This window comes from Gordonia sp. McavH-238-E, assembly GCF_022348225.1.
Lineage (GTDB): Bacteria > Actinomycetota > Actinomycetes > Mycobacteriales > Mycobacteriaceae > Gordonia > Gordonia terrae.
In genome coordinates this window covers 1-57,671 of record NZ_JAKRFE010000018.1, presented here as the reverse complement: position 1 = coordinate 57,671, position 57,671 = coordinate 1, and the positions used below count along the sequence as shown (strand labels likewise).

General features: G+C 68.8%; 46 protein-coding genes, 1 tRNA gene and 1 rRNA gene (1 of these 48 running past the window's edge). 36 read left to right on the top strand and 12 right to left on the bottom strand.

The genetic code is table 11. The features are described from left to right. A protein-coding gene (locus MHN80_RS22095) for a glycosyltransferase (protein ID WP_239403675.1) crosses the window boundary here: on the top strand, positions 1–662 show its 3' portion. 637 nt of this gene lie to the left of the window's left edge; only the last 662 of its 1,299 coding nucleotides appear in the window; its start codon lies beyond the left edge, outside the window; it ends in the stop codon at positions 660–662. Positions 663–723: 61 nt separating this feature from the next. Here MHN80_RS22095 and MHN80_RS22090 read toward each other — a convergent pair whose 3' ends face one another. The 4 genes from MHN80_RS22090 to MHN80_RS22075 all read right to left on the bottom strand — a co-directional run bounded on the left by MHN80_RS22090 (position 724) and on the right by MHN80_RS22075 (position 10,444). After that, positions 724–4,524 carry a multifunctional oxoglutarate decarboxylase/oxoglutarate dehydrogenase thiamine pyrophosphate-binding subunit/dihydrolipoyllysine-residue succinyltransferase subunit gene (locus tag MHN80_RS22090; protein WP_239403695.1) on the bottom strand — a complete coding sequence of 1,267 codons (3,801 nt, stop codon included), beginning with the start codon at positions 4,522–4,524 and terminating at the stop codon, positions 724–726. A 183-nt stretch (positions 4,525–4,707) separates the two neighbouring features. After that, positions 4,708–8,625, bottom strand: a complete 3,918-nt coding sequence (locus MHN80_RS22085; RefSeq protein ID WP_239403694.1) for an ABC transporter ATP-binding protein — start codon at positions 8,623–8,625, stop codon at positions 4,708–4,710. Further along, positions 8,619–9,377: a hypothetical protein gene (locus MHN80_RS22080; RefSeq protein WP_101819002.1), complete on the bottom strand. Its 759-nt coding sequence runs from the start codon at positions 9,375–9,377 to the stop codon at positions 8,619–8,621. Before MHN80_RS22080 ends, MHN80_RS22085 begins: the two co-directional genes overlap by 7 nt. Continuing rightward, complete coding sequence (locus MHN80_RS22075) at positions 9,374–10,444, bottom strand: glutathione S-transferase family protein (RefSeq protein ID WP_239403674.1); 1,071 nt, start codon at positions 10,442–10,444, stop codon at positions 9,374–9,376. Before MHN80_RS22075 ends, MHN80_RS22080 begins: the two co-directional genes overlap by 4 nt. Positions 10,445–10,578: 134 nt before the next feature. Here MHN80_RS22075 and MHN80_RS22070 point away from each other — a divergent pair, with 134 nt between their 5' ends. From MHN80_RS22070 to MHN80_RS22055, 4 genes are all read left to right on the top strand, one after another. Beyond that, a complete protein-coding gene (locus MHN80_RS22070; RefSeq protein ID WP_004021139.1) occupies positions 10,579–12,105 on the top strand; it encodes an MFS transporter in 1,527 nt (508 codons plus the stop codon). Between the two features lie 79 nt (positions 12,106–12,184). Beyond that, positions 12,185–13,375: an exonuclease SbcCD subunit D gene (locus MHN80_RS22065; protein ID WP_239403673.1), complete on the top strand. Its 1,191-nt coding sequence runs from the start codon at positions 12,185–12,187 to the stop codon at positions 13,373–13,375. Beyond that, positions 13,372–16,356: an AAA family ATPase gene (locus tag MHN80_RS22060; RefSeq protein ID WP_239403672.1), complete on the top strand. Its 2,985-nt coding sequence runs from the start codon at positions 13,372–13,374 to the stop codon at positions 16,354–16,356. The genes MHN80_RS22065 and MHN80_RS22060 overlap by 4 nt, the downstream gene beginning before the upstream one ends. Positions 16,357–16,412: 56 nt before the next feature. After that, positions 16,413–16,488: transfer RNA gene (locus MHN80_RS22055), tRNA-Arg, on the top strand. 121 nt (positions 16,489–16,609) lie between these two features. Here the strand turns inward: MHN80_RS22055 and MHN80_RS22050 are convergent. Beyond that, positions 16,610–16,978 (bottom strand): VOC family protein, encoded by a 369-nt coding sequence (locus tag MHN80_RS22050; RefSeq protein ID WP_239403671.1) that lies wholly within the window; start codon positions 16,976–16,978, stop codon positions 16,610–16,612. Between the two features lie 140 nt (positions 16,979–17,118). Here MHN80_RS22050 and MHN80_RS22045 point away from each other — a divergent pair, with 140 nt between their 5' ends. Continuing rightward, the gene (locus MHN80_RS22045) at positions 17,119–18,009 is read left to right on the top strand and encodes an alpha/beta hydrolase (RefSeq protein WP_239403670.1); all 891 of its coding nucleotides are present in this window, start codon (positions 17,119–17,121) and stop codon (positions 18,007–18,009) included. Between the two features lie 15 nt (positions 18,010–18,024). Here the strand turns inward: MHN80_RS22045 and MHN80_RS22040 are convergent, their stop codons facing one another. From MHN80_RS22040 to MHN80_RS22030, 3 genes are all read right to left on the bottom strand, one after another. After that, complete coding sequence (locus MHN80_RS22040) at positions 18,025–18,453, bottom strand: cyclopropane-fatty-acyl-phospholipid synthase family protein (protein WP_239403669.1); 429 nt, start codon at positions 18,451–18,453, stop codon at positions 18,025–18,027. Positions 18,454–18,534: 81 nt separating this feature from the next. Continuing rightward, the gene (locus tag MHN80_RS22035) at positions 18,535–19,413 is read right to left on the bottom strand and encodes a DUF305 domain-containing protein (protein WP_239403668.1); all 879 of its coding nucleotides are present in this window, start codon (positions 19,411–19,413) and stop codon (positions 18,535–18,537) included. Positions 19,414–19,489: 76 nt separating this feature from the next. Next, positions 19,490–20,314 carry a DUF3105 domain-containing protein gene (locus MHN80_RS22030; protein WP_033205431.1) on the bottom strand — a complete coding sequence of 275 codons (825 nt, stop codon included), beginning with the start codon at positions 20,312–20,314 and terminating at the stop codon, positions 19,490–19,492. Between the two features lie 149 nt (positions 20,315–20,463). Here MHN80_RS22030 and argS point away from each other — a divergent pair, with 149 nt between their 5' ends. The 6 genes from argS (at position 20,464) to rho (ending at position 29,364) form a co-directional block, all read left to right on the top strand. Next, positions 20,464–22,116 carry an arginine--tRNA ligase gene (gene argS / locus MHN80_RS22025; protein ID WP_101818995.1) on the top strand — a complete coding sequence of 551 codons (1,653 nt, stop codon included), beginning with the start codon at positions 20,464–20,466 and terminating at the stop codon, positions 22,114–22,116. Further along, the gene (gene lysA, locus MHN80_RS22020; RefSeq protein WP_239403667.1) at positions 22,113–23,534 is read left to right on the top strand and encodes a diaminopimelate decarboxylase; all 1,422 of its coding nucleotides are present in this window, start codon (positions 22,113–22,115) and stop codon (positions 23,532–23,534) included. Before argS ends, lysA begins: the two co-directional genes overlap by 4 nt. Further along, positions 23,531–24,871 (top strand): homoserine dehydrogenase, encoded by a 1,341-nt coding sequence (locus MHN80_RS22015; RefSeq protein ID WP_239403666.1) that lies wholly within the window; start codon positions 23,531–23,533, stop codon positions 24,869–24,871. The genes lysA and MHN80_RS22015 overlap by 4 nt, the downstream gene beginning before the upstream one ends. Beyond that, positions 24,864–25,949 (top strand): threonine synthase, encoded by a 1,086-nt coding sequence (thrC, locus tag MHN80_RS22010; protein WP_239403665.1) that lies wholly within the window; start codon positions 24,864–24,866, stop codon positions 25,947–25,949. The genes MHN80_RS22015 and thrC overlap by 8 nt, the downstream gene beginning before the upstream one ends. Further along, a complete protein-coding gene (gene thrB / locus MHN80_RS22005) occupies positions 25,930–26,940 on the top strand; it encodes a homoserine kinase (protein WP_239403664.1) in 1,011 nt (336 codons plus the stop codon). Before thrC ends, thrB begins: the two co-directional genes overlap by 20 nt. A gap of 339 nt (positions 26,941–27,279) precedes the next feature. Beyond that, positions 27,280–29,364 carry a transcription termination factor Rho gene (gene rho, locus MHN80_RS22000; RefSeq protein WP_239403663.1) on the top strand — a complete coding sequence of 695 codons (2,085 nt, stop codon included), beginning with the start codon at positions 27,280–27,282 and terminating at the stop codon, positions 29,362–29,364. A 105-nt stretch (positions 29,365–29,469) separates the two neighbouring features. Here the strand turns inward: rho and MHN80_RS21995 are convergent, their stop codons facing one another. Together MHN80_RS21995 and MHN80_RS21990 are read right to left on the bottom strand one after the other, a co-directional pair. Then, on the bottom strand, positions 29,470–30,417 hold the full coding sequence (locus tag MHN80_RS21995; protein ID WP_239403662.1) for a heme transporter: 948 nt from the start codon (positions 30,415–30,417) through the stop codon (positions 29,470–29,472). Between the two features lies 1 nt (position 30,418). Continuing rightward, entirely contained in the window at positions 30,419–31,627 is a 1,209-nt protein-coding gene (locus MHN80_RS21990) for a sulfite reductase subunit alpha (protein ID WP_064571522.1), read from the bottom strand. Positions 31,628–31,939: 312 nt separating this feature from the next. Here MHN80_RS21990 and rpmE point away from each other — a divergent pair, with 312 nt between their 5' ends. The 16 genes from rpmE to MHN80_RS21910 all read left to right on the top strand — a co-directional run bounded on the left by rpmE (position 31,940) and on the right by MHN80_RS21910 (position 46,495). Then, on the top strand, positions 31,940–32,152 hold the full coding sequence (gene rpmE / locus MHN80_RS21985) for a 50S ribosomal protein L31 (RefSeq protein WP_010842972.1): 213 nt from the start codon (positions 31,940–31,942) through the stop codon (positions 32,150–32,152). Between the two features lie 135 nt (positions 32,153–32,287). Continuing rightward, on the top strand, positions 32,288–33,364 hold the full coding sequence (prfA, locus tag MHN80_RS21980) for a peptide chain release factor 1 (protein WP_064571521.1): 1,077 nt from the start codon (positions 32,288–32,290) through the stop codon (positions 33,362–33,364). A gap of 5 nt (positions 33,365–33,369) precedes the next feature. Further along, positions 33,370–34,245 (top strand): peptide chain release factor N(5)-glutamine methyltransferase, encoded by an 876-nt coding sequence (gene prmC / locus MHN80_RS21975; RefSeq protein WP_239403661.1) that lies wholly within the window; start codon positions 33,370–33,372, stop codon positions 34,243–34,245. 37 nt (positions 34,246–34,282) lie between these two features. Then, entirely contained in the window at positions 34,283–34,942 is a 660-nt protein-coding gene (locus MHN80_RS21970) for an L-threonylcarbamoyladenylate synthase (RefSeq protein WP_239403660.1), read from the top strand. Next, positions 34,939–36,198: a serine hydroxymethyltransferase gene (gene glyA / locus MHN80_RS21965; protein ID WP_004021248.1), complete on the top strand. Its 1,260-nt coding sequence runs from the start codon at positions 34,939–34,941 to the stop codon at positions 36,196–36,198. The genes MHN80_RS21970 and glyA overlap by 4 nt, the downstream gene beginning before the upstream one ends. A 51-nt stretch (positions 36,199–36,249) precedes the next feature. Continuing rightward, positions 36,250–37,446, top strand: a complete 1,197-nt coding sequence (locus MHN80_RS21960; protein ID WP_004021249.1) for a glycosyltransferase family 4 protein — start codon at positions 36,250–36,252, stop codon at positions 37,444–37,446. 284 nt (positions 37,447–37,730) lie between these two features. Continuing rightward, on the top strand, positions 37,731–38,144 hold the full coding sequence (locus tag MHN80_RS21955; RefSeq protein WP_004021250.1) for a hypothetical protein: 414 nt from the start codon (positions 37,731–37,733) through the stop codon (positions 38,142–38,144). After that, the gene (gene atpB, locus MHN80_RS21950; protein ID WP_004021251.1) at positions 38,141–38,890 is read left to right on the top strand and encodes a F0F1 ATP synthase subunit A; all 750 of its coding nucleotides are present in this window, start codon (positions 38,141–38,143) and stop codon (positions 38,888–38,890) included. The genes MHN80_RS21955 and atpB overlap by 4 nt, the downstream gene beginning before the upstream one ends. Before the next feature lie 135 nt (positions 38,891–39,025). Next, entirely contained in the window at positions 39,026–39,277 is a 252-nt protein-coding gene (locus MHN80_RS21945) for a F0F1 ATP synthase subunit C (RefSeq protein ID WP_004021252.1), read from the top strand. A gap of 47 nt (positions 39,278–39,324) precedes the next feature. Beyond that, on the top strand, positions 39,325–39,813 hold the full coding sequence (locus tag MHN80_RS21940; RefSeq protein WP_004021253.1) for a F0F1 ATP synthase subunit B: 489 nt from the start codon (positions 39,325–39,327) through the stop codon (positions 39,811–39,813). A 2-nt stretch (positions 39,814–39,815) separates the two neighbouring features. Next, on the top strand, positions 39,816–41,240 hold the full coding sequence (locus MHN80_RS21935; protein WP_064571520.1) for a F0F1 ATP synthase subunit B/delta: 1,425 nt from the start codon (positions 39,816–39,818) through the stop codon (positions 41,238–41,240). Between the two features lie 89 nt (positions 41,241–41,329). Continuing rightward, positions 41,330–42,958 carry a F0F1 ATP synthase subunit alpha gene (gene atpA / locus MHN80_RS21930; protein ID WP_004021255.1) on the top strand — a complete coding sequence of 543 codons (1,629 nt, stop codon included), beginning with the start codon at positions 41,330–41,332 and terminating at the stop codon, positions 42,956–42,958. 45 nt (positions 42,959–43,003) lie between these two features. Beyond that, a complete protein-coding gene (locus MHN80_RS21925; RefSeq protein WP_004021256.1) occupies positions 43,004–43,927 on the top strand; it encodes a F0F1 ATP synthase subunit gamma in 924 nt (307 codons plus the stop codon). 70 nt (positions 43,928–43,997) lie between these two features. Then, a complete protein-coding gene (gene atpD, locus MHN80_RS21920) occupies positions 43,998–45,446 on the top strand; it encodes a F0F1 ATP synthase subunit beta (protein WP_004021257.1) in 1,449 nt (482 codons plus the stop codon). Between the two features lie 9 nt (positions 45,447–45,455). Further along, positions 45,456–45,836, top strand: a complete 381-nt coding sequence (locus MHN80_RS21915) for a F0F1 ATP synthase subunit epsilon (protein ID WP_004021258.1) — start codon at positions 45,456–45,458, stop codon at positions 45,834–45,836. A gap of 218 nt (positions 45,837–46,054) precedes the next feature. Beyond that, a complete protein-coding gene (locus MHN80_RS21910) occupies positions 46,055–46,495 on the top strand; it encodes a DUF2550 domain-containing protein (protein WP_004021259.1) in 441 nt (146 codons plus the stop codon). Here the strand turns inward: MHN80_RS21910 and MHN80_RS21905 are convergent. Continuing rightward, on the bottom strand, positions 46,492–47,136 hold the full coding sequence (locus tag MHN80_RS21905) for a cob(I)yrinic acid a,c-diamide adenosyltransferase (RefSeq protein ID WP_239403659.1): 645 nt from the start codon (positions 47,134–47,136) through the stop codon (positions 46,492–46,494). The genes MHN80_RS21910 and MHN80_RS21905 overlap by 4 nt on opposite strands. A gap of 110 nt (positions 47,137–47,246) precedes the next feature. On the opposite strand from MHN80_RS21905, the gene murA reads away from it, so the two are divergent. The 7 genes from murA to MHN80_RS21870 all read left to right on the top strand — a co-directional run bounded on the left by murA (position 47,247) and on the right by MHN80_RS21870 (position 55,929). Beyond that, complete coding sequence (gene murA, locus MHN80_RS21900; RefSeq protein WP_101818985.1) at positions 47,247–48,503, top strand: UDP-N-acetylglucosamine 1-carboxyvinyltransferase; 1,257 nt, start codon at positions 47,247–47,249, stop codon at positions 48,501–48,503. 139 nt (positions 48,504–48,642) lie between these two features. Continuing rightward, positions 48,643–49,914 carry an NDMA-dependent methanol dehydrogenase gene (mdo, locus tag MHN80_RS21895; protein ID WP_004021262.1) on the top strand — a complete coding sequence of 424 codons (1,272 nt, stop codon included), beginning with the start codon at positions 48,643–48,645 and terminating at the stop codon, positions 49,912–49,914. 74 nt (positions 49,915–49,988) lie between these two features. Then, a complete protein-coding gene (locus tag MHN80_RS21890; protein WP_239403658.1) occupies positions 49,989–51,101 on the top strand; it encodes a MoxR family ATPase in 1,113 nt (370 codons plus the stop codon). Next, the gene (locus tag MHN80_RS21885) at positions 51,098–52,639 is read left to right on the top strand and encodes a VWA domain-containing protein (RefSeq protein WP_004021264.1); all 1,542 of its coding nucleotides are present in this window, start codon (positions 51,098–51,100) and stop codon (positions 52,637–52,639) included. The genes MHN80_RS21890 and MHN80_RS21885 overlap by 4 nt, the downstream gene beginning before the upstream one ends. Before the next feature lie 82 nt (positions 52,640–52,721). Next, positions 52,722–53,897 (top strand): iron-containing alcohol dehydrogenase, encoded by a 1,176-nt coding sequence (locus tag MHN80_RS21880; RefSeq protein WP_004021265.1) that lies wholly within the window; start codon positions 52,722–52,724, stop codon positions 53,895–53,897. Continuing rightward, positions 53,897–55,276 carry a histidine kinase gene (locus MHN80_RS21875; RefSeq protein ID WP_239403657.1) on the top strand — a complete coding sequence of 460 codons (1,380 nt, stop codon included), beginning with the start codon at positions 53,897–53,899 and terminating at the stop codon, positions 55,274–55,276. The genes MHN80_RS21880 and MHN80_RS21875 overlap by 1 nt, the downstream gene beginning before the upstream one ends. Continuing rightward, entirely contained in the window at positions 55,273–55,929 is a 657-nt protein-coding gene (locus tag MHN80_RS21870) for a response regulator transcription factor (protein WP_004021267.1), read from the top strand. Before MHN80_RS21875 ends, MHN80_RS21870 begins: the two co-directional genes overlap by 4 nt. A 19-nt stretch (positions 55,930–55,948) precedes the next feature. Here MHN80_RS21870 and mftM read toward each other — a convergent pair whose 3' ends face one another. Then, positions 55,949–56,812, bottom strand: coding sequence for a mycofactocin oligosaccharide methyltransferase MftM (gene mftM, locus MHN80_RS21865; protein ID WP_239403656.1), 864 nt, complete (start codon positions 56,810–56,812; stop codon positions 55,949–55,951). A 736-nt stretch (positions 56,813–57,548) separates the two neighbouring features. Between mftM and MHN80_RS21860 the strand changes: the two genes are divergently transcribed. Beyond that, positions 57,549–57,671 (top strand): 16S ribosomal RNA (locus MHN80_RS21860); the annotation flags it as partial.

Here is a 57,671-nt window from a genome sequence, read left to right as displayed (position 1 = left end):
CGCAGATCCAGGCCTACGACGCGGAGATGGTGCCGGGTCTCGCCGCCGAGTGGGACGACCGCAAACCTCTTGTCGGTTTCTTCGACCTCCCGGCGTCGAGCCGGCCCGGCATCGCCGAGATCGGCGCGGACACAACCGAACTCGCCGAGTGGCTGGACGCCGGCGAGCCGCCGCTGTTCCTCACCTTCGGCAGCATGCCGATCCTCGACCCGCACACGCTGGTCGCACGCTGGCGTACCGCTGCGCGTGCGCACGGGGTGCGGTGCCTCATCGCCATGGGAGAAGCGACCGGCATCGACCCCGACGACCCCGATGTCTTCCACACCGCCGGCGTCGACCACGCGTCGGTGCTACCGCGGTGTGTCGCCGCGGTCCATCACGGCGGCGCCGGGACCACCGCGGCCGGCCTGCGGGCCGGACTCCCGACCCTCGTCTGCGCAGTCACCGCCGATCAGCCCTTCTGGGGCGAGCGGGTCCGGGCGCTCGGTGTGGGGGCGACCGTCCGGCTGTCGACGTTCACCGACGAGGATGCACACGCGGGCCTGCGAACCGTGCTCGCCGCCGAGACCCGTTCGGCGGCCGCTGCATTCGCGCGAAGGATGACGTCCCCGGACAAGTCCGTCGCCGCCGCGGCGGACATCTGCGAATCCCGGCTGAGATGACGGCATCGACGACCGCGGCCACCAACCCCGAAGGGCTGGTGGCCGCGGTGCGACGGTCGTCCTACTCGCCGAACGCCTCGTCGAGGATCTCCTGCTGCTCGACCGCGTGGACCTTGCTCGATCCCGAAGACGGCGCGGACATCGCACGGCGCGACACCCGGCGCAGTCCGCCGAGCACGTCCGGCAGCACCTCGGGCAACCAGAGGCCGAGGAACGGCCACGGGCCCTGGTTGGCGGGTTCTTCCTGTACCCAACGGAATTCGCTCGCGTTACCGTACTGCTCGAGCGTCTTGCGGAGCCGGCGGTGCGGAACCGGGTAGAGCTGCTCGATGCGCACGACGGCGATGTCCTCGCGCTTCTCCTTGTCGCGGCGGGCGGCCAGCTCGTAGTAGAGCTTGCCGCTCACCAGCAGGACGCGCTTGACCTTGCTGCGGTCGGCGCCGTCCTTTTCGAAGTGCGGGTCGTCGATCACCGAGCGGAACTTGTCGTCGGTGAAGTCCTCGACCGGGCTCACCGCGGCCTTGTTGCGCAGCATCGACTTCGGGGTGAAGACGATCAGCGGGCGGCTGATGCCGTCGAGGACGTGGCGGCGCAACAGGTGGAAGTAGCTCGCCGGCGTCGACGGCAGGGCCACCGTCATCGAACCCTCGGCACACAGCTGCAGGAAGCGCTCGATGCGGCCCGAGGTGTGGTCGGGTCCCTGCCCCTCGTGACCGTGCGGCAGCAGCAGCACGACGTCGGAGAGCTGGCCCCACTTGGCCTCACCCGACGAGATGAACTCGTCGATGATGGACTGCGCGCCGTTGACGAAGTCGCCGAACTGCGCTTCCCAGACCACGAGCGCGTCCGGGTTGCCGACCGAGTAGCCGTATTCGAAGCCGACGACCGCGAACTCCGAGAGCGGGGAGTCGTAGACCATGAACCGGCCGCCGTTGCTCTCCTCGTCGGCGGGCTGCAGATGGTTGAGCGGGGTGTACTCCGAGCCGGAGCTGCGGTCGATGAGCACCGAGTGACGCTGGGTGAAGGTACCGCGACGCGAATCCTGGCCGGACAGACGCACTGTGCGCCCCTCCATGACCAGCGACCCGAACGCCAGCAACTCGGCGAACGCCCAATCGATGTTGCCCTTGCGTGCGGCCTCGGCACGACGCTCCAGGACCGGCTTCACGCGGGGGTGCGGGGTGAAGCCGTCGGGCACGTTGACGAAGGCGTCGCCGATCAGCTCGAGCGTCGTGCTGTCGACCGCGGTCACCAGCTTCGTCGGCAGTGTCTGGTCGGACTCGACGGACGGCGACGGCTCGACGCTGAACTTCTCGAGTTCCTTGACCTCGTTGAAGACGCGCTCGAGCTGACCCTGGTAGTCGCGCAGTGCGTCCTCGGCCTCCTTGGTCGAGATGTCACCGCGGCCGATCAGGGCTTCGGTGTAGCTCTTGCGGACGCCGCGCTTGGTGTCGATCACCTCGTACATCGCCGGCTGCGTCATCGACGGGTCGTCGCCCTCGTTGTGTCCGCGGCGGCGGAAGCACACGAGGTCGATGACGACGTCCTTGTTGTAGGCCTGGCGGTAGTCCACGGCGAGCTTGGCGGCCCAGACACAGGCCTCGGGATCGTCGCTGTTGACGTGGAAGATGGGCGCACCGATCATCTTCGCCACATCGGTGCAGTATTCGGTCGACCGCGAGTGCTCGGGTGCGGTGGTGAAGCCGACCTGGTTGTTCACCACGATGTGCACGGTGCCGCCGGTGCGGTAGCCGGGCAGCATGGCCATGTTGAGCGTCTCGGCGACCACGCCCTGACCGGCGAACGCGGCGTCGCCGTGCAGCATGAGCGGCAGGATCGGGAACCGATCGTCGTCGTCCATGAGGTCCTGCTTGGCGCGCACCAGACCCTCGAGAACCGGGTCGACGGCCTCGAGGTGGCTCGGGTTGGCCGTGAGCGACACGTTGATCTCGTTGTCGCCGAACATCTGGTAGTACTTGCCCTCGGCGCCGAGGTGGTACTTCACGTCGCCCGACCCGTGCGCCTGCGACGGGTTCAGGTTGCCCTCGAACTCCGTGAAGATCTTCGAGTACGGCTTGCCGACGATGTTGGCGAGCACGTTCAGTCGGCCACGGTGCGGCATGCCGATGACGACCTCGGAGAGGTTGTGCTCGGCGCTCTGGTCGATCACCGCGTCCATCATCGGGATGACCGACTCGGCGCCCTCGAGCGAGAAGCGCTTCTGCCCGACGTACTTGGTCTGCAGGAACGTCTCGAACGCCTCGGCGGCGTTGAGCTTGCTCAGGATGTACTTCTGCTCACCGACCGGCGGCTTGACGTGCTTGATCTCGACCCGCTCCTGCAGCCACTTCTGCTGCTCGGGTTCGAGGATGTGGGTGTACTCGACACCGACGTGCCGGCAGTACGCGTCGCGCAGGATCGACAGCACGTCCCGGAGCTTCATCTTCTCCTGGCCGTGGAACCCGCCGACCTTGAAGCTGCGGTCGAGGTCCCAGAGGGTCAGGCCGTAGTTCTGGATGTCGAGGTCCGGATGGCTGCTGCGCGCGTCGCTGTCCATCATGAGCGGATCGATGTCGGCCATCAGGTGGCCGCGGCTGCGGTAGGCCGCGATCAGCTCCAGGACCCGGGTGCTCTTGTCGACGAGGCCCGCGGGCAGGTCGCGACGCCAGCGGATCGGCTCGTACGGCACGTGGAACGCGGTGAAGATCTCGTCGTAGAACGCGTCGTCGATCAGGAGTTCGTGGATCGTGCGCAGGAAGTCGCCCGACTCCGCGCCCTGGATGATCCGGTGATCGTAGGTCGACGTGAGGGTCATGAGCTTGCCGACGCCGAGCTCGGCGATCTGCTCCTCGCTCGCGCCCTGGAACTCGGCCGGGTACTCCATCGCGCCGGCACCGATGATGGCGCCCTGGCCCTTCATCAGGCGGGGGACCGAGTGCACGGTGCCGATGGTGCCCGGGTTGGTCAGCGAGATGGTGACCCCGGAGAAGTCGTCGGCGCCGAGCTTGCCGTCGCGGGCCCGGCGGACGATGTCCTGGTAGGCGGTGTAGAACTCGGCGAAACCCATCGTCTCGCACTGCTTGATCGCGGCGACGACCAGCGTGCGGTTGCCGTCCTTGCCGACCAGGTCGATGGCCAGACCCAGGTTGGTGTGTGCCGGCGTGACGACGTTGGGCTTCCCGTCGATCTCGGCGAAGTGCCGGTTCATGTTCGGGAACGCCTTGATGGCCTGAACGATCGCGTAACCCAGGATGTGGGTGAAGCTGATCTTGCCGCCGCGGGTACGCGCGAGGTGGTTGTTGACGACGATCCGGTTGTCGATCATCGCCTTGGCGGGCACGGCCCGGACGCTGGTGGCCGTCGGGATCTCCAACGACAGCGCCATGTTCTTCGCGATGGCCGCGGCGGGACCGCGCAGCACCTTGTTGCCATCGGCGTTCTCGGACTTCTGGCCTTCGGACGCGCTCGCCTTGCCTGCTTCCGGCTTGGTGGGCTTGGGCTGCGATCGCGCCGAACCGTCGCGACTGGCGACGCTGTGGCCCGATGCGGCCTTCGTCGCGGTGGACTCCTTGGCGGGGGCGGGCTTGCGCGGCGCGGTGCGGGCGGGCGTCTGATCCAGGGTGACCTGCTTGCGCGGTGCGGCCTCCGCGGCCGGTGCGGACGCGCTGCGCGCGGACCCGTTGGTCGACGAACTCGAGGACGAGGAGGTGGTGGAAGTCGTTGTGGCGGAGCGCTTTGCGGAATTCGAGGGCGGGGAGGCGGCCGCGGCGGAGCCGCCGTTGTCGCCGGGCTCGTAGTTCTTCAGTAGTTCGTGCCAACTCGGGTCGACCGAGTTCGGGTCTTCTTTGTACTGCTGGTACATTTCCTCGACCAGCCACGTGTTCTGTCCGAAGTCTGAAATCGAACTGCTGCTCACAGCGGTATCTCGCCTCAATTCCCTGAAGGTGCCGGGTTCTCTGCCACGCGTCGTCTCTTGTGGAGACTATCGGTGAACCACCTGACGATGCTACGCGTCGTCGACTCGCTCGCGCTGACCGACCTGTTACTACGGAGTCAGATCCGAGGTGGCCCGCGTGACCGTCGTGGCGGCGGTCCGTGCGCTGGTCGGAGCGGGTGGATCGTTGTCGGGCACCGCCGGCTCGTCGGGATCGACACCGGCATCCCAGAAGCCGCGGTACCTCTCTCCCAACGCGAGCAACTCGTCGTGTGTTCCGAGCTCGACGATCCGCCCGCCGTCGACCACGGCGATGGCATCGGCGCGGGCGGCGGTCGCCAGCCGATGCGCGACGATCACCGAGGTGCGGTGCCGGGTCACCGCGCGGCCGGCGGCGAGCACCTGGGCCTCGGTCGCCTGGTCGAGGGTCGCGGTCGCCTCGTCGAGCAGGAGCAGATCGGGTTCGACGAGCTCGGCCCGCGCCAGCGCGATGAGCTGGCGCTGCCCCGAACTCAGTCCCTGTCCGCGCTCGCCGATCGGATGATTCATCCGGCCGGGGAGGGCGGCGATCATGCGCAGCGCGCCGACCGCGGCCGCGGCGTCGACGATCGCGGTCCGATCGGCACCGGGCCGGCCGTAGGCGATGTTCTCGGCGACCGTGCCGGTGAACAGGTGCGGCTCCTGCGGGACCAGACCGAGTCGCCTGCGGTATCCGGCGAGGTCGTAGTCGCCGATGTCGGTGCCGTCGACGACGACGCGGCCGGTGGTCGGGTCGTAGAAGCGGGCCAGGAGCTTGACGATCGTGGACTTCCCGGCGCCGGTCCGGCCGACGAGTGCCAGCGACGACCCGGCCGGGATGTGCAGGTCGACGCCGGCCAGCGCGTCCGTCGAGGAGCCCTGATAGCGGAAGCCCACCCGCTCGAAGTCGACGACGCCGTCGAATCCGGTGTCCGGCGGGGACTCGGCCCGCGCCGAGGTACGCAACGAACTCGGCGTGCGCAGCAGGTCGCCGATGCGCCGGAGACCCACCGCCGCCTGCTGGTAGCCGTCGAACACCTGCGACAGCTGCTGGACCGGACCGAAGAGCATCGTCAGGTAGAGCACGAAGGCGACCAGGGTGCCCGCCGAGAGCGACCCCGAGGCCACCTGACCGGCGCCGACCCCGAGCGCGATCGCGGTGGCGATGTCCGACATGAGCTGGATGAGCGGGAAGTAGGCGGCGATCGCGCGCTGCGACACCATCCGCGCCTCGACCCATTCCGCCGACCGCTGCGCGAACCGCGTCTGGGCGCTGTCGGTGCGCAGGTAGGTCTGGGTGGTCTTGATGCCGGCGATGTTCTCCTGGAAGTCGGCGTTGACGACGCTGATCAGTTCGCGCGAGCGGGTGTATGCGCGACTCGACACACGCCGGAAGACGATCGTCGCGCCGATCAGCAGCGGGAAGACGGGCATCACCAGCAGCCCGAGGACAGGACCGGTGACCAACAGTGCGACCCCGACGCCGACGAGGGTCAGGACAGCCACGATCGCCGAGGTGAGCCCCGTCTGCAGGAACGTCGACAACGCGTCGATGTCGGTCGTCATGCGCGTCATGATCCGCCCCGACAGCTCGCGCTCGTAGTAGTCGAGTCCGAGTCGCTGGATGTGGGCGTAGCTGCGGATGCGCAGGCCGAACAGCACGCGTTCGCCGGCCCGGGTCGAGGTGATCGTCATCGACTTCGCGGCGACCCAGCCGACCGCGACCAGCGCGCCGCCGCCGAGCGCGGCCCACAGCAGGGTCGACCGCTCGGTGTGTCCCGTCGCGTCGATGACCGCCCGCGCGATGCTCGGGAAGGCCAGACCGACGAGGGTGTCGACCGCGATGGCGAGCAGTGCGGCGGCGAGCAGCCACCGAACCGGCGCGAGGAGGCCGCGCAGGGTGAAGACCGGGTTCTCGCGCCGAGCGGCGTCGACGTCGACCTCGGGACGCTCCACCGCAGGCGGGAGGGCGTCCACGGACGCCTGGAGTTCGGGGGTGGCCGGCATGGAACCCAGTGCGCTGGCGACGCCACCCCCGCGACCGGTCCGGGAGCCCGCCCCGGCCGCGGGCGAGGTCCGGGCTGCGACGCCGCCGGACTCGGATTCGACTGTCGGCCAGAGGTTCTCGATGTCGGTCGCGGTCGGGCCGCGCAGCGGCGGCGCGGTGTCGACCACCGCGGCCTCACCGGGTGTGCCGTCGGGGGGCGCCGTGCTCGACATCAGCTCGCGGAACCGCGGTGACGTGGCCTCGAGCTCGGCGAGGGTGCCCAGCGCCGTGATCCGGCCGTCGTCGAGCACGGCGACGCGGTCGGCGAGGACGAGCGTCGACCGGCGGTGGGCGAGCACCAGCATCGTGGCGCGCCGGGTGCGCAACCCGCCCAGGATGCGGGACTCGGTGGTCGCGTCGACCGCGGATGTCGCGTCGTCGAGGACGAGGATGCGGGGATCGGCGAAGAGCGCCCGTGCCAGCGCGATGCGCTGGCGCTGACCGCCCGACAGGGTGAGCCCGCGCTCGCCGATGACGGTGTCGTAACCGTCGGGCAGTGCGTCGATGAACTCGGCGGCGTCGGCGGCGGCGGCCGCCACCCGGACCCGGTCGGCGACATCGGGTGCGGTCGCGGCCGGGCCCATCGCGATGTTGGCGGTGATGGTGTCCGAGAACAGGAACGGCTCGTCGAAGACCACGGCCAGGGCGCGGTGCAGGGCCTCGGGCGCCAGGTCGTCGATCCGGTACCGGGGGCGGTCCGCGTCGGCTCCGGTGCCCTCGCCGAGCAGGGAGATGGTCCCGGTGTCGGGTCGTTCGAACCGGCTGACCAGGTCGGCGACGGTCGACTTCCCGGAGCCGGGGGGACCCACGATCGCCACGCATTCGCCCGGTTCGATCCGGAGGTCGATCCCGGACAGCACCGCGGGCGGGTCGTCGGCGTCGTGCGTGTGATGGGCGAATCCCACCCCGGCCAGTTCGACGCCCAGGGGGCCGTCGGGAAGTGAGCCGGTCGCGGCGTCGCCCGGGTCGTGGGGATGGTCGATGACGTCGTAGACGCGTTCGACCGCCGCGCGCGCGAGTTGCGCGTTGACGATGAGGTTCGTCAGCAACCGGGCGATACCCGTCATCGTGGCGACATAGGTGCTGAACGCGAGGAAGGTGCCGGCGGTGATCGCGCCGGTCATCGTGAGATAACCACCCACCACGATCACCCCGACCATGCCCAGCTGCGGGATCGCGGCGAGCGTCGGGGCGAACCGCGAGTTGATCCGCGCGGCGCGCAGCCGTCGCGCGAACACCGTCCGGCAGCGGGTGATGAGGTCGTCGACGGCACGGTCTTCCTGCCCGAAGCCCTTCACGACCCGTACGCCGGTGACGGTCTCCTCGACGTGCTGGGCGACGTCGGCGGCCGACTGCTGGGCCGACCACGTCGCGGCGAACAGGCGGCGTCGCGTCCGCCACACCTCGACGGCGATCAACGGGACGATCAGCAGCGCCACGCCGGTCAGGAGCGGCGACAGGTAGGCCATGATCGCCAGGGCCACGACCATCTGCACCGCGGCGCCCAGGGACAACGGCGCCATGGCGAGCAGGCTCTGCACCACCTGGATGTCGGTGATGGACCGGGACACGATCTGACCGGTGCGGATCTGGTGCTGGCTGCGACCGTCGAGGTGCAGCAGCGTGTCGAGCAGTCGGAGTCGGAGCGAGTTCTGCACGCTCACGGCCAGTCGCCCGGCGAACACCCGCCGGCCCATGTGGCACGCGTACCGCACGACGGCGAAGACGACCAGGGCGACGATGGCGGTGCGCAGGGACAGACCGTCGTCGACGACGCCGGTCGCATGGTCGACCGCCGCCTTGGTCAGCAACGGCATGAGCACGTCTACCCCGACCGCGATCAGCGTGACGGTCATCGTGATGACCACGACGCGCCGGTATCGCCACGATTCGCCGACGAGCCGGCGAATCCACCCGGGCGCGGGCGCGGACGGAGTGGGTAGTGGGGGTGCCGCGATCACCAGGAACCGGGCGGGAGCGGATCCGGGGTGGGTGTCTCGGTGAAGTCGACGTCGATGACCCACGCCCGGGGAGCCGGTCCGAAGGCATCCCGGGCGTTGTGTACCACCTTGCGGCCCAGGGCGCGGCTGCCCGCGCCGCCGATGACCGCGCCGATCCCCGCGGGCATCAGCTTGCCGAAGATCAGTGGCGCCCGGCGGATCGCGTACTTGCGGACGAGTTTGTTCACCAGGGTCTTGTTCAGCTTGGTGATCGCCCCGGACGGCAGAGCCGCGCCGCCGAGCCTGCGCAGGGCGCCGCCGCCGGTGCCGACCACCCGACCGAGCGCCAGCACGCCCTCTTCGCCCAGTGCGACGGTCATGACGAGTGCCTTGCGGCGTTCGGATTCGTGCACCGGGATGCCGTGCACCTCGGCGATCGACAGCGCGAGCAGCGCCGAGGCCTCGAGGAAGAACGCCGTGTCCCCGGTCATCGCGCCGAAGGCGGTCATCGTGCCGACTCCGGGCACCGCGGCGGCCGCGCCGACCGCTCCGCCGGAACCGGTGACCGCGTTCAGATAGCGCTTCTCGAGCCGCTCGATGATCTGCGCGGGGGAGTCGTCGGGGTACTTCCGCCGCAGCGAGTCCACGTACTTCTTCACCGCGGGCGCCTGCAGCCGCTGCGCCCGGTCCAGGAGACCGCCGGTCACCTCGACGGCCTTGCCCGGCGGCGTGCGACCCTTGTCCGTCGACAGTCCCTGTGTCGTCTTGTCTTTCATGTCCGGTCTCTCTCGCTCTGGGGTACCCAATCCTGTGCGGGCACGACCTCGGTGGGTCGTGGGGGGCCGGGTGGCGTGCCGTCGCCGAACGGCCGACCGCCGAGGTCGGCACGATGGTGTTCGGTGAGCCAGCCACGCAGATCCGGCCCCTTGGGCACGATCTGGGTGGGATTCACATCGGTGTGCACGATGTAGTAGTGCTGCTTGATCTGCGTGAAGTCGGTCGTGTCGCCGAAGCCGGGCGTCTGGAACAGGTCGCGGGCATAGGCCCACAGGACCGGCATCTCGCTCAACTTGCTGCGATTGCACTTGAAGTGACCGTGGTAGACCGCGTCGAACCGCGCCAGGGTGGTGAACAGGCGCACGTCGGCCTCGGTGATCGTGTCGCCGACCAGGTAGCGCTGCGTCGACAGTCGGTCCGACAGCTCGTCGAGCTTGGTGAACAAGCGATCGTAGGCCGCGTCGTAGGCCTCCTGGCTGCCGGCGAAACCGCAGCGGTACACACCGTTGTTGACCTCGGTGTAGACGCCGTGGCTGACCTCGTCGATCTCGTCGCGCAGACGTTCCGGGTAGAGCTCCGGTGCGCCGTCCCGGTGGAAGGCGGTCCATTCCAGGGAGAAGTCGATGGTGATCTGCGGGAAGTCGTTGGTGACGACCTCGCCGGTCGGCACGTCGACGATCGCGGGCACGGTGATCCCCTTGGGATAGCCGGGGATCCGCTTCTCGTAGGCGTCCTTGAGCCGCGGGATCTGCAGGACCGGGTCGACTCCGCCGGGGTCGAGATCGAAGGTCCACGAGTTCTTGTCGTGCGTGGGGCCGCACAGTCCGAGGGAGATGGCGTCCTCGAGCCCGAGGAGCCGCCGGACGATCAGCGTCCGGTTGGCCCACGGGCACGCGCGGGCGGCGACGAGCCGATAGCGGCCCGCCTCGACCGGGTAGCCGTCCCGGCCGTCGGCGGTGATGCGGGTCTCGATGTACTTCGTGTCCCGGACGAATTCCTCGCCGGTCATCACGTACGAACCCTGTTCGTCCTCGGATGCGGTGCTCTGGTCGGACTCGGTGGTCATGGGTTCCACAGTAATGATGTCCGGCGACAATGACGTCCGACGACGATGATGTCCGGCGACAGACGACCCGGTCGCGGTCGAACCCCGCGATCGTGCGGGTCGTCGGCGAATCGGACAGGTCTAGCATCGGGAAAATGCGATCGAGCGACGCCACCCGCGGCGAGAACGCGGGTACCGACGAGATGGTCACCACCCGGCCGTGGGCCGCGATGCTGGCGCTCTGTGTGGGCTTCTTCATGATCCTCGTCGACATGACGATCGTGGCCGTGGCCCAGCCGCGAATCCAGGCCGATCTCGACACGAACGTCAACGGCGTCGTCTGGGTCACCAGTGCGTACCTGCTCACCTACGCGGTGCCGCTGCTGATCACCGGCAGGCTGGGTGACAAGTTCGGTCCCAAGACGATGTACCAGATCGGTCTCGCGGTCTTCACCGTGGCGAGTCTCTGGTGCGGGTTGTCGTCGTCGATCGGGGAGCTGATCGGCGCGCGCGCACTCCAGGGTGTCGGCGCGGCGCTCATCACCCCGCAGACGATGGCACTGATCACGCGTATCTTCCCGGCCGAGAAGCGCGGCGCCGCAATGGGTGTGTGGGGCACCGTCGCCGGCGTCGCGACCCTCGTCGGACCGCTGCTCGGCGGTGTCCTGACCGACGCATTCGGCTGGGAGTGGATCTTCTTCATCAACCTGCCGGTCGGCGTCGTCGGTCTCGTCCTCGCCGCGATCCTCGTCCCACGGGTCGGGACCAACGACCACCAGTTCGACTGGATCGGCGTCGCGCTGTCCGCCGTCGGTCTGTCCGCGCTGGTCTTCGGCATCCAGGAGGGGGAGACCTTCGCCTGGGATGCCTGGATCTGGCTGCTCATCGTCGGTGGTCTGGTGGTCCTCGGGGTCTTCGTCTACTGGCAGTCCCGGATCCGCACGGAGCCGCTGGTCCCGCTGTCGCTGTTCCGCGACCGCAACTTCTCGCTGTCGACCATCGGCATCGCCTCGATGGGTTTCGCGGTGTCCGCGATGATGATCCCGCTGACCTTCTTCCTCCAGCTCGTCGGCGGGATGTCGCCGACCGAGTCGGCGGTGGTCTTGGTGCCGATGGCCGTGCTGACCGGTGTCCTGGCCCCGTTCGTCGGCCGGATGGTCGACCGCGTGCACCCGCGCACGATCGTGTCCTCGGCATTGCTGCTGAACGCGATCGCGATCGCGTGGCTGGGCTTCGTGGCGCGTCCGGAGACCCCGGTCTGGCTGATCGTCGTCCCGCTGTGCCTCATGGGTGTGGCCTCGGCCGGAATCTGGGCGCCGCTGGCGGCGACGGCCACCCGCAACCTGCCGTGGCATCAGGCCGGTGCCGGTGCGGGCGTGTACAACACACTGCGGGTCATCGGCTCGGTGCTGGGTTCGGCGATGATCGGCGCGCTCCTGCAGACCCGGCTCGCGGCCGAGCTGCCCGGGGTCGACGCCGAGAACGCGCAGGACGGCGCGGCGGGCCAGCTGCCGGAGTTCCTCCGCGAGGGTTTCGCCGCCGCGATGGGACAGTCGCTGTACCTACCCGCGGCCGCGCTGCTGATCGGCGTCGTCGCGACGTTCTTCTTCGTGCGCCCCGCGCACCAGACCGTTCCACCCCAGGTCGTCGACCCACACGCGGTGGCCACCGACGCCCGATAGCCGACCGCCGTCCCGGGGTCCGGGCGCCGGCGAGCGCGCGTCCCACGATCTGTCGGGACCCGACCGTAAGGTTGCGCCCATGCGGATCGTGCACACCTCCGACTGGCACCTGGGCCGGACGTTCCACGGGGTCGAGCTCCTCGCCGACCAGCGCCGCGCGCTGACCCACCTGGCCGAGCTCGTCGCGGCGGAGTCGGCCGACGCCGTCATCGTCGCCGGGGACGTCTACGACCGGTCGGTCCCGTCCGCGGACGCGGTGCGGGTGTACGACGAGGGCCTGGCCGAGATCGCCGCTGCGGGAGCGCAGATCGTCGTCACCTCGGGCAATCACGATTCACCCACCCGGCTCGGCGCCGGATCGGGGTTCGCGGCGGCAGGCGGCCTGCACCTGCGGACCTCGATCGCCGACATCGACCGGCCGGTCCTGCTCGCCGACGCCCACGGCGACGTCGCGATCTACGGCATCCCGTATCTCGAACCCGACACCGCGCGCCGCCACCTCGGGGTCGAGTCGGCCGGCGGCCACACCGCGGTGCTCGACGCCGCCATGACGCGGGTCCGCACCGACCTCGCCGCGCGCCGCGCCCGGTCCGTGGTGGTGGCGCATGCCTTCGTCAGCGGGGCCGCCGCCTCCGGGTCGGAGCGCTCGATCAGCGTCGGCGGTGTCGAAACCGTTCCCGCCGAGACGTTCTCCGGGGCAGACTACGTGGCACTCGGTCATCTGCACTCGCCGCAGCGCGTCACCGACACCGTCCGGTACAGCGGGTCGTTGCTGCCGTACTCCTTCGGCGAGCGAACCCATCGCAAGGCCGCCCTGGTGATCGACCTCGACGCCGATGGTGTCGCGGAGGTCCGTCCGCACGAGCTGCCCGTCGTTCGCGAATTGAGCTCCCTCACCGGCGTTCTCGGCGATCTGCTGACTGATCAGCAGTACGACGCGGCGCAGGACCACTACGTCGAGGTGACGCTGACCGACCCGGTCCGCCCCACCGATGCGATGCGACGCCTGCGTGAGCGTTTCCCGTTCGCCGTCCACGTGCAGTGGGAGCGTCCGCATTCCGGCTCCGGGGTCGACTACCGGTCCCGTGTGCGTGGGCGGAGCGACGCCGAGATCGTCGCCTCGTTCATCTCCGACGTGCGCGATGAGCCGACGAAGGGGGAGCGGGTGCTCCTCGAGCGGGCACTGCGCGCCGTGGTCGGCGAGCCCGAATCCGACGCCGCCGAACTGACTCTGTTCGACATCGAGGCGATCGTCGCGGAATCCGCATGAGGTTGCATCGCTTGCGCATCCGCGCGTTCGGCCCCTTTGCCGACGAGATCACCGTCGACTTCGACGACCTCGGCGGCGACGGACTGTTCCTGTTGCACGGCCAGACCGGTGCGGGTAAGACGACGGTGCTCGACGCCGTGGCCTTTGCGTTGTTCGGGCGGGTCCCTGGCGTGCGTGACGTCAATCGGCGACTGCATTCGGATCACGCGGCGGCCGACGAGATCCCGGAGGTCGAACTGGAGGCGACCATCGCGTCCCGTCGTCTGCGGATCACGCGGTCGCCCGAGCACGAGCGACCCAAGAAGCGCGGGGACGGCACCCGTAAGGTGAACGCCCGGGCGACGCTGATGTGGGTGGACGGGTCAGGTCCCGACCTGACCCGTATTCCCGAGATCGGTGACGCGGTGGTCCGGCTGCTCGGGATGAGTGCCGACCAGTTCTTCCAGGTGGTGCTGCTGCCCCAGGGCGACTTCGCACGGTTCCTGCGCGCGCACTCCGATGAGCGGGAAGCGTTGCTGGAGAGGCTGTTCGACACCGAACGTTTCGGTGATCTCGAGGAGTGGCTGCGCGAGCGGGCCCGCGAGAGCGCGGCCAGGCTGACCGAGCAGACCGCGGTGCTCGACCGGATCGCCGGCCAGATCGTGGCGGTCGGTGGTGCCGACCCGGCCGCCGAGCCCGACTTCGACTGGGCGCAGGAGTGTCTCGAGCGTGCCCGGGCGGTCGCGGAGCGCACGCTCGCGGAATCGGCTGCGGCACAGGCTGCGGCGGACCAGGCGCAGGCCGCCCACGAGAGCGGGAGCCGGCTCGTGGAGCTCCGACGCCGGGGGCGTGCGGCCACCGAGCGTCTGGCCCGGCTCGCCGACGGGGAGCAGTCGCTGGCGGCCGCCGCGCACGCTCGCCGGCTCGCGCTGCGGGCGGCGCCGATCGTGCCGCTCGCCGACGACTCCGACCGGGTGGCGCGCGAACTCTCGGCCGCCGAACAGTCCGTGGTCGCTGCGCGTGCCGAACTGTGCCGGATGCCCGAGGGCGAGATCCTGTGTGCCGTCGAGCCGGACGCGGACGTCGACGAGCGCCTGGACGCCGCGATCGACCGCTGGACCGAGGAATCGGGTCGATGGGAACCCCTCGCCCAGCGGGTTGCGCAGCGGCCGGCACTGGTCGCCGAGATAGATGCACTCGACACGGCCCTCGCCGACGCCGAGCGCCGGGTCGCCCAGACGCGGGAGTCACTCGAGGCCGTACCGGGTCGGCGTGCCGAGGCCGCCGACGCGCTCCAGGCAGCCGGAGACCTGCGCATGCAGGCCCCGAAGCTGCGGGCCGAGCGTGACGCACTGCGACGGGTCCGCGACGCCCTGACCGACCGGGACGAGGTCCTCGCGCGGCTCGCCGCTGCCGACAAGGAGCTGCTCGACGCACGCGACGCGCATACCGACGCCCGGGAGCGGGTGCTCGACGCCCGGGAACGCCGCCTCGCCGGGATGGCCGTGGAACTGGCAGGCGAGCTCGTCGACGGAGAGCCGTGCGTCGTCTGCGGTTCGGTTGCGCACCCGCAGCCGGCGACGGACGTCGCCGCCTCGCTCGAGACGGCCACCGACGAGGAGGAGGCGACCGCAGCCGAGGAGCGGGCGAGTGCGACCAAGGCCATCGCGCAATCCGCGGTCGCCGCGCTCGGCGAACGCCGCGCCCATCTCGACGCCGTCATCGGCGGTGCCGACGCCGCGACCGTCGATGCCGACCTCACCCGTGTGAGTGCCGAACTCGCGGCGGCGGAGCGTGCCGCGTCTCGACTTCCCGCACTGCAGAAGGCCGTCGACCGGATCGACGCCGAGATCGATGCGTGGCGCACCGTCGTCGCCGACACTGAGACGGGGCAGTCGGCGCGTCGCGAGCGCGTGAACTCGTTGCGCGAGAACCTCATCGAGCTCGATGCGGCAGTCCGCGAAGCGACCGGTGGGCGCGGCGGGGTCGCCGAGCGGCGTCGTGAACTCGCCGACCTGGTCCGCCGCGCACGCCGGTTGCGCGACGCCCGCCAGGAGGCCGCGCGAACACGGGATCGGGTGGCCGAGGCGACCGATCGGTTGTCCGCTGCCTGCGCCGACGCGGGATTCGACGACGTCACGGCGGTTCGGGCGGCGTTCGCCCCGGATGCCCGCATCGCCGCGTGGGACGCGATGCTGCAGGAGGCGGCGAGTCTGCGCGCCGCCGCGGAGGAGACCCTCGCCGACGACGATGTGCGGGCTGCGATGACGGCTCCCGAGCCGGACCTCGAACGCCTCGCCGCCGATCGCGATGCCGCACGCCGCCGCCTCGACACCGCGTCGAAGGAACACGCCGTGGCCGGTCGGCAGGCGGCGGGGCTCGAGGAGTACGTCACCCAGTTCTGGGCGGCCCTCGACGCGCTGGCGCCGATGCGGGACCGTCACACCGAACTCCAGGGACTGGCCGAACTGGTCAGTGGGCGAGGCCAGAATGCGCGCCGGATGTCCCTACGGTCGTACGTGCTGGCCGCGCGCCTCGATGAAGTGCTCGTCGCCGCGTCCGGACGGTTGCGTGAGATGTCCTCGGGCCGTTACGAGTTCGTCCACACCGACGCTGCGGGTGTCCGGGGCCGGCGCGGCGGCCTGGGCATCGAGGTGCGCGACGAGTACACCGGTGCACTCCGGGCGACGACGACCCTGTCCGGCGGGGAGACGTTCTTCGCATCGCTCGCTCTCGCACTCGGCCTCGCCGACGTCGTCTCCGCGGAGTCGGGCGGACGCGTGCTCGACACCATCTTCATCGACGAGGGATTCGGCACCCTCGACCCCGAGGCGCTCGACCTCGTGATGGGTGTTCTCGACGACCTCCGGACCGGTGGGCGTGTCGTCGGCGTGGTGAGTCATGTCGACGAACTCCGGGCACGAATCCCGGCCCAACTGCATGTCCTGCGCGGTGAGCACGGGTCGTCGGTGCGGGTGCAGAGCCCCCTCGGCGTGTCGTGAGCTGCCCGATTGGGACGCCGGTGGAACAGTGCGCTACGCTGAGTCCCGCCCGATGAGCCCCCGTAGCTCAGGGGATAGAGCGTCTGCCTCCGGAGCAGAAGGCCGCAGGTTCGAATCCTGCCGGGGGCACCATTGCCGCAGAAGCGCCGCTTGAGATCAGGAGCGCCGGGGACAACCGGTGCACTTGGCCTCAAGTGGCGCTTTTGCTTTCGTCAAACTCTCCGGCATTGTCGAGCCGACCCGGACGACCACCTCACAGATACGGCTCGGTGAGCATCTCCAGCAACTGCCCGGACGGGTCCTTGAAATACACCCGGCGGCCCTCCTCGGTCGAGATCTCGCCGGGTCGTCGCATCTGCGGATCGGCCCAGTGTTCGATGCCTTGACGACACAAAGCGTCGTACCCGCGATCGAAGTCGGCGTCGTCCATGAGAAAGGCCATGTGTATGGGCTCCGCGACCGGTGCCGGTGCGAACTGCAACAGCGTGTCGTCGTCGAGAAGGATGTTCACGAACGGACCCCAGCTGGGGGCCGGCCGCGCGCCGAGTACGTCGAGGTAGAAGTCGGCGGATCCCTGCGGATCGTGCGCGCCGATGATGATGTGGTTGAAACTGACTGACATGACGAAACTTTCGTCCCGGCGCCTCCATGCCTGACGCGGTCCGCCACCGGCACGCGACGCTGGACAGAGCATGACACAGTATCCCGGCGAATCGCCACGAACTCCGCGCACAGGTCACTGTGGGCGAATAGTCTCCGTCTGTGCTGACTCGCTGGAGAATTCGCAATGACTTCGCTCCCGACCTCCGCCGGGTCGCCCTGATCGCGCCCGCACAGCTCGTGTCACGACGCACGCTCCCTGTCGTCCGTCGGCTGTACCGGGTCCGCAACGGACGGGCGCGCGTCACCACCGCGACGACGCCGAGCGGGGTCGCGGTGCGCGTGTTCCGTCCGGCACACTCTTCGGGACGGCTACCCGCACTCCTGTGGATTCACGGCGGCGGTTACGTCACCGGCAGTGCCGCGCAGGACGACCGCTGGGCGCGGGCGATGGCCGAACGTGCCGGCATCGAGGTGGTCACGGTGGATTACCGTCTGGCTCCGGAATATCCGTACCCCGCGGCGATCGAGGACTGTCTCGACGCACTGCGGTGGATGACGGACCAGCCGGACACCGACACCACCCGGATCGCGATCGGCGGCAACAGTGCCGGCGGGGGACTGGCGGCGGCACTGGCCTTCCGGGCGCGCGATGACGGGGTGGCGGTGCGGTTGCAGCTGTTGACCTACCCGATGCTCGACGACCGCACACGCGAACCCGATCCGCACCATCGCCTCTGGAACGCCTCGGCCAACGCCTTCGGATGGTCCAGCTATCTGGGCGACGCCGACACCCGCGAGGCGGTCCCGGCGCGGCGTACGGACCTCGCGGGGTTGCCGCCCGCGTGGATCGGTGTCGGCACCCTCGACCTGTTCGCCACCGAGGACCGCGACTATGCCGAGCGGCTTCGCGCGGCAGGGGTCGAGTGCCAGGTCGACGTGATACCCGGCGCATTTCACGGATTCGACATCGTCGCGCCCCGGACGGCGACCGCGCAGGACTTCTTCGCCCGTCAGTGCGAGGCCGTCAGACGCGCTCTCGCGCACGACTGACCGGACCGGGCCGCCTCAGCCCGTCGGCAAGTCGATGCGCCGCAATGGGTCTCCCTCGTCGACGAACAGCATTCCGCCCGGACGCAGGGCCCGGGCCACGGCCCGCACGGCCGCGTCGTAGAGACCGGGGTGTCGCCCGTCGAGAGCGCCGACCCGCAGCGCGAACGCCAGGTCGAACGGGATGCGATCGCCGAGGACGAAGTCCTCGACCGCGCTGCACTCGACGTCGAACCGGTCGGGAGCGAGCCCATCGGCGATCGCCGACCGACGAGCGGCGCTCACGGCCCGCGTCGACCGGTCGACACCCAGCACGAAACCGGACGGACCGACACGCCGCGCCACCTCGCGTGCGGCCGCCCCGGGCCCACAACCGATCTCGAGCACGCGCAGACCGGGCGTCAGCGGCAACGCGTCGACGGCGTCGGCGAGGCGTGGGGAGAGCATGGTCCCCAGTATCGTTCGTCGGGCGCGCGGACGGCCCGACCGAAGTTGCTCAGTGCACGGCGCGGACGGGTAGGTCGCCGCTCAGTTCATCGGAAGCGGTTGCGCGCCACGCAGTGCCAGCATCTGGGTGATGATGGCGATCTCCTTGTCCTGGGTTCGCTTCATGCTCGACGCCAGGTCACGGACATAGGCCTGATCGACGTTGGCCGGGTCGGCGGCGTACTCCATCATGTGCAGGCCGCCCTCGTGATGGCGCAGCATCAGCTGCAGGAACCTGATGTCGACCTCGGGACCCCGCATCGCACGGAACTGTTCCATCTCCGTCGACGTCGCCATGCCCGGCATCGCGGGCTGTTCTGCTGCGTCGGAGTCCGCGCCACCTGCTGCGGGCGCCCCGGACGCCGGCATCGACATGTCGTCATGGTCCATGCTGTCGTGGTCGCCGTCCCCGTGGTCCATGCCGCCGTGATCATGACCGCCCTCGGTGTGATCCGCGGGATCGGAATGGTCGTGTCCGGAGTCCGAGTCCCCGTGGCCCATCCACGCCATGGTCGCGCCGGGATTGGTGACGGGCTGCCCCCAGCGCGACAGCCATGACTGCATCTGGCCGATCTCGTTGCTCTGGGCGGTGAGGATGTCGAACGCCATGCTCCGCACCTCGGGGTCGGTGCCGTGCTCGAGTTCGATCGCCGCGAGTTCCACACCCTGCTCGTGATGGCGGGTCATGTCCTGGGCGAAACCGACGGCGGCCGAATTCGCCGCGGGCGAGTCCTCACCGGTGGAGTCGTCGGCGAGGCTGGCCTGGATGAGAAGGCCGAGACCGACGCCGAAGAGCAGGAGGGCGGCCCCACCCAGAGCGAGCAGGATTCGTGGGCGCGACGATGTCTCCGCGGTGTGCTCGGGAGCCTCGGGTGTCGTTGTCTCGTCCGGGGCGTGCGGACGATCGCTGCTGTCGGTCATCGTTGGGTCCTCGTCGTCTCGTCGGGTCGTCGGGCCCCGGGGAGGTGCCTGGACTGCCGTTCGGGTGTGACCCGCGTCAGCCCGCGGGCATCGGGTTGGCGCTGCCGCCGTTCATCGGAACCGCGTCGGGGCCGGGCTCACCCTGGTCTGCCGGCGGGGGATTCGACGGGTCGAAGCCGGGAATGGCCGTACAGGTCGCCTGGGTCTCCGGATACGCGGCGGTCTGCGGATTCTCCGGGTAGACGCCGGGCATCATGTTGCGACGCAGCGCGGTGATGAACTGGTTCACGCGGGGGTCGCGGGCGGAGTCCAGCTTGAGCTGGTGCCCCCAGCTCTGCAGCGAGAGCGGCTTGTCGAGCCCGGGATAGGGCGACAGGAACAGGTACTGCTCGCCGCGGACGAGTTGCTTGAGGTAGTCGAGGTCTTCCGGCGAGATGGTGTCCGGGTTGTAGGTGACCCACACCGCGCCGTGCTCGAGAGCGTGGACGGCATTCTCCGAACGCAGCGGGTTCGGGTACACGACGCCGGTGCAGGTCGCCCAGATCTCGTCGTGGGGACCACCGAACGGCGGCGACTGGTCGTAGGCGACGCGCTGCGTGGCGGTGACGTGGCGGGCGGCCTCGTAGTACCGCTTCGTCACACCCGGGATGGCGGCCGCCGGGTCAGGGTTCTGCGGTGTGGGCACGAACTCGGACACCGATTCGACGGCGACGTCGTCCTTCTGCTCGGCGCGCTGCTCGTTGAATTTGGGGACGAGATAGATCGCCAGACCCGCGATGAGGCCGATGACCACCACGACGGCGCCGATCAGCATCCAGTCGACCTGCCGTCCCGTCGCCGAGGGAACGGATCCTGCTCGTTTGCGGGACTTGGGGACGTTCGCCCCGGGTTTGCGCGCCATTGACTTCTTTCCTCATCCGACTGCGGGTGCCGGCGGGCGGGCGGAAGGCCCGGCGCGCGCTCGGCGCCCACGAGTGTACTGGTGGGCCCGGTGGGTCGAGCGGGGTGCGATTGTCGGTGATCAGGCGATGGCCAATAGGATGATGTCCTGTGACTCCCGCCGACCTGGCCGCGCTGCTGCGCGCCGTGACCCTGACCGTGGTCCGCGACCGCGGACTGGACGAGAACCTGGTGCCCGACTCCATCGTCGTCGAGCGCCCCCGTCACGCTGACCACGGCGATTACTCCACCAATGTCGCCCTGCAGATGGGCAAGAGACTGGGCGTGAACCCGCGGGAACTCGCGGGTTGGCTGGCGGAGGCCTTCGCCGCCGCGGAGGGCATCGCGAAGACCGACGTCGCGGGTCCGGGATTCGTCAACGTCTGGCTCGGCGCCGCCGCGCAGAACACCGTCGTCGCCGCCGTGCTCGCGCGGGGAGCGGACTACGGGCGCGGGAACGAACTCGCCGGGTCGGTCATCAACCTCGAATTCGTCTCGGCGAACCCGACCGGCCCCATCCATCTCGGCGGTACGCGCTGGGCGGCCGTCGGCGACGCGCTCGGACGCGTCCTGGCCGCCCGCGGTGGAGCGGTCACGCGCGAGTACTACTTCAACGATCACGGCGCCCAGATCGACCGGTTCGCCCGGTCGCTGGAGGCCGCGGCACTGGGCGACCCGACCCCGGAGGACGGCTACGCGGGCGATTACATCGCCGACATCGCCGCGCAGGTCGTCCAGGCGGTCCCCGACGTGCTGTCGCAGCCCGAGGCCGACCGTCTGGAGACGTTCCGCTCGGTCGGCGTGGACCTGATGTTCGCCCACATCAAGCAGAGCCTGCACGACTTCGGTACCGACTTCGACGTCTTCACCCACGAGGACAAGATGTTCGCCACCGGTCTGGTCGACGAGTGCATCGGCGAGCTGAAGGCCAACGGCAACCTCTACGAGAAGGATGGCGCGTGGTGGCTGCGGTCCACCGAGTTCGGTGACGACAAGGACCGCGTCGTCCTCAAGAGCGACGGCAACGCGGCCTACATCGCCGGCGACATCGCCTACTACCGGGACAAGCGCAACCGCGGATTCAACCTGTGCATCTACATGCTCGGGGCCGACCACCACGGCTACATCAGCCGGCTCAAGGCGGCCGCCGCGGCGCTGGGAGACGACCCGGCCACCGTCGAGGTGCTGATCGGTCAGATGGTCAATCTCGTCCGCGAGGGCAAGCCGGTGCGCATGAGCAAGCGTGCGGGCACCGTCATCACCCTCGACGATCTCGTCGATGCGGTGGGGGTCGACGGTGCGCGCTATTCCCTCATCCGCTCGTCCGTCGACGTCAACATCGACATCGACCTCGACCTGCTGACCAAGCAGTCCAACGACAACCCGGTGTACTACGTGCAGTACGCCCACGCGCGGATGTCGGCGCTGGCCCGCAACGCTGCCGACCTGGGCGTCGTGTCGTCGCTGGAACATCTGGACCTTCTCGACGATCCCGCCGAGGGCGAACTGATCCGGACCATCGGCGATTTCGACGATGTCGTCGCGACGGCGGCCACCCTGCGCGAGCCACACCGGGTGTGTCGCTACCTCGAGGTACTCGCCGGCACCTATCACCGCTTCTACGCGAAGTGCCGCGTCCTGCCGCAGGGTGACGAGAAGCCGGCCGACATCCACCGCGCCCGACTCGCCCTGTGCGAGGCCACCCGTCAGGTCCTGGCCAACGGCCTCGGCCTGGTCGGCGTCACCGCACCGGAGCAGATGTGAACGCGCACCCCGCCGGCCCCCGGCACGCCGAACTGCTGGGCGCACCGCATCTCGCCGAGCGCCCGAACGACCCGGCCGTGCTGGCGGAGATCCCCGCGCAGGTGTGGCCGCGCAACGCATCCCGCGACGACTCGGGCGAACTGCGGCTCGCCGGCGTGCCGGTGAGTGAGCTCGCCGAGGAGTTCGGCACCCCCGCGTTCTTCGTCGACGAGGCCGACTTCCGGTCGCGGTGCCGGGACATGATGGCCGCGTTCGGTCCGTACGGACGAGTGCATTATGCGTCGAAGGCGTTCCTGTGCACCGAGATCGCACGGTGGGTCGACGACGAGGGGCTGTCCCTCGACGTCTGCAGCGGCGGCGAGCTCGCGATCGCGCTGCGCGCCGGATTCCCGCCGGAGCGGATTGCGCTGCACGGCAACAACAAGAGCGTCGAAGAGTTGCGCGCGGCGGTCGACGCCGGCATCGGGCACGTCGTCCTCGACTCGATGATCGAGATCGAGCGACTCGACGCGGTCGCCCGCGAGCGCGGTGTCGTCGCCGACGTGCTGGTGCGCGTGACCGTCGGTGTCGAGGCGCACACCCACGAGTTCATCTCCACCGCACACGAAGACCAGAAGTTCGGCTTCTCCCTCGCCGGTGGGGTGGCGATGGCGGCCATCCGACGCGTGTTCGCCACCGACAACCTGAGGCTCGTCGGCCTGCACAGCCACATCGGCTCGCAGATCTTCGACATGGACGGCTTCGAACTGGCCGCCCACCGTGTGCTCGGACTGCTCCGCGACGTCGTGGGCGAGTTCGGAGTCGAGAAGACCTCCCAGATGTCGATCGTCGACCTCGGTGGGGGACTGGGCATCTCGTACCTCCCCGAGGAGCGCCCGCTGCCGGTCCAGCAGGTGGCGGAGACACTGGCCGCGATCGTCGAACGGGAATCGGCGGCCGTCGGCCTGCCGATGCCGATCATCGCGGTCGAACCCGGCCGCGCGATCGCGGGTCCGGGTACGGTCACCCTGTATCGCGTCGGCACCGTCAAGGACGTGGAACTCGGCGGTGGGGCCGTCCGACGCTACGTCTCGGTCGACGGCGGTATGAGCGACAACATCCGCACCGTCCTCTACGACGCCGAATACGACGTCCGGCTCGTGTCCCGGGTGTCGCAGGCGCGCGCCGTGGTCTGCCGCGTCGTCGGAAAGCACTGCGAGAGCGGCGACATCGTGATCAAGGACTGCTGGCTGCCCGAGGATCTCGGACCCGGTGACCTGATCGCGGTGGCGGCCACCGGCGCGTACTGCTACTCGATGTCGAGTCGCTACAACATGACCATGAGACCGCCCGTGGTGGCGGTGGCCGACGGGAACGCCCGGCTGCTGCTGCGCCGGGAGACCATCGACGACTTCCTCAGCCTGGAGGTGGGCCTGTGACCGGATCAATGGAGAACACCAGCGGCGCAACCGAGGTCGACCCGCGCACCATCGGTGTCGCGGTGCTCGGCATGGGCAACGTCGGCGCCGAGGTGGTGCGCATCATCACCGACAACGCCGACGATCTGCGTGCGCGCGTCGGGGCACCGGTGGAGATCCGTGGTGTCGCGGTGCGCGATCTGGGACGTCCGCGCAAGATCGCGCAGGACCTGTTGACCGACGATCCGGCATCCCTCGTCGCCCGCGACGACGTCGACATCGTCGTCGAGCTGATGGGTGGCATCGACCCGGCGCGTGGCCTGATCCGGTCCGCGCTCGAGAGCGGCAAGTCCGTGGTCACCGCCAACAAGGCGCTGCTCGCCGAGTACACCGGCGAACTCGCGACCGCCGCGGCCGATGCCAAGGTGGACCTCTACTTCGAGGCCGCCGTCGCCGGTGCCATCCCGGTGATCCGGCCGCTGATGCAGTCGCTGGCCGGCGACACCGTCGAGCGGGTCAACGGAATCGTCAACGGCACCACCAACTTCATCCTGTCGGCGATGGACGAGACCGGCGCCGACTACGCCGACACCCTCGCCGAGGCCGGTCGACTCGGGTACGCCGAAGCCGACCCCACGGCCGATGTCGAGGGTTACGACGCCGCGGCCAAGGCGGCCATCCTCGCCTCGATCGCCTTCCACACCCGGGTGACGGCGGCCGACGTCCACCGCGAGGGCATCTCGTCGGTCACCGCCGCCGACCTGGTCGCGGCCAAGAAGTTCGACTGTACGATCAAGCTGCTCTCGATCTGTGAGCGGGTCCGCGATGCCGGTGGCGCGCAGCGGATCTCGGCGCGCGTGTATCCCGCGCTGATCCCGCTGACCCATCCGCTTGCAACGGTGAACGGCGCGTTCAACGCCGTCGTCGTGGAGGCCGAGAACGCCGGCCGGCTGATGTTCTACGGCCAGGGTGCCGGTGGGTCGCCGACGGCGTCGGCCGTTCTCGGCGACATGGTCATGGCCGCCCGCAACCGCGTCCACGGTGGCCGGGGACCGCTCGAGTCGACCTACGCCTCGCTGCCCGTCGCCCCGATCGACGACGTCTTCACCCGCTACTACATCTCGATGCGGGTGGCGGACCGACCGGGTGTGCTCGCCCAGGTCGCCGGTGAATTCACGAAGCGGTCGGTGAGCATCGCCGCGGTGCGTCAGGAGGGTGCGGGTGACGATGCCCGGCTGATCGTGGTGACCCACCGTGCGCCCGACCGTGCGCAATCGGATTGTGTTGCGGCGCTTGAAGACATGGACGCCGTCATCAAGGTGTCGAGTGTGTTGCGATTGGAAGGTACCGATGACTGAAGCGACTTCTACGCCCGTGCACCGCGCGTGGCCGGGCCTGATCGAGGCATACCGGTCGCGGCTGCCCGTCGGTGACGACTGGAAGGTCGTCACGCTGCTCGAGGGCGGCACCCCGCTGATCAGCGCACCCCACCTGTCGTCGCTGACCGGGTGTGAGGTGTACCTGAAGGTCGAGGGCCTCAACCCGACCGGCTCGTTCAAGGATCGCGGCATGACGATGGCCGTCAGCAACGCGGTCAACAACGGCAAGACCGCCGTCCTGTGCGCCTCGACGGGCAACACCTCGGCGTCGGCCGCCGCGTACGCCACCCGGGCCGGCATCACCTGCGCGGTGCTGATCCCGCAGGGCAAGATCGCGATGGGCAAGCTGGCGCAGGCGGTCATGCACGGCGCCAAGATCATCCAGGTCGAGGGCAACTTCGACGACTGTCTCGAGCTCGCCCGCAAGGCGACGGCGGAGTTCACCGAGATCGAGCTCGTGAACTCGGTGAACCCCGCGCGGATCGAGGGTCAGAAGACCGCTGCGTTCGAGATCGTCGATGTTCTTGGACGTGCTCCCGACGTCCACGCGCTGCCGGTCGGGAACGCGGGCAACATCACCGCGTACTGGAAGGGCTACACCGAGTATCACGCCGACGGTGTCTCGTCGTCGGTGCCGCGCATGCTCGGCGTGCAGGCGGCGGGCGCCGCGCCGCTGGTGAACGGTGCGCCGGTGAAGGAGCCGGAGACCATCGCCACCGCCATCCGCATCGGGTCGCCGGCGAGCTGGAACCAGGCCGTCGCGGCGAAGGAGGAGTCGAACGGCCAGTTCCGGGCGGCGACCGACGAGAAGCTGCTCGAGGCCTACCGTCTCGTCGCAGGCAAGGAGGGCGTCTTCGTCGAGCCGGCCTCGGCGGCGAGCGTCGCGGGTCTGCTCGCGGCCAGTGCCGACGGCTGGATCGAGCCCGGATCGACCGTGGTGTGCACGGTGACCGGCAACGGGTTGAAGGATCCCGACACCGCGCTGGCGGGCATCCCGGCGGTCGAGGCCATTCCGGTGGACCCGGTGGCGGTCGCGAATGCTCTCGGTGTCGGCTGACGGGGCCGGGCGTCCGGTTGTCGGATCGGACGCCGACGGTGACGTGACCGGTGCGGGGCCGACCGTGCGCTCTGTGCCGGTGGGGCTGTCGACGCGGGTTCGGGTGCCGGCGTCGAGTGCCAACCTCGGTCCCGGATTCGACTGTCTCGGAATGGCTCTGGGGATCTACGACGAGGTGATCGTCGAGACCGTCCCGGCGGGGGTGACCCTCGAGGTCGAGGGTGAGGGTGCCGGGGACGTGCCGCGCGACGACTCGCATCTCGTCGTCCGCGCCCTGCGCCGTGGTCTGGCACACGCCGGTCTCCGGGCGCCCGGCCTGACGCTGCGCTGCGTCAACCGGATTCCGCACTCGCGAGGTCTCGGGTCGTCCGCGGCCGCGGCGGTGTCGGGGCTGGCCGCTGCGTCCGGCCTGATCTCGGCCGCCGGCCTCGGACCCGGTCTGTCGCACGACGAACTCGTGCAGCTGTCCAGCGAATTCGAGGGACACCCCGACAATGCCGCCGCGAGCGTGCTCGGCTCGGCCGTCGTCACGTGGACCGAATCGGCCGACGGGGTCGCGTCGTACCACGCGCACCGGCTCACGGTGCATCCCGACATCTGCGCGACGGTCTTCATCCCCGACACCGAGTCGTCGACCTCCTTCACCCGTGGGCTGTTGCCGGATGCGGTTCCGCGCGCCGATGCCGTGTTCAACCTGAGCCGCTCGGCCCTCGCCGTGGTCGCGCTGACGGCCGACCCGCGCAATCTCATGGCCGCGTCGCAGGATCGACTGCATCAGCCCTACCGCGCCTCGGCGATGGCGCCGACGAGTGACCTCGTGACCGCGCTGCGGGCGAGGGGGCACGCCGCGACGGTGTCCGGGGCCGGACCGACCGTCCTCGTACTCGGAACGTCGCCGGTGCCGGCGGACATCCGTCAGCTCGCTCAGGGCCTCGGATTCGACGCCCGGTCGGTGGCAGTCGCCGGCGGAGTCGAGATCTCCGTCGGCTGACGCCTTCTCCACCGGTGGATCCCCGCCGGCCGTCGCGCGCTCGTTTGGCGCTTCCGGCGTGTTGCCCCTATCATGCGAACGGGGTTACCATATTCTGGTCTAGCCGCGCAGGCTTGTCCTGCCGCTTCTCATCCTTCACCGATCGGAGATGGCCGGCTGTGTATCCGGGCCGGGGTCATGGATCTCTGTCGACGGTGCCGAAGCGCAGGTGTTTCCGAGCACGCTCGCAGCGGACCGCACATTCTCACCGTCCACCGCGGACGGACTCCCTAGCGCACCGAAGCAGGGAAACGTAGACCTCACGCAGTTCTCGTCTGTGGGAGGAACGAAAGGACTTCCGTGACCGATACGGACCTGATCACCGCACCTGCCGAGCAGGAATCCGCGGGTTCGGCCGGCCCCGACTCGGGACGACCGGCCACCAAGACACGTGCACGTACCGGCCTGTCCGGCATGGTGCTGAGCGAACTCCGGACGGTCGCCGGTGAACTCGGCATCAAGGGCACTTCCGGGATGCGCAAGGGCGACCTGATCGCGGCCATCAAGGAGCGCCAGGCGGGCGGCGACGCCCCCGCCGCGAAGAGCGCCCCGGCCCGGTCGAAGGCCGGCGCGTCGAAGCCGGCCGCCGCGGCCGAGGAGCAACTGACCATCGGCGAGTCCCCGGCGTCGTCCGGTGGGGACACGACCGAGAAGACCGACGCCCCCCGGGGCGGCACGCGCGCCGCACGCGGCGCCGGCCGCAAGGCCGCCGGTGCCGACGCACCGGCAGAGGCGCCTGCGGCCGACAGCGCGAAAACCGACGGCCCCCGGAACGGCGCCGCCGCGACCGACTCGGCCAAGGCCGACGAGTCTCAGGCCGCAGAAGCCCGCACGGGCGACAACGCCGCCGATACCGACTCGTCGGAAACCGGCGGAGATCGTAGCCGACGCCGCGGGCGGGACGGGTCGACCGACGCCGCGGGCGATGCCGACGGCGGTGAGCAGCGTAATCGCCGCAACCGCAACCAGAATCGCGACAACCAGAATCGCGACAACCAGAACCGTGATGGCGGCCAGAACCGCGACAACCAGAACCGCGATGGCGGCCAGAACCGCGACAAGCAGAACCGCGACGGCGGTCAGGGTCAGAACCGTGACGGCGGCCAGAATCGTGACGGTGGCCAGGATCGTGATGACGACGGCGAGGGCGGCGGTCGCCGGCGCGGCCGGCGGTTCCGCGAGCGTCGCCGTGGGCAGAACCGCGACACCCCGAACGAGCCGCAGGTCTCCGACGATGACGTGTTGCAGCCCGTCGCCGGCATCCTCGACGTTCTCGACAACTATGCCTTCGTGCGCACCTCGGGCTATCTCGCCGGACCGAACGACGTCTACGTCTCGATGAACCTGGTTCGCAAGAACGGGCTCCGACGCGGCGACGCGATCACCGGTGCGGTGAAGGTGCCACGGGAGGGCGATCAGCAGAACCAGCGGCAGAAATTCAACCCGCTGGTGCGCCTGGACACCATCAACGGCGGCGACGTCGAGACGGCGAAGCGCCGTCCCGAGTTCAACAAGCTCACGCCCCTGTACCCGAATCAGCGCCTGCGGCTGGAGACCACCCCCGAACGGCTCGACACCCGCGTGATCGACCTCATCATGCCGATCGGCAAGGGGCAGCGCGCCCTGATCGTGTCGCCGCCCAAGGCCGGCAAGACCACGATCCTGCAGGACATCGCCAACGCCATCGCGACCAACAACCCCGAATGCCACCTCATGGTCGTCCTCGTCGACGAGCGTCCCGAGGAGGTCACCGACATGCAGCGTTCGGTGCGGGGCGAGGTCATCGCGTCGACCTTCGACCGGCCGCCGTCAGACCACACCTCGGTGTCCGAGCTGGCGATCGAGCGCGCGAAGCGACTCGTCGAGAGCGGGAAAGACGTTGTGGTGCTGCTGGACTCGATCACCCGTCTGGGTCGTGCGTACAACAACGCGTCGCCCGCGTCGGGTCGCATCCTCTCCGGCGGTGTCGATTCGACCGCGCTCTACCCGCCGAAGCGGTTCCTCGGCGCGGCGCGCAACATCGAGAACGGTGGATCGCTGACGATCATCGCGTCGGCGCTCGTCGAGACCGGCTCCACCGGCGACACGGTGATCTTCGAGGAGTTCAAGGGCACCGGCAACGCCGAGCTCAAGCTCGACCGCAAGATCTCCGAGCGTCGGGTGTTCCCGGCGGTAGACGTGAACCTGTCGAGCACCCGTAAGGACGAGCTGCTGCTGTCGCCGGAGGAGTTCTCCATCGTGCACAAGCTGCGTCGCGTGCTCTCGGGTCTCGATTCGCAGCAGGCCATCGATCTGTTGATCAGCCAGCTCAAGAAGACCAAGACGAACATCGAGTTCCTGATGACGGTGCAGAAGACCGCACCTGGCGGGAACAACGACGACTGAGTTCGTCCGCACCCCACGCCCCCTGAGGTTGCGCGAAGCGAACGCTTCGCCCGCACCTCAGGGAGCGTGGGGTGGCTTCGTCGGATGGGGCGGAGACAGCGTCGCTCAGCCGGCGAGATCGGTGGTCAGGTGCTCCCACGCCTGCGCGACCGCCGGAGCCTGCGCCCCCGTCTGGGTGACGACCAGCGCACACTCGCCCCGGCGGTTGTAGATCTCCAGTGATCCGGTGCGACCCCACACTCCGTGGGGCCACGTGACCCAGCACTCGCCCACCAGGTCGAAATTGACCATGACGCGGGTGGAGCCCGCGGCCAGCACCATCTGCCCGCGATGCTCACGGGCGCCGTCGAGGCGATCCTGGCGCATCTGCATGCATCCCGGGGCCGCCGTCGCGAACGTCACGGTCAACCCCAGCCGGGCCGCGTGTTCGAGTGCCGCGATCACCGCGCGGGTCTCGAGGCGGACGGTGCGCCGGCAGTCGAGGTGGGGCAGGCTCGCCAGGCGTGCACCGCCGCCGTCGGTGAGTATCGCGTCCAGCTGGGCCACCTGGTCGTCACGGCGCGATGCAGTCGTGCTCACCCGTTGCGGCCCAGCGGAATTCTGGGCAGACGAATCCGACCCCGACCCGTCGAGGCCCGCGCCGCCGCCGTCGAGAGCCAGGGCCTCGAACGCCAGCCGGTCGGAGTTCTCGGTCAGATAGGTGGCGTGCGCGGTGTTGCCGCGATGGTCGAACAACCGCAGGGTCGGTGGAACATGGGCCGCCGGGTCGCTGAGCAAGGTCGACGACAGGCGAGAGGGGTTGAGCCGCAGAGCTATCCGATGGGAGTCGGCCCGGATCGGGCCGCCGACCGATACCGGGTCGTCGTGGACCCCGACCGCGTTCATGATCACCGGACCGGCGACCGTGACGCCGACGACCTGGGCCAGTCCCGGTAGCCGGGCCGCGACCGCCGGGACGTCGTGGTTCACCGAGGAGTCTCCGAATCCGGCTGTCCGCAGCAAGATCTCGAGATCGCTGCGGGCGGGCGGATCGTCCCCGGCGGAATCGGCCATGTCAGTAGACGTCGCGCAGGTAGCGATTCTCCGAGCGAAGGCCGTCGACGTAGCCGGCGGCCTGGTCGGCGTCGAGACCGCCGTGTTCGGCGACGATCTCGTGCAGCGCCGCGTCGACGTCATCGGCCATCGTCGCGGCGTCGCCGCAGACGTACAGGTGCGCGCCGGCCTCCAGCCAGGCGAACAGCTCTGCGCCGTGCTCGCGCATCCGGTCCTGGACGTACACCTTGTGTTCCTGATCGCGAGAGAACGCGAGATCGAGCCGATCCAACACACCACCGGCGACGAGCCGGTCGAGTTCCTCGGCATAGAGGTGGTCGTGCGCACGATGCTGATCACCGAAGAACAGCCAGTTGCTCCCGGTGGCGCCGGTCGCCGCCCGCTCGTGCAGGAAGGCCCGGAACGGCGCGATTCCCGTGCCCGGACCGATCATGACCGCCGCCACGTCGTCGGCGGGCAGACGGAATTTCTTGTTGGGGGAGACGAAGACGGGGACGGTGTCACCGGGGGCGCACCGGTCGGCGAGGTGTGTCGAGCAGACACCTCCGCGATCCCGGTCGGCGACGGTGTAGCGCACGGTGGCCATCGTGATGTGCACCGTGTCGCCGTGGACCCGGGGGCTCGACGAGATCGAGTACTCCCGATGGGCGAGCGGACTCAGCTCCTCGAGCAGTTCCTCGGGGGTCGGGGCGAAGGTCGGGTCGAGATCCAGGAGATCGAGGACGTCGAGGCCGTGCAGCCATGCGTCGAGCGCCTGCGGGTCGCCGGCATCGAGCAATCGCGACAACTCGGGGTGCCCGGTGCGATCGGCAACCGCTCGGACCAGGTACTTCGACGGTGCGGAGATCTCGTACCTGCTGGTCAGCGCCTCGCGCAGGGTGTAGGTGGCCTTGCGGTCGGCGATGATCTCGTCGCCGGCCGCGCCGAGTCGGTTGAGGAGGAGGTCGACGAGTTCCGGATCGTTGGCGGGCGCGATGCCGATTCCGTCGCCGGGCTCGTAGCTGATGCCGCTGTCACCGAGGTCGAGTTCGAGATGCCGGACCTCCTTGGCCGAGCCGGGGCCGGAGAGCAGCTCATTGGTCACGACGGTCGCCGGGTACGGATTGCGCCGGTTCCACGGCGAGCGGACTGCCTTGCCGGTGCGGCGCGCGGGGGATGCCGGTGCGGTGTCGACTGCGAGGCTGCTGCCGGTGGAGGCGGCGTCGTACATCGATGATCCTTCGGAGACGGTGTGCGGGTGCGTGCGCCGCGGGACAAACCGGCGGGCGACGCCACGGTACTACACTTAGGCAACCCTTACGAGGATCGCGATGTGTATCACGTGTACAGGATGCCGCTCGGTGCGGCGGACAGTGCCGGGAATGGATTCGACGGGCCCGCAGTTGAGGCATCTGCGACCGCGGTGATCGGGATTTTTCCCGGTGATGCCCTCCGTGGCATACTGGTCGGTCGAGTCCGGTTCCGGTTCACACCGTCGACAAGCGACGGTGACCCGGCGACCACAGAAAGGGACGTACCAGACATGAAGCAGGGAATTCACCCCGAGTACGCGACGACCACCGTCGTCTGCGGCTGCGGCAACACCTTCGAGACCCGCAGCACCGCTGCCAACGGTCGGATCAACGTCGAGGTGTGCTCGCAGTGCCACCCGTTCTACACGGGCAAGCAGAAGATCCTCGACACCGGCGGCCGCGTTGCCCGGTTCGAGAAGCGCTACGGCAAGCGCGCCAAGTAGACCACGCTGCGACGCCCGCCCGACGATTGTCGGGACGGGCGTCGCTGTGTTTCCGGTCCGTGTTCTTCCCGGTGCCGTTCTCTCCGGCGCCACTGCCCGCCGGTGTGCCGCCGGACGACAAGTGAGGTCGCCTTCATGAGTACGCAGAGTCCCTCGGCCATCGACGACATCCTCGCCGAGCACTCGGGCCTCGAACGTCAGCTGGCCGACCCCGCCCTGCACGACGACCCGGCCGCGGCCCGCAGGGTGGGCAAGCGATTCGCCGAGCTCGCGCCGGTCATGGCGACCTACACCAGGCTGCAGACGGCGCGCGACGATCTCGAGGCCGCCCGGGAACTGGCCGCGGACGACGCATCGTTCGCCGCCGAGATCCCCGCGCTCGAGGAGGCGGTCGACGAGCTCGACGCCACCCTGACCGACCTGCTGGCCCCGCGCGATCCCCACGACGCCGACGACGTGGTCCTGGAGATCAAATCCGGTGCCGGCGGCGAGGAGTCGGCGCTGTTCGCCTCGGACCTGGCCCGCATGTACCTCAAATACTGTGAGCGGCACGGCTGGAAGGCGCAGGTGCTCGGAGTCACCGAGTCCGATCTGGGCGGGTACAAGGAGGCCACGTTCTCCATCAAGTCGAAAGAGGCCGTCCGCGACGGGGTGTGGTCGCGTCTGAAGTTCGAGGGCGGCGTGCACCGCGTGCAGCGTGTGCCGGTCACCGAGTCGCAGGGACGCATCCACACGTCGGCGGCCGGGGTGTTGATCTACCCCGAGCCCGAAGAGGTCGCCGAGGTGACCATCGACGAGTCCGAACTCCGCATCGACGTCTATCGCTCGTCCGGCAAGGGCGGGCAGGGTGTGAACACCACCGACTCGGCGGTCCGGATCACCCACCTGCCCACCGGGATCGTCGTCACCTGCCAGAACGAACGCTCCCAGTTGCAGAACAAGGCCCGGGCGATGCAGGTCCTCGCCGCCCGGCTCCAGTCCGCGGCCGAGGAGGAGGCCGAGGCCGCCGCCGCGCAGGGGCGTGCCGCGCAGATCCGCACCGTCGACCGGTCCGAGCGGATCCGTACCTACAACTTCCCCGAGAACCGCATCACCGACCACCGCATCGGATACAAGGCCAACAACCTCGACGCGGTGCTCGCCGGCGACATGGACAACCTCCTCGACGCCCTCGTCGCCGCGGACCGGCAGGCCCGCATGGAAGCGGAATAGACCCCGTGACCGGAACGCCGACCCCGGTGTCGGACGAACTGCGCGCGGGGACCGCCTGTCTCGCCGCGGCCGGGATCGACTCCGCACGCCATGACGCCGACTGGCTGATGGCGCACGTGCTCGGGGTCGATGCGGGCCGCCTTGTCCTGATGGACGCGATCGACGATGCGCAGGCCCGCGCCTTCCGGTCCGCCGTCGAGCGGCGTGCCCGACGGATCCCGTTGCAGCACATCGTCGGGACCGCCGCGTTCGGCCCGGTGGAGCTCGCCGTCGGGCCGGGTGTGTTCATCCCCCGACCGGAGACCGAGTATCTCCTCGAATGGGCAGTCGACCGGCTCCGCGAGCGGCCCGGGTCGGCACTCGCAGCCGACTTCTGCAGCGGCAGTGGCGCATTGGCGATCGGTGTCGCGGCGATGAGTCCCGGGATCCGGGTGGTCGCGGTCGAGGCCGACGAGGACGCCCTGGTGTGGTTGCGCCGCAACGTCACCGACGCGGCGACGGTGGTCGGATCGCGGGTCGAGGTGGTCGCCGCGGACGTCACCGATCCCGAGCAGATCGCCGATTCCGTCCCGATGGGCAGTGTGTCGGTCCTCGTCACCAACCCGCCCTACGTCCCGCTGGATGCGGCGGTCGGACCCGAGGTCGCGCACGATCCGGCCCGCGCGGTCTTCGGCGGGGCCGACGGGATGTCGGTGATCGAGCCGATGGTGCCGGTCATCGCCCGCACACTGGCGCCCGGTGGCGTCGTCGGGATCGAACACGACGACACGACCGCGGATGCGGTGGTGGCGTGCCTGCACGCGCACGGCGACTTCGAGGACGTGACCCGGCACGCGGATCTGACGGGTCGGCCGCGGTTCGTGACGGCGCGCCGACGGTAGGCCGGGGGCACCGGGCACGGCATGGCAGGATGATCGCGTGAGCACTGTTTTCGACTGCAACGATCCACAGAACCGCTCGTCGGGGATTCGGGCGGCGGTCGGGGCGGCGAAGGCCGGACGGCTGATCGTGATGCCCACCGACACGCTCTACGGAGTCGGTTGCGACGCCTTCAATTCCGACGCCGTCGGCGCCCTCCTGGCTGCCAAGCACCGTGGACGCGACATGCCGGTCCCGGTACTGGTGGGTTCCTGGCATTCGATCGACGGACTGGTCCTGTCGGTCCCGCAGCCCGCGCGTGATCTGATCGAGGCGTTCTGGCCCGGCGGTCTGAGTCTGGTTGTCCGGCAGGCGCCCTCGCTGGCGTGGGACCTCGGGGACACCGACGGGACCGTCATGCTGCGGATGCCCCTGCACCCGGTCGCGATCGACGTGCTGCGCGAGGTGGGCCCGATGGCGGTCTCGAGCGCCAACGTCTCGGGACGCCCGCCGGCGACGACCGCCGACGAAGCGCGCGAACAACTCGGCGACGAGGTCTCGGTCTATCTCGACGGTGGCCCGGCGCCGGCCGCGCAGGCGTCGACGATCGTCGATGTCTCCGGGCCGAGTCCGCGCATCCTGCGTGAGGGCGCCGTCTCGACCGACGCGGTCGCCGACGTACTCGACACCGACCCGGCCTCGCTGCTCGCGGAGCCATGAGTCCGGACGCGCCGGAGTTCGGACCACACGGCTTCGAGGCGGGCGACGCCCCGACCGGTGACGCCGCGGTCGATGCCCTGCTGGGCCGCGAGGTGGATCGTCGCCGCGACACGCTCCAGCTGCTCGCCGGCGAGACCGAGCCGACGCCGGGGGTGCGAGCCGCGATGGCGTCGGTCTTCGACGCGAAGTATGCGGAGGGTTACCCCGGGACGCGGTACCACGGCGGATGCGACGTGGTCGACGAACTCGAAGAGCTCGCGATCACCCGCGCCCGGGCGCTGTTCGACGCCGAGTACGTCAACGTCCAGCCACTGTCGGGGAGCGCGGCCAATCTCGCCGTGTACGCCGGCTTCGCCCAGCCCGGGGATCCGGTGCTCGCGCTGCGCCTCGAACACGGCGGCCACCAGACACATGGTTCGCGGGCGAACTTCTCCGGCCGATGGTTCTCGCCGCTGCACTACGAGGTGCGCCCGGACGACGAACTCGTCGACTACGACCAGGTCCGTGATCTCGCCCTGGTGCACCGGCCCCGGATCCTGGTCGCCGGGGCGGCGTCGTATTCGCGCACGTTCGATTTCGCGGCACTGCGCGAGATCGCCGATGAGGCCGAGTGCATCCTGTGGGTCGACGCCGCGCACCTCGCCGGGCACATCGCCGCCGGCCTGCTCCCGTCACCGGTGCCGTACGCCGACATCGTCACCCTGTCGACCAACAAGGTGATCCGGGGCCCACGCGGCGGTGTCGTCCTCGCCCGTGCCGAGCACGGCGAGGCGCTGCGCAAGGCGGTCTTCCCGTTCGTGCAGGGCGGCCCGGCGATGCACACCGTGGCCGCGAAAGCGGTGGCCTGCGCGGAGTCGGGGACCGACGAGTTCGCCGGGTACGCGCGCCGCACCGTGGACAACGCCCGGGGTCTCGCCGGCCAGCTCGCGGCCCGGGGCGCCCGGGTGGTGTCCGGGGGGACCGACATCCACCTCGCCGTCATCGACGTGAGCGGCTTCGGTATCTCCGGGATGGAGGCGCAGTACCGGCTCGGCGCGGCCGGCATCGTCGTCGACAAGGCCGTCCTGCCGTTCGAGACCCGACCCGTCTCCGAGGGTTCGGCGATCCGGATCGGTACGCCGGTCGTCACCGAGCGGGGCATGACCCCCGCCATGCATCCGCCGATCGCCGACGCGATGGTCGCCGCGATGACGACGGACGATCGTGAGACGCACCGGCGGATCCGTCGCGAGATCGCCGAACTGGCCTACGGGTAGCGTGGTCGCAATGTTCGAGACCCTGCCCCGCCGGACGCCGGTGGTGACGCGATGACCGGTGCCGCACCGGTGTTGCTCGCCGCCTCGGACGGGGGAGGGACGGGCGTGCCTCTGCGCGAGCTCCTGCTCGTGGGTCTGACCGCCGCGGCGATGACGTATCTGCTGACCTCCGCGGTCCGCGTCTTCGCCATCCGCGCCGGTGCGGTCGCCGTACCGCGAGTCCGCGACGTGCACGTGATCCCGACGCCCCGCCTCGGTGGGCTCGGGATGTTCGGGGGAGTGGTCGCGGGTATCGCCCTGGCCGCCAACCTCCCGGCGCTCAACCGCGGGTTCGCCTACACCACCGACATGACGGCGGTGATCGCCGCCGGCACGGTCATCGTCCTCGTCGGCGTCGTCGACGACCGCTGGGGGCTGGACGCGCTGACGAAGTTCGTCGGACAGCTGACCGCGGCGGGAGTGCTGGTGCTGCTCGGCATCAGCTGGCTGCAGCTCTACATCCCGTTCGCCGACATCGGCACGCTCGTGCTCGACCCGCTGCAGGCCGGTCTGCTGACTGTCGCGATCACGGTCGCGACGATCAACGCGATCAACTTCGTCGACGGGCTCGACGGTCTCGCCGCCGGACTGGGCCTCATCGCGGCGGCCGCGATCTGCATGTTCTCCCTGGGTCTGTTGCGCGACCAGGGGGGCGATGTCAGCTACTACCCGCCGGCCCTCATCTCGATGGCGCTGGCCGGTGCGTGCCTCGGCTTCTTGCCGCACAACTTCTCTCCCGCAAGGATTTTCATGGGCGACTCGGGTGCGATGCTGATCGGGCTGCTGCTCGCCGCGGCATCCACGAGCGCGTCCGGCCGCATCGCCGTCAATGCCTACGGCCCGGCGGACATCTTCACCCTGTTGTCCCCGCTGATCCTCGTCGCCGCCGTCGTCTTCATCCCGATGCTCGACATGTTGTTGGCGGTGATCCGGCGGACCCGGGCCGGGGTGGGCTTCTACACCCCGGACAAGATGCACCTGCACCACCGGCTGCTCGAGCTCGGGCACTCGCAGCGTCGCGTCGCGCTGATCATCTACCTGTGGGTGGGGGTCCTGGCGTTCTCGGCGGCGGCGAGCACGCTGTTCCCGCTCTCGGTCGTCGCCCCGGCCTTCGGAGCGGGACTCGTGGTCGCCATGCTGGTCACGATGGCGCCGCGGCTGCACCGGCGCTTCGCCGAACTCCGTACGGCCACCAAGGCCTATCGCTGAGCAGGTGAGCGGGACCTGGCGTTTGCCGAGAATGCTTCCGCTGGGCCTAAGGTAAGGAAACCGTAAATACTGGTGTACTATCGCCCGTAGTAGTCAGTGGGAGCCAGATCCGGACACAAAGCCCCGGTTCCGTCTCTTGCCACGTATACCCCCCGGTGAGACGCCAGGAATGGTGTTGGTAGGGTCACACCAAACGCGAGCTGACGCCCAGCGGCCATGTGTTGCTGCACGCACGCGGGTGCCCCGTGCCATCGGTATGGAGTAGGAGAGCTGAGGAGAGGGACATGACCGCATCTGCCCCTGATTCGGCCCCCGTCTATCCGCAGGCGCCGACCGGACTCCGCCGTCCCGCGCTCATCGCGGGCGGGTTCATCGTGGTCGTCGCCGCCGTCTCGCTCGCCGTCGGGCATCCGCTCTTCGCGGTCTTCTTCCTGCTCGGTGTCGCCGGCATCTTCGTCAACGCGATCCTCGTCCGACGCGCAGTCGACGTCGTGGTCGCCGACGAGAACCCTCGTAAGACCGCACTTGCTCTCAACTCCGCCATGCGACTCGGTGCCATCACGGCGCTCGCGCTGCTGGCGGCTTTTCTGGTCCAACCCGACGGGTTGGGCGCGATGTTCGGACTCGCCATCGGCCAAGTGGTCTTGGTGCTGAACACGGTCATTCCGGTGATGAAAGGACTTCGTAGCCAACCATGACGACCGCCTTCAACCTTGCCGCAGAGGATGGCGAACCGGCCATCCAGGTGGGTCATTACACCAAGTTCGAACTGTTCGGACTGACCTTCAACCTGGAGACCATCATCGCGACGGCGCTGGCCGCGGCGATCCTGCTCGCGCTGGCCTTCTACCTGAAGTCGAAGGTCACCTCGACCGGTGTGCCGTCGGGTGTGCAGCTGTTCTGGGAGGCCATCACCATCCAGATGCGTGGTCAGGTCGAGAGTGCCATCGGCATGAAGATCGCCCCGTACGTCCTCCCGCTCGCGGTCTCGCTCTTCACCTTCATCCTGATCTCCAACTGGCTGTCGATCCTGCCGGTGCAGGTCGGTCACCACGAGATCCTCAAGCCGCCCGCCGCGGACGTGAACTTCGCCTATGCCCTCGCGATCTTCGTCTTCGTCTGGTACCAGATCGCCGGCTTCCGGGCACGCGGCCTGCTGGGTCACCCCAAGCGAATCATCAAGGGCCACGTCGCATTCCTCGCGCCGATCAACGTGATCGAGGAATTCACCAAGCCGATCTCGCTGTCGCTGCGACTCTTCGGCAACGTCTTCGCCGGCAGCATGATGGTCGCCCTGATCGCCCTGTTCCCGCCGTACATCATGTGGGCGCCCAACGCGATCTGGAAGTCCTTCGAACTCTTCGTCGGTCTGATCCAGGCGTTCATCTTCGCGCTGCTGACGATCCTCTACTTCTCGCAGTCGATGGAGACCGAGGATCACTGACCGCCCGGACCGGGCACCCGCGCGGGGCAACTCACGACCGCGCCCACAACCGAACATGACGACCTGCTCCGGCACCTGTCGGCGCAACCAGAGACCTGACACACCAGATGTCAGCAACGAAAGGGAAATATCACAATGGATCCAATGATTGGCCTCGGCGCACTCATCGGTGGCGGCCTGATCATGGCCGGTGGCGCCGTCGGTGCCGGTATCGGTAACGGTCTGGCCGGTAGCCAGCTGATCGCCGGTATCGCCCGTCAGCCCGAGGCACAGGGTCGCCTGTTCACCCCGTTCTTCATCACCGTCGGTCTGGTCGAGGCGGCCTACTTCATCAACCTGGCCTTCATGGCGCTCTTCGTGTTCGCCACCCCGATCAGCGCCGGCTGATCGTCGCTCTCCCTTTTGTCGCCGAGTAGAAACGACACCTCACCACAATGACGCTTGCTGCAGAGAACTTCCTGCTCCCGAATGGAACGTTCTTCGTTGTCCTGCTCATCTTCGTGATTTTGCTGCTGGTCATCCGCAAGTTCGTGGTTCCGCCGATCCAGCAGGTCCTCGAGGAGCGGGACGCGATGATCCACCGCACCGTGGAGGACAACCGGACCGCCGCCGCCGAATTCGAGGATGCGGACGTGCAGTTCCGTTCGCTCCTCAAAGAGGCGCGCGGTGAGGCCACCGCCAAGCGCGACGATGCTCGCGCCCAGGGTCGTGAACAGCTGAACGAGATGAAGCATGCAGCGACCGCCGAGGCCGACGCCGCCCTGCAGTCGACCAGCTCCGAGCTGGCGGCGCAGGGTGAGCAGGCCGCCTCGACGGCTGCAGCTGATGTGGACGCACTTGCCAAGACACTTGCGGCGCGTGTGCTCGGTGTCGACTCGGCAACTCTTTCCGATACCCGATCGACGAGCGGAGCGGTGAACTGATCATGGCTGCCAACACTGAGACCGAGTCCGACCAGGGCCCCATCGGCACCTGGCTCCACGACATCGGTGCTGCGTTCGACCCCGCGATCTTCATCGCTCAGCTCTTCGGCTTCGCGGTCATCATCTTCCTGCTGTGGAAGTACGTCCGCCCGCCGGTGCAGAAGATGATGCGGGATCGACAGGAGACCGTCCGTCAGCAGCTCGCCGAGAGTGCGGCTGCCGCCAAGCGCGTCGACGACGGCAAGCAGGCACGTGAGAAGGCCGTCGCCGAGGCCAAGGCCGAGGCCGAGCAGATGCAGAAGGACGCCGCGGCCGATGCCGAGGCGATCACCTCCGACATCCGCGCCCAGGCTGATCACGAGGTCAAGCGCATCTCCGAGCACGGCCGCAACCAGGTCGCCCTGGTGCGTGCCAACCTGGTCCGTCAGTTGCGGACCGACCTCGGACTCACCGCCGTCGACAAGGCCGGCGAACTGGTGCGCAACCACCTGGCCGACGACTCGGCCCAGGCGGCCAGCGTCGACCGGGTGATCGACGAACTCGAGGAGATGTCGGCGGGTTCGTCGAACGCGGTCGCCTCGAGCGCCTCGCTCGTCGGTCTACACGCCATGCGTGCGGCCAGCCGTGATGCCGCACTGGCCGTCTCCGAGCAATTCGATTCGGCGGCACTCGATCTCGACGGGTCGGCGCTCGCCGCCGCGTCGGGTGACCTCACCGCGGCGATCAACTTCCTCGGCGAGAACCCGGTGCTGCGCAAGCGTCTGGTCGAGGACGACGAGAACCCCGAGGGCAAGAAGGCCCTGGTGCACCGCCTGTTCGACGGCAAGGTCGCCCCGGTGGTCGTCGAGGTGCTCGCGACCGCCTCGAGTCAGCGGTGGTCGTCGTCGAGCGACTTCGTCGTCGGTCTGCGCCGCCAGAACTCCCTGATCGTGCTCACCGCCGCCGAACGCGACGGGGTCATCGAGCAGGTCGAGGACGAGCTCTTCCGTGTGAGCCGAGTCCTCGAGGCCAACCCGCAGCTCTCCTCGCTGCTGTCGGACCACGGCAAGGACGCCGACAAACGCGTCGACCTGCTCCAGAAGCTGGTCGGCGACAAGGTCGGCACCCACACCTGGACGTTGCTGTCCTCGACCGTGCGCCTGCTGCACGGCCAGGCCGCGGACGTCGCGGTCGATCAGCTCGCCGAGCTGGCCGCCGCCCGTCGTGGCGAGTCGGTCGCCCACGTGGTGTCCGCCTCACCGCTGTCGGACGCCCAGATCGATCGCCTGTCGAGCGTGCTCGGCGGAATCTACGGTCGGACCATCTCGGTGCAGACCGAGATCGCGCCGGAGCTGCTCGGCGGTCTCCGGATCAGCGTCGGCGACGAGGTCATCGACGCCGATGTCGCGACGCGACTGGCCAAGGCCGCGGAAACACTGCCGCGCTGACGAGCTCCTCACCCGACCACCCGAACCCACGAAGCCCCAGAGCTCAGACCTTTGAGTCTCAGAGCCACATCAAGGAAAGACGAGAACCCATGGCGGAGTTGACGATCTCACCAGACGAGATCAAGGGAGCGATCGAGCAGTACGTCTCGTCGTTCGAAGCCGAAGCGTCGCGCGACGAGGTCGGCATCATCACCGATACCTCGGACGGCATCGCTCACGTCAGCGGCCTTCCGAGCGCAATGGCCAATGAGCTCCTCGAGTTCCCGGGCGGCGTCCTCGGCGTCGCACTGAACCTCGACGAGGACGAGATCGGCGCCGTCATCCTGGGTGACTACGAGTCCCTGGAAGAAGGCCAGCAGGTCAGCCGTACCGGCGACGTGCTCTCCGTCCCCGTCGGCGACGCGTTCCTCGGACGCGTGGTCAACCCGCTGGGCGCCCCGATCGACGGTCAGGGCGACATCGAGGCCGACGAGCAGCGCGTCCTCGAGCTGCAGGCCGCGTCGGTGCTCGAGCGCCAGCCGGTCGAGGAGTCCCTCGCCACCGGTATCAAGGCCATCGACGCCATGACCGCCATCGGCCGCGGACAGCGTCAGCTCGTCATCGGCGACCGCAAGACCGGCAAGACCGCGGTCTGCATCGACGCGATCCTCAACCAGAAGGCCAACTGGGAGACCGGCGACCCCTCCAAGCAGGTCCGCTGCATCTACGTCGCCATCGGTCAGAAGGGTTCGACCATCGCGGGCGTCAAGTCGGCGCTCGAAGAGGCCGGCGCGATGGAGTACACCACCATCGTCGCGGCTCCCGCGTCCGACTCGGCCGGCTTCAAGTGGCTCGCCCCGTACACCGGCTCGGCCATCGGCCAGCACTGGATGTACCAGGGCAAGCACGTCCTCATCGTGTTCGACGACCTGACCAAGCAGGCCGAGGCCTACCGCGCGATCTCGCTGCTGCTGCGTCGTCCGCCGGGCCGCGAGGCATACCCCGGTGACGTCTTCTACTTGCACTCCCGTCTGCTGGAGCGTTGCGCGAAGCTGTCCGACGAACTCGGTGGCGGTTCGATGACCGGCCTGCCGATCATCGAGACCAAGGCCAACGACGTCTCGGCCTTCATCCCGACCAACGTCATCTCGATCACCGACGGACAGGTGTTCCTGGAGTCGGACCTCTTCAACAAGGGCGTCCGTCCCGCCATCAACGTCGGCACCTCGGTGTCGCGCGTCGGTGGTGCCGCACAGACCAAGGGCCTCAAGAAGGTCTCGGGTTCGCTGCGTCTGGAGCTGGCCCAGTTCCGCGAGCTGGAGGCCTTCTCGGCCTTCGCCTCCGACCTCGACGACGCGTCGAAGGCGCAGCTCGAGCGCGGTGCCCGGTGGGTCGAGATGCTCAAGCAGGACCAGTACAGCCCCTTCTCGGTCGAGGACCAGATCGTCTCGATCTACCTCTGCGGTGAGGGCCACTACGACTCGGTCCCGGTCGACGACGTGCGCAACTTCGAGACCCAGCTGCTGAGCCACCTGCACCACAACGCGACCGGTGTCTACGACTCGATCGCCGGCGGCAAGGTGCTCACCGACGACCAGGCCGAGGCCCTGATCGCCGAGACCAACAAGTTCAAGAACGGCTACCTCACCCACGACGGCCGTCGTGTCGTCAACGAGGCCGAGGCCGAGGCGATGGATGCCGACAACGTCGAGAACGAAGAGATCAAGATCCGCAAGTGATCTCACTCGTCAACGGACATCGCGAAAAGGAAGGGGTGAGGGCTCATGGCCAGCATTCGTGAGCTGCGCTCACGCATCCGGTCGGTCCAGTCGACCAAGAAGATCACCAAGGCTCAGGAGCTGATCGCGACCTCGCGTATCACCAAGGCCCAGGGACGGGTGGCCGCGGCCAAGCCGTACTCGCAGGAGATGACCGCCGTGCTCTCGGAGCTGGCGAGCAACTCGGGATCGCTGGACAACCCGCTGCTCAACGAGCGGGAGAACCCGAAGCGCGCCGCGATCCTGGTCGTGACCAGTGACCGCGGAATGTGTGGCGGTTACAACGCCAACGTGCTCAAGGCGACCCGCGAGCTCATCGCACTCCTGCGCGACGAGGGCAAAGAGGCGGTCCTGTTCGTGATGGGCCGCAAGGGTGTCGGGTTCTTCAGCTTCCGTGGTCTGGAGATCTCGGACTCGTGGACGGGCTTCTCGGAGTCCCCGCAGTACTCCGATGCCGCGACCGCGACCAGCTTCCTGGTGGATCTCTTCCAGGCCGGTTCGGGCACCGAGGTCGATCGTCCGGAAGGTGACGGCAAGCTCGAGGGCGTCGACGAGCTCCATCTGGTCTACACCCGCTTCCAGTCGATGCTGGCGCAGGTGCCCGAGGTCCGGCGGGTCGCCCCGCTGGTCGTCTCCGAAGACGATGACTCGTCCGACGACACGCCGTCGCGCAACTACACCTTCGAGCCCGGGGCCGAGACACTGCTCGACGCGCTGCTGCCGAAGTACGTGGCGACGCGGGTCTACGCGGCACTGCTGGATTCGTCGGCTTCGGAATCGGCCGCGCGCCGTACCGCGATGAAGGCCGCGACCGACAACGCCGAGGAACTGTCCAAGTCGTTGTCGCGCGAGGCCAACCAGCTCCGCCAGGCCCAGATCACCCAGGAAATCAGCGAGATCGTCGGCGGCTCGAGCGCACTGGCGAACTAGCCGTCTGCGCCAGACGAGCCCGGATCGACGAGAACCCATACTTCGATAAAGAGGAAGTGACCCAAGCACCATGACCGCAGCAGTAGAAACCCCCTCCGCGAAGTCGGCGGGTTCCGCCGACGGGCGGGTCGTCCGCATCATCGGCCCCGTGGTCGACGTCGAGTTCCCGCGGGGCTCGATTCCTGAACTGTTCAACGCCCTCCACGCCGAGGTCGCCCTCTCCTCGGTCGCCAAGACGCTGACCCTCGAGGTCGCCCAGCATCTCGGTGACAACCTGGTGCGCACCATCTCGATGCAGCCGACCGACGGCCTGGTCCGCGGCGCGGCTGTGTCCGACACCGGCAAGTCGATCGTCGTGCCGGTCGGTGACGTCGTCAAGGGTCACGTCTTCAACGCCCTCGGTGACTGCCTCGACAGCCCGGGCCTCGGCCGCGACGGCGAGCAGTGGAGCATCCACCGCAAGCCGCCGGCCTTCGACGAGCTCGAGGGCAAGACCGAGATCCTCGAGACCGGCATCAAGGTCATCGACCTGCTGACCCCGTACGTCAAGGGCGGCAAGATCGGTCTGTTCGGTGGTGCGGGCGTCGGCAAGACCGTCCTCATCCAGGAGATGATCACGCGTATCGCGCGTGAGTTCTCCGGCACCTCGGTGTTCGCCGGCGTTGGCGAGCGCACCCGTGAGGGCACCGACCTCCACCTCGAGATGGAGGAGATGGGCGTTCTCCAGGACACCGCCTTGGTGTTCGGCCAGATGGACGAGCCGCCGGGTACGCGTATGCGCGTGGCTCTCTCGGCGCTGACCATGGCGGAGTACTTCCGCGATGTGAAGCACCAGGACGTGCTGCTCTTCATCGACAACATCTTCCGCTTCACGCAGGCCGGCTCGGAGGTCTCGACCCTCCTCGGTCGTATGCCGTCCGCGGTCGGTTACCAGCCGACCCTGGCCGACGAGATGGGTGAGCTCCAGGAGCGCATCACCTCGACGAAGGGTCGCTCGATCACCTCGCTGCAGGCGATCTACGTCCCCGCCGACGACTACACCGACCCGGCGCCGGCCACCACGTTCGCTCACCTCGATGCGACCACCGAGCTCTCGCGTCCGATCTCGCAGCTGGGTATCTACCCCGCCGTGGACCCGCTGACCTCGACCTCGCGCATCCTCGAGGCGTCGATCGTGGGCGACGAGCACTTCCGCGTCGCCAACGAGGTCAAGCGCATCCTGCAGAAGTACAAGGAGCTGCAGGACATCATCGCCATCCTCGGTATGGACGAGCTCTCCGAAGAGGACAAGGTCACGGTGCAGCGCGCGCGCCGTATCCAGAAGTTCCTCGGCCAGAACTTCCTCGTCGCCGAGAAGTTCACCGGCCAGAAGGGCTCGGTCGTCCCGCTCGCCGACACCATCGAGGCCTTCGACCGTGTCGCCAAGGGCGAGTTCGACCACCTGCCCGAGCAGGCGTTCAACAGCTGCGGTGGACTCGACGACGTGGAGGCCGCCGCCGCCAAGATCAGCGGAAAGTAGCGATTCGCCATGGCTGAGAAGTCCTTCCACGTGGAGGTTGTCTCCGCGGATCAGAGCCTGTACTCGGGAGAGGCCACGTTCGTGATCGCGCAGACCACCGTCGGTGAGCTGGGTGTCCTGGCCAACCACGAGCCGCTCCTGGGCCAGCTGGTCCCGGGTGGCTTCGTGGTCATCGTCGAGGAGAACGGCAACCGTCGTGCGGCTGCGGTCGAGGGCGGGTTCCTCTCCGTCACCGGCGAGGCCGTGACGGTGCTGGCGGAGTCTGCCGACTGGGCTGACGACGTCGACGTCAACGCGGAGAAGACCGCGCTCGACGAGGCGGAGCCGGATTCGCCGGAGTACCACCGTGCTCACGCGCGTCTGACTGCGGCACAACACCTTTCACGCTAGAACGGCCCGCGCGAGCGGTCTGGGTTCAACAAGCGGCCTCGGCCGGCCATCGGGAGAGATCCGATGGCCGGCCGAGGCCGTTTGGCGTGTCATGTGCGGGTTCTGGCATGCTTGTCATCACAGCCCCCTGTCCCGCGTGTGCGCAGCCCGAGCCGTCTTGAGCCCTACCGGGTTCGACGCTTTCGCCCGCACGCGGTGACTGCACGAAGGAGTAGGTGATGTCGCTGGCGGTCGTGTTGCTCAGTGTGCTGCTGGCGGTGGCGGTCCTGTTGTGCGCCTTCTTGACGATTCGTCTCGCCCAGCTCCGGCGTGCCGGCACGCCGGTCCTGCTGCGCACCGTGCCCGCCGCGGTCGACGAGGGATGGCGGCACGGCACCGTGCACTACAGCGATCACTCGCTCCGGTACTACCGCCTCACGTCCCTGAAACCGGGACCGAACGTGACGTTCGCCCGACAGGGCATGGAGATCTCCGGTCGTCGAGCGCCGGAGGGGACCGAGACCGAGATCCTCGACGGGATGCTCATCCTGCAGGTGCAGTCGGCCGGCCAGGCCGACGACGATTACGAACTGGCGATGGGCCCGGGTGCGGTGACCGCGTTCCAGTCCTGGCTGGAATCCCGGCAGTCCGCGCGATCGCAGCGGCGCAAGAGCGCCTAGGACTCGCTCTTCGAGGCCGGCCGCTGTCGGCTACCGCCCGGAACCCACTTGACGTCACCGGGTGAGTCCGCGCCTTGCTGGTCGCCTCCCGCGGTGGGGCGAGTGCGGTTCGCGACCCGCGACAGGATGAACAGCAGGTCGGACAACCGGTTGAGGTACTTGGCCGGCAAGACGCTCGTGTCGTCCGGATGAGCCGACACCGCAGCCCACGCCGACCGTTCCGCTCGCCTGGTCACCGTTCGTGCCTGGTGCAACAGGGCGGCAAGGGGTGTGCCGCCCGGCAGGATGAAGGAGTCCAGCGCGGGCAGCTCGGCGCCGAAGGCGTCGCACCACCGCTCGAGTGCGTCGATGTAGTCCTGCGCGATGCGCAACGGCGGGTACTGGGGATAGTCGACGACGGGTGTCGACAGGTCGGCTCCGGCGTCGAAGAGATCGTTCTGGACGGTAGTGAGGACCGCTCGGATGTCGTCGGGTACCTCGCCGCCGAGTGCCAGGGCGAGACCGATGGTGGCATTCGCCTCGTCGCAGTCGGCGTAGGCGACCACGCGCGGATCGGTCTTGGGAACCCGGGAGAAGTCGCTCAGTCCGGTGGAGCCGTCGTCACCGGTCCGGGTGTAGATCCTCGTCAGGTGTACCGCCATGCGTCGAATGTACTGCGCGATGGCCGGGTGGCCCGACGCGCGGTCTCGGACGTGCGGGGTCGGACCCACTGGGCCGGGGGCCGCGAACCCGGGCGGTTAAGGTGGCAGGCGTGAGCGATCGGTTTCTGGTGTCCGGGGGAGCGCGTCTGTCCGGCGAGGTGGCAGTGGGTGGCGCGAAGAACAGCGTCCTGAAACTCATGGCCGCGGCCCTCCTCGCCGAGGGGACGACCGTGCTGACCAATGCACCCGAGATCGCCGACGTCCCGCTGATGGCCGACGTGCTCCGCGGTCTGGGTGCGGTCGTCGAGATGGAGGGCGAGACGGTCACCATCACCGCTCCTGCCGAGCCGAAATTCCACGCCGATTTCGCGGCGGTCCGTCAGTTCCGCGCCTCGGTCTGCGTCCTCGGCCCGTTGATGGCGCGGTGCCATCGCGCGGTCGTCGCGCTGCCCGGTGGCGACGCGATCGGCTCGCGGCCGCTCGACATGCATCAGGCGGGTCTGCGCGCGCTCGGCGCCACGAGCACCATCGAGCACGGTTGTGTGGTGGCCGAGGCCGACACCCTGGTCGGCGCTCCGATCGCGCTGGAGTTCCCGTCGGTGGGTGCGACCGAGAACATCCTCATGGCCGCGGTGCTCGCCGAGGGACAGACCACCATCGACAACGCCGCGCGTGAGCCCGAGATCGTCGACCTCTGCGTGATGCTGCAGCAGATGGGCGCACAGATCGACGGTGCCGGCACCTCGACCCTGACCGTCGTCGGTGTCGACCGACTGCATCCGACGACCCACCGGGTGGTCGGGGACCGCATCGTCGGCGCGACCTGGGGTATCGCGGCCGCGATGACCCGCGGTGACGTCACCGTGCGCGGCGTGAAACCCGAACACCTGCAGTTGGTTCTGAACAAACTGGGCGATACCGGGGCCGTGGTCGACACCTTTGACGACGGCTTCCGGGTCCGGCACGACCGCCGGCCCACCGCCGTCAACGTGTCCACCCTGCCGTTCCCCGGCTTTCCCACCGATCTGCAACCGATGGCGATCGGTCTGGCCGCGATCTCCGACGGCATGTCGGTCATCACCGAGAACGTCTTCGAGGCCCGCTTCCGCTTCGTCGAGGAGATGGTCCGTCTCGGGGCCGACGCCCGGACCGACGGCCACCACGCGGTCATCCGCGGGATCGACCGCCTGTCGAGCGCGCCGGTCTGGTGCTCGGACATCCGCGCCGGCGCCGGCCTCGTGCTGGCCGGGCTCGTCGCCGACGGGGTGACCGAGGTGCACGACGTCGAGCACATCGATCGCGGATACCCCCACTTCGTGGAGATCCTGCGCAGTCTCGGCGGCGAGATCGAGCGCGTGCGCGACTGAACCCTGTCCGATCGGACAGGTGCCGGCCCGTCCGACCGGGTGCACTGTAGTCGAGTACGGGCAGGACCCCTTGTCCCGGTTGTGATCTGGGCGACATTCTCGTTGTGACAGACCCAACCGTCACAAGGAGTTCACCACCATGGCCATTGAGCTGAACCAGATCTGGGACTTCCCGATCAAGGAGTTCCACCCGTTCCCGAAGGCGAAGCTGGGTGTCGGCGCGCACGACATGCTCGGTGTCGAGGCCAAGGATCTGGGCATGACCCGCGCACTGCTGATGACCACGGGGCTGCGCGGTTCCGGGATCATCGAGGAGCTGATCGGCAAGATCGAGTACCAGGGCGTCGACGTCGTCCTCTACGACCAGGTGGAGTCCAACCCCAAGGACTACAACTGCATGGACGCCGCGGCCCTCTACCAGTCGGAGAAGTGCGACGGCATCATCTCGGTGGGCGGCGGTTCCAGTCATGATGCCGCCAAGGGCGCCCGCATGGTCATCGCGCACGACGGCCGCAACATCAACGAGTTCGAGGGCTTCTCCAAGGCGACCAACAAAGAGAACCCCAAGCACATCGCGGTCTCGACCACGGCCGGCACGGGGTCGGAGACCTCCTGGGCGTACGTCATCACCGACACCTCGGACATGAACAAGCCGCACAAGTGGGTGGCGTTCGACGACACGTGTCTCGTCGACCTGGCGATGGACGACCCGCTGCTCTACTACACGTGCCCCGAACACTTCACCGCGTTCTGTGGCTTCGACGTGCTGGCCCACGCGAGCGAGCCGTACGTCTCGCGTCTGGACTTCGCGCCGTCACTGGGCAATGCCAAGTACTCGATCGAGCTGATCCGCGACCATCTGCGCACCGCCGTGTACGACCCGCGGAACCTGGCGGCCCGCACCGGGATGATGTACGCGCAGTACATCTCCGCGCAGGCGTTCAACTCCGGCGGTCTCGGTCTCGTGCACTCGCTGTCGCATGCGGTGAGCGCGTTCTACGACAGCCATCACGGGCTGAACAACGCCATCGCCCTGCCCCGCGTCTGGGAGTACAACCTGCCGTCTCGCTACGAGCGTTACGCCGAGATCGCCGCGCTGCTCGGTGTCGACACGTCGAAGATGACGACGGTCCAGGCCGCCGACGCCGCCGTGGAGGAGGCCATCCGCCTCGGCAAGGACCTCGGTATCCCGGACAACTTCGGTCAACTGTCGACGAGCAGCTACGACAAGAACCGCATGAACACCGGCAAGTACGAGGGCCGCGGCGAGACCATGGACACCTCGGACAAGCAGATCCGCGCCATCGCCGAGCACATGATGGACGACTGGTGCACGCCGGGCAACCCGCGTGAGAGCACCGTCGAATCGCTGATCCCGATGGTGGCGCACGCCTTCACCGGCAGCTACTGATCCGTCCTGCCCGCCCGCCTGATCCGAACCCGCCCGATCCGAGAGCCACAGGCCGACAAGGAGTCCGACATCCGATGACGCACGTCTGCGCACCTCGGGAAACGCCCGAGGACATCACCCGGGACACCCCGGACAGCCGTTCCTTCCCGTCCGTGGAGGAGCTGACCGACGCGCTGGGTGGGCAGGGCTATCTGATCGGTCCGGAACTGGCGGTCGTCGTCCATCTCGCGACACTCCTCGACCGGCCCCTCCTGCTGGAGGGGCCGGCCGGGGTCGGCAAGACGGAGCTGGCGAAAGCGCTGGCGGCGGCGTCGGGGCGCGAGCTCGTCCGGCTGCAGTGTTATGAGGGTCTCGACGAGTCGCGCGCCCTCTACGAATGGGACTACGCGCGACAGCTTCTCCATGTGCAGATGCTGCGCGATCGGATCAGTGTCGAACTCGCTGCCGAGACGACCCTCTCGGCCGCCAGTTCGGCGCTGGCGCGTGCCGAGGTCGGCGTCTACACCGAGGACTTCCTGGTGGCCCGGCCGCTGATGGCGGCCATCACGTCGCCGTCGCCGACGGTCCTGCTCGTCGACGAGATAGACCGCACCGACGAGGCGATGGAGGCGGTCATGCTCGAGGTCCTCGCCGAGCGTCAGGTGACCGTCCCCGAACTCGGGACGTTCACCGCCCGATCGTCGCCGTGGGTCATCCTGACCTCCAACGACACCCGCGAACTCTCGCCGGCGCTCAAGCGTCGCTGCCTGCACTTCCAGGTCGACTACCCGGACCCGCAGACCGAGCGGGACATCGTCGCGGTCCGTGCGCCCGACGTCGAGGAAGCGATCATCGGTGAGGTGGTCGATCTCGCGCGTCGTCTCCGGGACCTCCCGTTGCGCAAGAGTCCGTCCATTGCAGAGGTGATCGACGCGGCGCGAGCCGCCTCCTACCTCGGCGCACGCGACGGGCAACCGGGAAGACCGATCGGCGCGGATGACCACAGTGCTCTGCTCGCCCTGCTCGTGAAGTTCGGCTCCGACGGTGAGATCGCCCGGCGCGCACTGTCCGCCGGCGCCGACTCCGGTGGATCAACGGCGGTCGGGTCGCCCGTCGGGGTCGACGGGACGACGCCCGGCGGGTCGGTGACCGCCCGTGCGTTCGGTGCCGGGCGTGCCCGCAGTGCGGGTGGCCGCCCGGGCCGATGACCCCGATGTCGGTCGTCGCGTCGAGGCGTGCCGACCCGCTCGACCTGCTCGCGGTCACGTTCGGACGGGTCCTGCGGAGTTCGGGGGTCGCGGCCTCGCCCGCCGAGGTCATCGAGATCCGCCGGACCCTGTCGATGGTCGGTGCCGCCGAGCCGGTGGTCCTGCGTGCGGCGCTACAGAGCGTGTGCGTGAAATACGGTTATGAGACAGCGGGTTTCGAGCGTGCCTTCGCACTGTTCTTCCTCGGCGCCGACCCCGATCAGCCGGATGAGGACGACCTTCCCCGGGCCCGTGGCGTCGCGGCTGATCTGCCCGACGACGTGGTCTGGGACGACGAGTTCGAGGGCGCTGCCCGCCAGATAGGAGCCGACGAACACACCGATGAGATCGGCCACTTGATGGCCGATGATCCCGATGCCGCGCACCGTGACGCCGAGAGCGCTCACCGGGAGGAGAACGACTTCAGCGTGTCGGCCGGCGCCGAACAGCTCGGCGTCGACCCGGACGGCGGCACGACCGGCGGGGGAGTGACGTACACGGTCGAGGTCGACACCGCCGACTCGGCGACCGTCGGCGAGCTGACCGGATCGGCGGCCCGGGTCTCGAGCCGGCCGCTCGGGCTCACCGGCGCCCACGCCATCCTCGCTGCGCTCGACGCCTACGATCCGCGCAAGGCATACGGCGCCGACGGAAACGAGGATCTCGGCGAGGCCCGGCGGGCCGAACTCGAACGCGCACTCGGTGCTTTTGTCGATGCGCTGGTCTCCCGGCTGGACGCCGACGGCGGCGTCGAGGCGGTGTCCGGGTCCGACCGGCCGGCCGAGGGGTACGTCGACCAGGCCGAGATCGATCGCGCCTGCCACCGGCTGATCCAGCGCATGCGCGGTGCACCGCGTCGGGTGGTCCGCCCGGTCGACCGCGGTGCCCTCGACATCCGCGCGACCATGCGCGCGGCGGTCGCGACCGACGGCGTGCCCGCCGAACTGTGGCGGCGCCGCAGGCGGCCCGGTCCGGTCCGGATGCTGGTACTCGTCGACGTCTCGCTGTCGGTCCGCCCGGTCACCGGGTTCATCCTGCGTCTGGCACAGACACTGCACCGCTTCGGCGACCGATGTGAGGTCGTCGCGTTCGTCGATCGGCCGGTGCGCGTCACGACCGCCCTGCGGACCGCGGCGGCCGACTCGGCTCTCGCGGCGGTGCTCGCCGCCGACGGTCTGGATCTCGCCGCGACGAGCGACTACGGGCGGATGTTCGGCGAGTTGCTGGGCGATTTCGGGGACCTGATCAGCAGGCGGACGTCGGTGCTCGTCGTCGGGGACGCGCGCAGCAACGGACTCGACCCACGTGTCGACCTCGTCGCCGAGGTCGGCCGCCGGTCGCATCGGATCGCCTGGATCACACCGGAACCCGAACGGTACTGGTCGCAATCCGGCTGCGCGATGGCCGACTACGCCGAACACTGCAGTGGTGTCGTCAGCGTTCGAGACGGTGCCGAGATGCTCGCGCGCTGCGACGAGTTGGGTGCGGCGCTCAGATGAGGTGGGTAGCGTCGGGGTACCGGTGAGCCGGGACGGTCGGTGTGGTGGTTGTGATCGGGGCAGAGGACGAGAGGCAGGTCGGATGCTGGGTGATGCGCGCCGGCGGACATCGGGCCAGGTCGCCAAGTTCCACACGCCGGAGATCGTCCTGGGACCGGGCGCGTTCGGGGAGGTGCCGGTCGCGACGGCGGGACTCGGGATGCGCCGGCCGTTCGTGGTGAGCGACCGCTGTCTGGAACGCACACCCTGGTACGCGCAGCTGATCGCCGGGCTGCGGGCCGGCGGCCTCGATGCGGCGTCCTACCTGGACGTGTCGCCCAACCCGCGGTCCGGCGAGGTCGCGGCCGCGTTTCTCGCGTACAAGGCGCACGACGCCGACGGACTCGTCGCCCTGGGCGGAGGCTCGGTGATCGACGCCGCCAAAGGGGTGGCCGTGCTGGCCGCCAACGGGGGTCACATCCTCGAATACGAGGGAATCGACCGCGCCCGGCGCCCACTCCCGCCGCTCATCGCGGTGCCGACAACGGCCGGCAGCGGCGCGGACGTCTCCCAGTTCTGCATCATCAACGACGCCGAGCGGCGCACCAAGGTGACCATCATCGGGCGGTCGCTCGTGCCGGACGTGACGGTGAGCGACCCGACCCTGCTGATGACCGCCCCGGCCGAGGTCACCGCTCAGGTCGGGATGGACGTACTGACCCACTGCGTCGAGGCCTATGTCTCGCTCGCGCATGGACGTCTCACGGATTCGCTTGCGCTGGAATCGATCCGCGGGGTGTGGACGCATCTCGAGCGGCTCGTCGACGACCCGCGGGACGCAGTGGCGGCCGAGGAGATGTCGCTGGCCGCGCTGCGTGCCGGGATGGCGTTCACCAATGCGATCCTCGGCGCGACCCACGCGATGAGTCACCCGGTCGGCGGTCACTGCGACGCGCCGCACGGTGCGATCAACGCCGTCCTGCTGCCGCATGTGATCCGGTACAACGCCCACGTGTGTGCGGACGGATTCGTCGACCTGGCCGACGCCATCGGGGTCGAGACCTCCGGCGACGCCCGGACCGTCGCCGACCGGCTCGCCGACGCCGTCGCCGCGCTCGGCGCCCGGGTGGGCATGCCGGCATCGCTCGAACCGCTGGGCGTGCGCACCACCGACCTCGACCGCCTCACCACCCACGCGCTGGCCGATTCGTGCATGACCACCAACCCGCGGCGACCGCAGGCCGCGGGCATCCGGGACCTCTACGCCGAAGCGCTCTGATGACCGGTCCGTCACCCGAGCGGAGCGCTCTTCCGGAACAGGCCGACCTCGACAGCCTGGTCGGACTCCGCAGTGTCAAGGGGAGTCACTATGCGGCGCTTCGCGGCGTCGAGGCGCGGCTGAGTCGCGTGGTCGGTGCGCTCGAGCGGATCTCGCGCGCTCTCGTCCGCACAGCCGAAGGCCCCGAAGCGCTGGTCATCGCGGTCGTCGAGGCAGCCCGCGACCATCTCGGCGCGGACTGGGTCGTCTTCGCGCTCGCGGACGGCCGGCTGGAACAATCGGCCCCGCGTCACCTCATCAGCGCTGGCAGCGGCCGGCTCTACGCCTTCGAAGGATCCGAACGGGCCGCCGCGCCCGACGACCTGCCCGACGAGGTACTGAACCGGCTCAACGACATCCTGCGCGGGCACGAGACCGTCCTGCACGGCGCGATCCTGCAGGAAGACCACGTTCACGTGCCGGTCGAACTCGATGGCAGCGTCGTCGGGGGACTGTCGGCCTGGACACCGGTCGGTCGACTGGTCGACCCCACCGACCTGGTCGTCCTGCGCATCCTGGCCAGCCAGGCGATCGTCGCATTGCTCAACGCCGAGCTGTTCTCCGAGACCGACCGCCACGCAACGGAACTGGCGAAGCGCAACACCGAACTGGAGCGCACCCAGCGGGAGCTGTCGGCCGCGATGCGGGCGACCGTGCTCAACGAGGAGCGCGCCCGGATCGCCCGGGAACTCCACGACTCGGTGACCCAGTCGGTGCTGTCGGCAGGCGTGCAGATCGAACTGTGCCGCGACCTCGTCGAGGGCCCCGCGCTCGATCGCCTGGAGATGGCCGGCCGGCTGACCAAGGAGGCCGTCGAACAGTTGCGGTCGTTCATCTACGCGCTCAACAACGCGACGAACGCACCGTCGCCGAGTGTCCGCGACGTCCTGACCGAACTGTGCTCGCTGCACATGCCCCCGGATCTGCGGACGGCCGTCCACGTTCGGGGCCGGTCGCGTGAGCTCGCCGACGAGGTGCAGCACGCCCTCCTGCGGATCGCCGGGGAGGCGCTGTTCAACGCCGCCGTCCATGCCCGCGCCCACCAGGTCACCGTGACGCTCACCTATTCGGCGGGCACCGTCGGACTGTCGGTCGACGACGACGGCGTCGGCGACCCCGAGCATCTGCGCCGGGTGATGCGCACCGCGTCGCTCGGCGATCTCACGGCCGGTCGGCACCGCGGCCTCGCGAACATGTCGTATCGCGCCGCCGAACTCGGGGGCGAGCTCCGGATTCGCCGGTCGCGCATCGGCGGGATCCGGGTCGCCGTAACGCTCCCGTTCGACACGGTGAGCACCGCCAACGCCGACGGTCGGCTCGGAACAAAGGAGTTCGGTTGAGCGACAACGCCATCAGACGTCCCATCCGCACACTGCTCGTCGACGACCATGCTCTGTTGCGCCAGGGCATGCGGTCGCTGCTGGAGCGCGAAGACGTGGTCGACGTGGTCGGGGAGGCGGGTTCGGCCGACGCCGCGCTCGCCGAGGTGAACGCGCACCGTCCCGATGTCGTGGTCGTCGACCTCAAGCTGTCCGCCGGCACCGAGTACGAGGGCCTGCGTCTCATCAAGGAGATCGCGCAGCGCCACCCGGAGGTCGCGGCGTTGGTGCTCACGACGTTCCTCGACGATGACCTGGTGGTGCGCGCCGTGCGGGCGGGAGCCCGGGGGTACGTGGTCAAGGACGTCGACACGACCGAACTCGTGCGCGCGATCCAGGCCGTGTCCGGCGGCGGCAGCGCGTTCGACCCACGCAGCGCGGCAGTCGTGTTGCGTGCGGTGTCAGGTGAGAACGAGCCGTCCGAGGCACTCAGTGACCGGGAGCGTGAGGTGCTCCGGCTGCTCGCCGACGGACTGTCCAACAAGCGGATCGGCGAGACGCTCTACATCTCGGAGTCGACCGTGAAGTTCCACATCCGCAACATCATTCGCAAGCTAGGTGTGTCCAAGCGGACCGATGCGGTGTACATCGCCAGCAAGCGCGGGCTGATCTGAGGCGGTGCCCCGTTCGGGGTCAGTGTGCGGGGGTGAGGACGAGCCAGCCGCCGTGATCGACGACGACCTCGGCCTCGGCGTGCGGGACCGCGCGTGCCCAGTCGTACAGGTCGTCTTCGGTGAGTCGGACCAGGTGGCCGAAGTGCGGACTCGGTTCGTCCTCGAACGGCACACCGATGATCACGCGTCGGCGGGCGACCCGCAGCGCTTCGCTGATCGCGGTGTGCGCGCTTGCGGGGTCGAGGTGCTCGAGTAGATGGATGAGGGTGACGGTGTCGGCCGACTCGTCGGCGTAGGGGAGGGCGGTCGCGTTCCCGACCGACGCGGCGACGGGCAGACCGAGCCGGCGCGCAGCGCGGGAGAGCAGCGACACCGCTCCGGGTGAGATGTCGCAGGCGGAGACCCGGAGGCCGTCCACGGCGCACGCGAGGGCGAAGAAGCCGAAGCACGATCCGACCTCGAGGACGGTCCGGCCGGAGATGAGCCTGCGCGCACGCTCGTGCACTGGCGCGAATGCCGATGCGCCCGTACGCAGTTCGCGCAGCGAGTTGTCGTAGAAGGCCGACCAGGCATCGTCGGACGTGGCCGCCGAGGTGCGGATGATGCCCATCGCCGCCGACTCGAACTGCTCCTGGCCGGCCAGCAGCCCGGCTTCGACGAGAGCCACGAGTCCGTCGACCACCATCGCATCGGAGATGCTGCGTTCGTCGAAGGGATGGGCGATGTGCAGGAACCCTGCCTGCCTACGCCAGGAGAGGAGGCCGCAACGTGTGAAGCCCGGGGGGACAAGCGGAGATCGGCGAACACGCGGTGGGGGTCGGAGTGCCGGCGACGCGTCGACAGACGTGGTGGTGGGGGTCGTTGCCAGATCGATCGCGGTCATGTGTCGACGGTAAGAGCGTCCTGACCTGCGCATAACTGCCCGAGAGGGGGTGATGACCTGACCAAAAGGATGGTTTGCGACGCACGTCACATCGCTGTGATTCGTCGGTTTGTCCGCGCGGCAGCGCATTTCGGCGCCGACCGATGAGCTGTGACCTGCACGGATGGCGAGTACGACGGGCGGCGAACAGGCGATTTGACCCCGGCGATCCCGTTGCGTAACTTTCTTCAAGTCAGCGAGCCACGGCGCCGCCCCGGAGGGCCTGAGAGGGTCTGATGGCGGGGAGTGGAGACCGGGTTTGTCGTTGGCCGCCCCTTGTTTGTTCTGGTTGGGACTGTTTGTGTCTCGGGTAGGATGGTGAGGGTTGCCAGGTTCCTTGAGTCCGAAATTTTTCGGAGTTGCGGACTGCGGTTTGGGTCTGGTAGGCTGGAAGAGTTGCCTCGGAGACGGGGTGGCTTGGTTGGTTGACATGCAAGTCTGCTGGTGAGAGCCCTGTGAAGGGGTGGGTAGCTGGTGGGTGTGTGTTCTTTGAGAACTCGATAGTGTGATGATGAATTGTCTGATGCCAATTGATGGCATCGAGCATCTTTTGTGGATGTTGATGTTTGTTTTTTGTGTGGCGCTCGGCCCCGTCTGGGTGTCACATTTTGCTAGGTTTATTTTGGTCAGGTTGTGCTTTCCTGATTTGTGTTGAAACGCCGGCTCTTTTTGGGGGTTGGTTTTGTTTCACTGTTTTTTCATGGAGAGTTTGATCCTGGCTCAGGACGAACGCTGGCGGCGTGCTTAACACATGCAAGTCGAACGGAAAGGCCCAGCTTGCTGGGTACTCGAGTGGCGAACGGGTGAGTAACACGTGGGT

Bases quoted from the DNA above. Each gene is read 5' to 3' on its own strand.
- MHN80_RS21915 (WP_004021258.1), top strand. From the start codon at position 45,456: ATGGCTGAGAAGTCCTTCCACGTGGAGGTTGTCTCCGCGGATCAGAGC.
- MHN80_RS21880 (WP_004021265.1), top strand. From the start codon at position 52,722: ATGCTGGGTGATGCGCGCCGGCGGACATCGGGCCAGGTCGCCAAGTTC.
- MHN80_RS21925 (WP_004021256.1), top strand. From the start codon at position 43,004: ATGGCCAGCATTCGTGAGCTGCGCTCACGCATCCGGTCGGTCCAGTCG.
- MHN80_RS22030 (WP_033205431.1), bottom strand. From the start codon at position 20,314: ATGGCGCGCAAACCCGGGGCGAACGTCCCCAAGTCCCGCAAACGAGCA.
- rpmE (WP_010842972.1), top strand. From the start codon at position 31,940: ATGAAGCAGGGAATTCACCCCGAGTACGCGACGACCACCGTCGTCTGC.
- MHN80_RS21890 (WP_239403658.1), top strand. From the start codon at position 49,989: ATGACGCACGTCTGCGCACCTCGGGAAACGCCCGAGGACATCACCCGG.
- atpB (WP_004021251.1), top strand. From the start codon at position 38,141: ATGACGACCGCCTTCAACCTTGCCGCAGAGGATGGCGAACCGGCCATC.
- MHN80_RS21935 (WP_064571520.1), top strand. From the start codon at position 39,816: ATGGCTGCCAACACTGAGACCGAGTCCGACCAGGGCCCCATCGGCACC.
- MHN80_RS21990 (WP_064571522.1), bottom strand. From the start codon at position 31,627: ATGTACGACGCCGCCTCCACCGGCAGCAGCCTCGCAGTCGACACCGCA.
- MHN80_RS21875 (WP_239403657.1), top strand. From the start codon at position 53,897: ATGACCGGTCCGTCACCCGAGCGGAGCGCTCTTCCGGAACAGGCCGAC.
- MHN80_RS22035 (WP_239403668.1), bottom strand. From the start codon at position 19,413: ATGACCGACAGCAGCGATCGTCCGCACGCCCCGGACGAGACAACGACA.
- MHN80_RS21910 (WP_004021259.1), top strand. From the start codon at position 46,055: ATGTCGCTGGCGGTCGTGTTGCTCAGTGTGCTGCTGGCGGTGGCGGTC.
- MHN80_RS22060 (WP_239403672.1), top strand. From the start codon at position 13,372: ATGAGGTTGCATCGCTTGCGCATCCGCGCGTTCGGCCCCTTTGCCGAC.
- thrB (WP_239403664.1), top strand. From the start codon at position 25,930: ATGCTCTCGGTGTCGGCTGACGGGGCCGGGCGTCCGGTTGTCGGATCG.
- MHN80_RS22070 (WP_004021139.1), top strand. From the start codon at position 10,579: ATGCGATCGAGCGACGCCACCCGCGGCGAGAACGCGGGTACCGACGAG.
- MHN80_RS21955 (WP_004021250.1), top strand. From the start codon at position 37,731: ATGACCGCATCTGCCCCTGATTCGGCCCCCGTCTATCCGCAGGCGCCG.
- MHN80_RS22075 (WP_239403674.1), bottom strand. From the start codon at position 10,444: ATGACCACCGAGTCCGACCAGAGCACCGCATCCGAGGACGAACAGGGT.
- MHN80_RS21885 (WP_004021264.1), top strand. From the start codon at position 51,098: ATGACCCCGATGTCGGTCGTCGCGTCGAGGCGTGCCGACCCGCTCGAC.
- MHN80_RS21905 (WP_239403659.1), bottom strand. From the start codon at position 47,136: ATGGCGGTACACCTGACGAGGATCTACACCCGGACCGGTGACGACGGC.
- glyA (WP_004021248.1), top strand. From the start codon at position 34,939: ATGAGTCCGGACGCGCCGGAGTTCGGACCACACGGCTTCGAGGCGGGC.
- MHN80_RS21995 (WP_239403662.1), bottom strand. From the start codon at position 30,417: ATGGCCGATTCCGCCGGGGACGATCCGCCCGCCCGCAGCGATCTCGAG.
- MHN80_RS22080 (WP_101819002.1), bottom strand. From the start codon at position 9,377: ATGAAAGACAAGACGACACAGGGACTGTCGACGGACAAGGGTCGCACG.
- MHN80_RS22040 (WP_239403669.1), bottom strand. From the start codon at position 18,453: ATGCTCTCCCCACGCCTCGCCGACGCCGTCGACGCGTTGCCGCTGACG.
- atpA (WP_004021255.1), top strand. From the start codon at position 41,330: ATGGCGGAGTTGACGATCTCACCAGACGAGATCAAGGGAGCGATCGAG.
- atpD (WP_004021257.1), top strand. From the start codon at position 43,998: ATGACCGCAGCAGTAGAAACCCCCTCCGCGAAGTCGGCGGGTTCCGCC.
- MHN80_RS21960 (WP_004021249.1), top strand. From the start codon at position 36,250: ATGACCGGTGCCGCACCGGTGTTGCTCGCCGCCTCGGACGGGGGAGGG.
- MHN80_RS22090 (WP_239403695.1), bottom strand. From the start codon at position 4,524: ATGTACCAGCAGTACAAAGAAGACCCGAACTCGGTCGACCCGAGTTGG.
- prfA (WP_064571521.1), top strand. From the start codon at position 32,288: ATGAGTACGCAGAGTCCCTCGGCCATCGACGACATCCTCGCCGAGCAC.
- mftM (WP_239403656.1), bottom strand. From the start codon at position 56,812: ATGACCGCGATCGATCTGGCAACGACCCCCACCACCACGTCTGTCGAC.
- MHN80_RS21945 (WP_004021252.1), top strand. From the start codon at position 39,026: ATGGATCCAATGATTGGCCTCGGCGCACTCATCGGTGGCGGCCTGATC.
- MHN80_RS22065 (WP_239403673.1), top strand. From the start codon at position 12,185: ATGCGGATCGTGCACACCTCCGACTGGCACCTGGGCCGGACGTTCCAC.
- mdo (WP_004021262.1), top strand. From the start codon at position 48,643: ATGGCCATTGAGCTGAACCAGATCTGGGACTTCCCGATCAAGGAGTTC.
- thrC (WP_239403665.1), top strand. From the start codon at position 24,864: ATGACTGAAGCGACTTCTACGCCCGTGCACCGCGCGTGGCCGGGCCTG.
- MHN80_RS21940 (WP_004021253.1), top strand. From the start codon at position 39,325: ATGACGCTTGCTGCAGAGAACTTCCTGCTCCCGAATGGAACGTTCTTC.
- MHN80_RS22050 (WP_239403671.1), bottom strand. From the start codon at position 16,978: ATGTCAGTCAGTTTCAACCACATCATCATCGGCGCGCACGATCCGCAG.